Genomic DNA, 41,544 nt, shown 5'->3' with positions numbered 1-41,544 from the left:
AATAGGAAAAATCTATATAGAAATATATTATTAAATTGGAAAAATATATCTTATGAAAATGTAAAGATATACACTAAAAACAGTATTTATTTATAAATTCATAAAAATAAATACTGTTTTACATTAAAGAAGTAGTATAAGATAAAAAATACTGAATAAATAAATAGAGTAAAATATGATGGACAAAAAAAATGATATCATTGGTACATTATGGTATTAAAAAAATTGGACACATAAAAAATGAAATGTTAAAATTTCAGTAGTAAAGGTTTTAACTAAATTAATCAAATAAATGTGTATAAATTATATGGATAGAGTGGTTTTTGAGAGAGGATATCTTTTGAGAAGTGCTCTTTTTCATTTTCTTAAGGTTATTGTAAGAAAAGTCGGAAAATAAAAGTAAATAATTATTTAACAATACGAAGTGGAAAAAAAGAGAAAATTAACAAAAAACTTAAAAAAAAGGGGATTTAAAAGGAGAAAAAAGCACAAAATAATAAAAAAGCTAATTCCGTTAACAGTTTATTAAAAAGGATTAAAATTTTATGAGGAAAAGCTAGTTGATTAAAGGGGATAAAAGTAATATTCTTAATTAGAATTTGAGATTTTTAGAAGGGAAGATAGGATGAAAAAGTTTTTAAAGTTATTATATTTTATAGTACCTATATTAATTGGTATTGTTTTTGCAAATGGACTAAATATGTATTTAGATCATCAAATACCAATACTAATGAAACAAAAAGACTTAATGCCAATAAGAAATAAATTTGGTAGCGATTTAAAGTCTAAGGGAGTAGTAGCTAATGATTACTTCTTAAACCAAGGAGATATAATGTTTTTAGGTTCTTCAGAACTTGAACATGTAACCCTTCAACACCCAAGCTATTTCTTTAATACAGGACATAGCAAAAACAATGCATTTATTGTAGGAAAAGAATTTAATCAGGATTTACAAGCAGCAACAATTATAGGAAGTTTAAACCCAAATATAAAAGATAAAAAGGTAGTATTTACCTTCTCATTCCAATGGTTCTTAACACACAGAGGAATAACGAACTACGATTTCAGTACAAGGTTTTCACCAGTACAGTTTTATCAGTTCTTAAACAATCCTGATATAACGCATGAAACAAAGGTGAAATTTGCTAAGCAAGTTTATTCTTACTTAAAGGGATCTAAGGAATATCAACCAGAGGTTTTATATGCAAAAATCTATGGATATAATGAAAGTCTTTCATCAAAGATTGAAGAAGTTTTATTTTATCCATACTTTAAAGTACATGAGTTTATGCTTAATTTAACAGGAAAAGGACTTTTATATAAGAGATTAAAAGGATTATCTCCATATGAAGCACCGACAAAACCAATGACTCCATGGAACTGGAAAGAGCAACAAAAACTTGCATATGAAGATGGTAAAAGATTAAGTTCTGATAATCCATATGGAATGTTAGACAAAGAGTATACACCTGAATTTAGAAAAAATTTAGCATGGTATAATGGTGCATTCAAAACTACAGATTTAATAAAGTCAGATGAATTAAATCAATATAAGTTATTCCTTCAGGTATGTAAGGAAACAGGAGTTAAACCAATAATCGTACTAATGCCAGGAATGAATTGGTTCTATGATTATATAGGAATACCAAAGAAAGAAAGATATCAGTTATTTGATGAAGTTAAGAAACTTGCAAAAGCTGATGGATTTACAGTACTAGATTACAGAGATTACGATAATAAAAAATATTTCTTAAGAGACGTAGCACACTTAGGAACAGAAGGGTGGACTGATGTGAGTGAAAAAGTTTATAAAATCTATAATCAGCAATAAGCTATTAATGATGAGTATCTTATTTACTATAGCTATAATACTGGGAATACTTATATTAACATTTACACCATATAAGCAGTTACCATTTATATATAGTGAATTCTAGGAATTAAGAATGTAGAGTTAAGAATTGAGAATTAGTTTATAACTAAGGCTTAATTCTTAATTATTACTTAGCAAAAGATTAAAAATCAAAGGTTAACGAAGGAGGAGTTTTTTAGTATGCAAATATTAAAAGGAATAAAAAAATATTCTGAAACTGATAGAATTGCATTAAAATGTGATGGAGAATCCCTTTCTTATAAGGATTTAGATAAATATTCAGAAGCAATAGCACTTTTCTTAAAAGAAGAGTATGGTGCTTTAGATACGCCAGCTATGATATATGGAAATAAAGACAATCTAATAATGGCATGTATGATAGGTTCCTTAAAATCAGGAAGAGCATATGTACCTTTAGATGTAAGCTTTCCAATAGATAGAGTTATAACTGTTAAAGAAGAAGTTATGCCAAAAATACTTTTTAACTTTAGTGAAAACGGTAAAGAAGAATTTGGTTCAGATATAAAAGTTATAAATGAAGATGAATTAAAAGAAATAATAAAGAAATATGATGGAGAAATAAGCGAGGATTCTTGGGTTAAAGAAGACGAAAATGCTTATATTCTTTTTACATCAGGAAGTACAGGAAAGCCAAAGGGAGTTCAAATAAGCAGTAACAACTTAGATAACTTTGTAGAATGGATAAGTCCAGAGCTTAACATCGATGGAAGTGAAAAAGTTATAATGAACCAAGCAGCTTATTCATTTGACCTTTCTGTAACAACAATATATCCAGGACTTACACATGGAGCTACACTTTTCTCATTATCAAAGAAAACTTTAGCAGACTATGCAGAAATGTTTAAGCAATTTAAAGAATCAGATATGGGAATATGGGTATCAACACCATCATTTGCAGGAGTATGTGTAACAGATGATAGCTTCAATGCAGAATTAATGCCAAAGCTTGAGTCAATGATATTCATAGGTGAAGTATTACCTAAAAAATTAGCAAATGAGCTTATGGAAAGATTCCAAAAGACAAGAGTTATAAATGGATATGGACCAACAGAAGCAACAGTTGCAGTTGCATCAAATGATGTAACTAAAGAAATGTTAGAAGATGAAAAAAGTCTTCCTGTAGGAATTCCAATGAAAACATCAGGTGTTAAAATTGTAGATGAAAATGGAAACACTGTTAAAGATGGAGAAAAAGGTGAAATAATCATAATTGGAAAATCAGTTTCAAAAGGTTATTTCAAAAATGAAGAAAAAACAAATGAAGCATTCTATTATGATGAATTTGAAGGAAAAGAATACAGAGCTTATAGAACAGGGGATATGGCATACTATGAAAATGGAATGTTATATTACTGTGGTAGACGTGATTTTCAAATAAAATTAAACGGTTTTAGAATTGAAATAGAAGACATTGAAAACAACTTAAGAAAAGTTACAAATGTAAAAAATGCAGTAGTACTTCCAGTATATAAGGATGAAAAAATAGCATACTTACAAGGTGTAATACAGCTTAAAGAAAAAAATGATTTAAGCAATCTTAAAAATGGAATGGCTATTAAAAAAGAGCTTGGTGAATATATTCCAGGATATATGGTTCCAAGAAACATAAAAATAATAGAAGAATTCCCAACAAACATCAATGGAAAAATTGACAGAAAAAGATTAATGGAGGAAATGTAATGTTACCACTTACACAATATGGAACATATTTTTATATGTATCTTTTAGTTTTAGTTACAATTCCAGCATTTCTTTTAGGAGTTATGGGAAAAAATATAAAGACTTATGGAATGCTTGCAACAGCATTTATGATAGTAGTGATACTTGGAACAGGGCTTCACTTAGCATTCTTTATAATCTTTATGATATGGGAAGTTGGATTAGTATATATTTATATGTGGATAAGAAAAAAGTCAGAAAGCAAAGTAAAATACAGAATCTTTTTATTCTTATCAATGTTACCAATTATAGTATTCGAGCTTACACAAACAATATCAATAAAGTTACCAATAGGTCATTTAAGAATACATGGGCATAGACTTGCACACCATGATATGGTAGCAATAGGTGTTTTAACATTTATGGGATTATCATACTTAAACTTTAGGGTAATGCAAATCATAATAGAAACTTATGATGGACTTATAACAGAACTAAAATTTGCAGATCTTTTATACTACATTACATTCTTCCCAGCACTTAGCTCAGGACCAATAGATAGGTCAAGAAGATTTGATGAAGATTTAAGCAAAAAGATTGAAAGAAAAGAATACTTAAATGAATATGCCTTAGTAGGATTTAAGAAAATCATACTTGGAGTTGTTTATAAATTTGTATTAGCATATGTAGTGCACACATATTTCTTAGATAAAATCCCAGGAAATATTACCTTCATGCATGCATGGGGATATGCATATGCATACACATTATACTTATTCTTTGACTTTGCAGGATACTGTTTAATGGCAGTAGGAACAAGTTATCTTTTTGGAATAAAAACTCCAGATAACTTTAACAAGCCATTTATCAGTAAAGATATGAAAGAGTTTTGGACTAGATGGAATATTACACTTTCAAGATGGCTTGGGGATTACCTTTACTCAAGATTTGTTATCTCATCAATGAGAAAGAAGAGATTCAAGAGTAGATACACAGCATCACATATAGCACAATGGATGTCTATGTTTGTAATAGGATGTTGGCATGGAATAACATGGTATTATATACTTTATGGATTCTTACAAGGATTAGTATTAGTATTAACAGATATATATCAAAGAAAATCAAAATTCTATAAAAAGAATAAAAAGAAAAACTGGTATAAGGTTGTTGCAATTATAGTGAACTTCCAAATAATAGCCTTTTTCTTATTAATATTCTCAGGATATTTCCATACACATCATTTCTAAAAAAGAAAGAAGTGTAGTAAAATAGAAAAGTAAACTAGAAATGTTTAAAACAAAGGAGGAATTTATCATGCAAGAAACGGTTATAGAAATTTTTGAAGAAGTAACAGGAAATGATGAAATAAGAGAGGATTTAGATTTAGATCTTTTTGAAGCAGAGCTTTTAGATTCACTTGCAATAATCGAAGTATTATTACAAATCGAAGAGAAGCTTGGAATGAAATTACAACCAACTGATTTAGAAAGAAAAGATATGGCGACTGTAAATCAGTTAACTGCATTCTTAGAAGCGAAGAAGAATTAAGAGTTAAGAATTAAGAATTATGGAGGAAACTTGCCGAACGGCAAGTTTCTTTTTAATTGAAAAAAACCTAGTAAGCTTTGCTTGCTAGGTTTTTGTGGAAGAGTGGTTATTTAGTTTTTATGTCTTCTGTAGTATTAAATTCTGATGTAGCGATATTGTTTACGGCAATATCATCTATCGTAGGGTCTGTAGCTTTTGTTCTTCCACCAGTTTCGGATACACTGGTTAATTGTCCGTTAGTTGGGCAATAGTCAGTCTTTCCTTCATTAGGTAAATAAGAATCAGGACTGATTTTATCAAAAGATTCTACTGGTGTAGAATTTTCTAAATAAGCTAAGGTATAGTCCTCATCTGAGCTACAATTTTCTGCACAGTCTTTTGTGCATTTACAATTAGATAAGTTATCTGGGGTACTTTCTTTTTGCATAAGATTGCTAAGTTGTTCTGAATTTCCGTGTTCAGATACCTTAGTAGTAATTTGTGGAGACGTACTACAACATTTTTTATCATTATTCATAAATATCAACTCCTCAGGATTAGTTTGTACAATAAGTGAAAAAATATACGTGGGGAATTGGGAATAAAAAATTAAAAATGAAGAATTGGGGGGGCTCAAAATTTACCTGGCGGTAAATTTTATCGCAGGAGAATTTTAAGTTAAGAGTTAATAGGTTAGAGGTAAGAGTTAGGTGGGATTTAAACTTTAAATAGAGTAAGAACTATGGATTGCGAGTTAATGGATATTTTAATATAATTAAAATAACACTTTTAAATTTGAAAAATTGAAATGAACTAGGAATAAAAATATAAATTAAAGTAAATAATTAAAGCAAAAGATAAAGTAGAGGAATAGAGTGATGGATAAAAAAGAAAGTGTTAAGTTAGATGAAGTTCTAAAGTTTTTGTTTAGCACTTCGAATAAAGTTCTTGTTAAGTTATTAAATGGATTATTTAATGAGAATTTTGAGGAAGATGAAGTCAACATAAGCGTTAGTGGAAATGAATTTATTGAAGATTCTTTAGAAATATTAAGAGGTGATATGTTTTATAAGGCATTACATAGAGATGGGAAAAATATAAATTATCACATAGAGTTTCAAACTAAAAATGATTCAACTATGGTGATAAGAACCTTTGAATATGGCTTTAAGAAGGCTAAGGAAGAAAGCTTAAATGGTGATTCAGTAAAGGAAATATATTTTCCAAGGCAAAAAGTAATATTTTTTGAAGAAAATAAAAGCATAGAAGAATATATTAAAGCTTAAAATAATATTTCCAAATGGAAGTGATTATTTATATGAGATTGACATAATTAAATATTGGGAATATTCAAAAGAAGAGATATTAGAGAAAAAGCTATATCCACTTTTGCCACTACAATTATTTAACATTAGAAAAACTTTGAAAAAGTTAGAAAGTAAAAATGATAAAGAAAGTATAGGAAAAGTAGCTGAAGATGCAAAAAAATTGGCAAAAGATTTAGCAGAAAGCTCAAGTAGATTATTAAAAAATGAAGAAATCTATGGTGAAGATTTTCATAGAATGCTACTAGGAATACAAAATTTAATAGAATACTTAAATAGAGTATATTTTAAAAATGATGAAATAGAAAAGGAAGTGGGAAATATGACTAAAACTTTATATGATTCAGAGGTTGAAAAACGTGGTGAAATAAGAGGTGTAGATAAAGGTATAGAGCTAGCTAAAAAAATATTTAAACTTTCGAGAAATGGAAAAAGTATTGATGAAATAGCAAAAGAATGTAATACGACTTTAGAGAAAGTTAGTAAAATTTTAGAGTAGACTAAGATAGAATTAAGAATGAAAAATTTAGAATTGGAAGGACTTGCAAGCAAGTCTTGGGGGGCTCAAAATTTACCTGACGGTAAATTTTATCGCAAGATAAATACTTTGTTTCTAAAACTCGCCTAAGCGAGTTTTTTCCTTAACTCTTAACTTTTAATTCTTAACTCCTCTAATGTGGACAGGCGAATGATTAGTTGATATAATTAAAAAGTGTTCAGAAAAGTTTTTATAGGCTGAACATTAAAGACGGGGGGAGTTTAATTTTTAAATTAAACTTAATTACTGTTAGGTAATGCTTATGAGGAAGACGTCTTTAGAGATGTGGAGGAGAGAAAAAACTATGCCAGTTAGAATAGCTATATTAGGTGGACCAAGATGTGGAAAAACAACTTTAATACAACAATTATATGTAGATTTAAAAATAAGAGATTTAAATGTTGGAGCAGTAACAGAGTATAGTACTGATTATTTAAGAGATAAGGGAATGATAGAAAATATTTCTGAGCAGTATGGAATTTATTTAGGACAAGCCCAAATTGAGGAATCTTTAAATTTTTTCGACTATGCATTAACAGATTATGCAACATTCTTAACATATGTTTATGGAAGATTTATGCTTGGAGATAAAAAGAGAAGTAAAAAAGAAATTGAAATATTAAAGGATCTTTATGTTTTAGCATTAAGAGACTTACAAAAATATGATCATATATTCTTTGTACCAAGAGAGTTTGGATATGAAAAAGATGGAGTAAGATGGCAAGATGAAGACCTTGCTATAGCAATAGATACAGCAATTCTTTCATTCTTAGAGGCTGAAAATGTTAAGTTCACAAAGGTAACAGGTTCAACGAAAGATAGATCAGAAAGAATTTTAAAAGAAGTAGGACTTGATAAAGTTGAAATAAAATTAGCTAAAACTAGCAAGGTTTTAGTAAATAATTAAAGAGAAGATTAAAGAACTGGCATTGTATCAAGTGTCAGTTCTTTTTAGTTTAAAACTAATTGATTAAGAAATGAGGAAATGTGTATAATATAGATAAGAAGTAAGGTAGGAGAGGTGGAAAGTTTTGGCGGTATATTTAAATACGAGAAGACCTTTAGAGAATTACAAGAATTTATATAGAAGTAAATACTTTGTAGATAAATCAACCATAATAGAGGAGCTAAATGAAGTTATAGATACTTCAGATAAATATATATGTGTGACGAGACCTAGAAGGTTTGGAAAATCAAGTGTAGCAGAAATGCTTGGAGCATATTATTCTAAGGCAGCAGATACATCAGAGATTTTTGATAAGCTTAAAATAAGTAGTTGTGATAGCTATGCAGAAAATATAAATAAATATAATGTAATAAGTATAAGCTTTAACATGATACCAGATGATTTAGGATATGAAAAAAAATATGAGGATTATATTAAATTAATCAAAGCAGGTATAGTTGATGATTTAAAGACAATGTATCCAGAAGTTGAGATGAAGGAATTTTATAATATAAGCCAAATGCTAGAAGCAACAAATGAAAAGTTTATATTTATATTTGACGAATGGGATTATATTTTTAATAATAACTTATTTAAAGAAAATCAAAATGACTTTTTAGAGTTTCTAAGAAATATGCTAAAAGATAAACCATATGTAAGTCTTTGTTATATGACAGGAGTTCTTCCTATAAAAAGATATTCAAGTGGTTCAGCTCTTAATATGTTTGATGAGTTTACGTTTCTAAGAGATAGAAAATTTGGAGAATTTTTTGGGTTTACGGAGACTGAGGTTAGAGAGCTTTGTAAAAAAAATAAAAAATTGAAATTTGAAGAGTTGGAAGCTTGGTATAATGGATATCAAACGGCATTGGGAGTGAAAGTTTATAATCCACGATCAGTAGTAAAGGCACTTTTAAATAATCATTGTGAAAGTTATTGGACGAATACAGGAGCTATGGAAGAGGTGGGAGAATTACTTAAGTGTAATACTTTGGAAATTAGAGATGACATTATAGAAATGGTTACTGGTGAAGAAATTGATATAGTGATAGATGAAGAATTTAGAGCAGGTCAAGAAGCACCAAAAACTAAAGAAGAAATTTATTCAGCAATGATAGTTTTAGGCTTTTTATCATATTATGATGGATATCTAAAAATCCCAAATAAGGAATTAATGAGAGAATTTGAAAAGGCATTAAAAGATGAGTCATTTGGATATGTAGCTAAAATAGTAGAGAAGTCTAAAAGTATGCTAAAAGCAACAATAAATAAAGATACAAAAACAGTAGAAAAAATACTTCATGATATTCATAATTCAGAGATTCCGATTCTCCAGTATCAAAGGAAGTCCGACTCACTAAGTTCGCTGGACAAGTTCAAATACCCAAATCTAAGATTTGGATTTTCACTTGAGAATAGCTTGTCGTGTGTATTAACATTAGCATATCTATCAGCAAGAGACACTTATAGGGTTGAAAGAGAAGAAAAAACAGGAAAAGGATATGCAGACTTTACGTTTCATCCAAGAAGAAAAAATGATACTGCTTTCATAGTAGAACTTAAAAAAGACGTAAATGTAGAAATAGCGTTAGAACAAATAAAAAATAAGGAATATATAGAAAAATTCAAATATGAAAATGAGGGTAAGAAGGTTCTTGCAGTTGCAATAAGTTATGACTCAAAAGAGAAAGAGCATAAATGCTTAATTGAGGAAATTTAAATTAATACCTCAGATAGACGGTTTATTCTATCTGAGGTATTTTTATGGCTTCTTACTTAATTTGGTTAATGAATTATTATAAAATAACTGTGAGGTTTTATATAGAAACTTTTAATTTTTTTAATCCTAAATAAAAGAATATTACACCAGTTATAAAAGCTAGGATGTTTGATAAAGGTAGCACAATCCAAGCACCGGTTATCCCCATGTGAAATAAGTAAGGGAATAGGTATATAAAGGGAATGAAAAATAGAAGTCTTCTAGATATAGATAAGAAGATTGCTTCTTTTGGTCTTCTAATGCCTCTGAAAAAGGACATTGATAAATAGTATATACAAACAAATGGTGTTGTAAGCATAACTAATATAAGTATTTTATTTCCATAATCAATTATGACTGAATTATTTGAGAAAAGCCCCATAATTTCTTTAGAGAAAATTATAATTATAAGGCTTATAAGGGAACCAAAAACTATGGAATAAAGGATTGTATAAAATAAGGTTTCTTTTATTCTTTTTATATTTTTAGCGCCAAAGTTATAGCCTATTAAAGGTTGGGCACCACGAGTAAATCCCATAATAAATTCTTGAATACTTGAGGTTACTTTTGATACTATTCCATAAATAGCAATTGCAGAGTTACCACCAAGTGCTAATAGCTCATGGTTAAATAAAACCATAGCTAAAGAACCAACAGTTTGACTTAAAAAAGAAGAAACTCCAAGAGGAAGTGATTTTTTTATTATGTTAAAGTCAAAGTTAAGGTTCTTTATTTTGATTTTAAGATATGTTTTAGTTTTAAAAATATATAATATGTACAATAAGCTTATTCCTTTGGAAAGAGTTGTTGCAAGTCCAGCACCTAAAATTCCTAGATGAAATATGACTATTAGCAAAAAATCTAAAAGAATATTTGAAAGAATGCTAATTAAGGCACCATTCATAGCATATTTAGCTGAACCTTCAGCTCTTAAAACACTATTTAAACCAATAGTTAATGGGTAAAATAAAATTCCAATGAACATAGCCTTAGCATATAAAATAGCATCATTAATAACAGAACCACTAGCACCAAATAGTTGGACAATATCTTTAGAAAATAGCATGCCAATAATAAAAAGTGCAGAAGAAAAACATAAAATAAAAATAATTAAACTTCCAATACTTTTTTCAGCATAATCCTTGTCCTTTTTTCCAAGAAAAATAGATATATTAGTTCCTATTCCAGTTGAAAATAATAAAGTTATAGCTGATATCAGCATTTGGATTGGCACGTAAATTGATACTGCTGTAATTCCAGTGACAAAGGTATACTTTCCTATGAACATTGTATCTATTAAGCTATATAGTATAGAAGATAATGTCGAAATTGCAGAGGGTGTACTAAGTAATAAAACTGATTTATAAGTTTTTTCAGTTGATAGTAAATAATCTCTATTCATTTAAGCTCCTTATATTTAAAATTTAAAGTAATATTATTTGAAATAATACTATACAAAAAAAGTATTAAGTAGGGATTAACGAAAAATAGTTTTTGAAAAATTATTACGAAGTTCATAAATTTTTCAAAAAATGTTTTAATTTTAGACAAAAGATGATATAAAAAGAGTATGAAAAGGATTTTAGATTAATGAATGTGAGGGAAAATTATGATTTATGAAGTTTGTGTAGGAAGTTATAAAGAAGGAATTGAAGGATATAAAAATGGAGCATCTAGAATTGAACTTTGTGATAATTTGATGGAAGATGGGACAACTCCTAGTTATGGAACTATAAAGAAGTTAGTTGAAGATGTGGGTATTCCAGTTATGGTTATAATAAGACCAAGAGGTGGGAAATTTATATTCTCAAAAGAAGAAATAGAAATAATGAAAATTGATATAGAAATGGCAAAGCAGGCAGGAGCATATGGTATTGTTGTTGGAGCACTTAGAGATGGAAATATTGATTACCATTGTATAAAAGAATTATTAAAAGACAAAGGTGATTTAAGTGTAACATTCCATATGGCATTTGATGAATTGGATTCATTAGAATTAATGATGGATGCTATAGACAAGCTTCACGCTATAGGAGTAGATAGAATCTTAACTAAAGGTGGAAGAGGAGATGCACTATACAACTGGAATAGCTTAAAAAAGTTAGTTGACTATGCAGGAGACAGAATCTCTATAATGCCGGGAAAAGGAATAAACAAAAACAATAGAGATTACATAATTCAAAAAACAGGTGCAACGGAGATTCATGGGACTAGAATTGTTTAAAATTATTAATCAAATGTTTCCCATTAAGACATTTTTAGTTAAATAAAGGCTTTTATACTTAAATAAGGAAATAAATTTCAAGGGAGATGTTAAGTATGAAGGAAGAGTTAGCTAATTTAATTTTTAATGATTTGCTTAAGAGTGCAGATGAGTATGAAAAACAGTATCCAAAGAGAGTTAGAAATAATGACCAGTATATTGTAAGGTATGCACCTAGTCCGACAGGCTTTCAACATATTGGAGGAGTTTATACAGCACTTATTAATGAACGTCTTGCTCACCAAAGTGGTGGAGTTTTATATCTTAGAGTGGAAGATACTGACCAAAAGAGAGAAGTTAAGGGTGCTATTAAAGATTTAATAGATACAATGAATAATTTTGGAATAGATTTTGATGAAGGGATGCTTGGTGAAAATACCCAAAGTGGAATATATGCTCCATATAAACAAAGTCTTAGGGGCGATATTTATAAAGCTTTTGCTAAAAGACTTATTTTACAAGGTCTTGCTTATCCTTGTTTTTGTTCATCTGAAGAAATTAATGAACTTAGAGAAGAACAGATAAAGGAAAAAATTACACCAGGTTATTATGGAGAGTATGCTAAGTGCAGAAATCTTACTGATGAAGAAGCCATTGAAAGAATAAAGAATGGTGAAGAGTATATTATAAGATTAAAATCACCAGGAAAAGAAGGAAATAGAACAAAGGTAAGGGATTTAATTAAAGGTGAATTACTTTTACCTGAAAGCCTTCAAGATATAGTTATAATTAAATCAGATGGACTTCCAACTTATCATTTTGCTCATGTTATAGATGATGCTTTAATGGGGACAACTCATGTTATAAGAGGGGAAGAATGGTTGCCTTCATTCCCAATTCATCTTCAATTATTTAAGGTTTTAAATTTTGAAACACCTTATTATGCACATGTACCAACCGTTATGAAGATGGATAATGGTTCTAAAAGAAAGCTATCTAAAAGAAAGGACCCTGAAAGTGCAGTAAGTTATTATAGAGAAAAAGGATATCCTGAAGTTTGTGTTATAGAATATCTTTTAAATATAATCAATTCTTCCTTTGAGGAATGGAGAGAAGAACACAAGGATGAATCTTATAAAGAGTTTAAGGTATCTTTAGAGCATATGAGTAAATCAGGAGCTTTATTTGATATTAAAAAATTAAATGATATAAGTAAAAATATTATCTGTAGAATGAGTGGAGCAGAAGTTTATAGCAGATATGTAAACTGGGCTAAAGAGTTCGACAAAGAAATGTATATCTTAGTCATTGAGAATGAAGATATTATAAAAAAAGCATTGAGTATAGATAAGGATTCAGAAAAAGAAAGAAAAGATTTTGCAAAGTGGGATGAAGTAAGAGAAAAAATATATTACTTTATAGATGACCAGTTTTATAAAGAAAAAGAAGAAGATATCCAAATTCCACAAAGCTTATCAATGGATAATGTAAAAGAGATTGTAAAATTATATATAGAAAATTATCCTTCTAATGTTAGTACATCAGAAGAATGGTTTGAGCATTTAAAAAATCTCTCAATAAGTAATGGCTTTGCAGCTAACAAGAAAGAATTTAAGAAAAACCCAGATGGGTTTAAAGGAATGGTTTCAGATTTTGCAGGAGCAATAAGAAGTGCAATAACACATAGAATAAATACACCAGACCTTTATGTAATAATAGATATATTAGGTGAAAAAAGAATAAAAGAACGTCTAGAAAAATTTAATTAAAGATTTAAAGAGCCTTATTAAAAACTTCTCATTATATATGAGGAGTTTTTTTTGTATTTAAAATTCTTAAAATGAATTTTGCAGGAGTTAATGCAAAAAAATAAAGAAGTTAAATAAAAGAGAAATGGTAAAGTGAACCAGAAAAATTTTTTAATGCAAAAAGGACATAGAAACTTAATATAAAAAGAAAAAAATTCAAATGATACTATTGATTTTTAAAAATAAATCAGGTTCAAAAAATAGGATGAAAATGGAATTATACATTTATTAGAAGAAGATAGATTTAATTGATAGATTAGTAGTTTATTTAAAGAAGTAATAAGAAAAATAAGGGAGAAAAAATGCAAGAAAAAATTCAAGACAATCATCTAAATGAAGGAAAACTTTCAATAATCTTAAAATTAAGAACATTGTTACTTAACAAAATATGGTTAGAATAAAACTGTAGAAAGAAAACACGTTAAAACAAAAGGAGGTGGAGCTTTAATAATAAATAATATTATTAAAGTAAAAGCATGGGGAATAATAAAGATGTAAAAAAATTAAGCTTGTTTGGATTCTTCTCAATAACAGCAACAATGGTTATGACTGTTTATGAATATCCAACATTTGCAACATCAGGATTTCATTTGGTATTTTATTTAGTACTTGCAGGATTCTTTTGGTTTTTACCTTACGCATTAATGGCAGCTGAAATGGCTACAGTTGATGGATGGCAAACAGGGGGAATATTTGCTTGGGTAGGAAATACTTTAGGAAAGAAATTCGGGTTTGCAGCAATATTTTATCAATGGTTTCAAATAACTGTTGGATTTGTAACAATGATTTATTTTATAGAAGGTGCACTTTCATATGTATTAGGATGGAAAGCATTAAGTGGTGATCCTTTAGTAGAATTTATAGGACTGCTAGTTATTTTTTGGGTATTAACACTTTTACAACTAGGTGGAACAAAAAATACAGAAAAAATAGCTAAGGCAGGGTTCGTAATAGGTATAGTAATACCAGCAATTATATTATTAGTACTTGGAATTTCATATGTAGTAGGAGGAAATCCAACATATGTAACAATAAGTGCAAAAGCTTTTGTACCAGACTTTAGTAAGTTACCAACATTAGTTATATTTGTATCATTTATATTAGCTTATATGGGAATTGAAGCATCAGCAACACATGTTAATGAAATGGAAAATCCAAAAAGAAATTATCCATTAGCAATTCTTATAATAGTTGTAGTTGCAATAGTATTAAACTCAATTGGTGGGCTTATAATAGCAGCAACTATACCAGCATCAGCATTATCACTAAATTCAGGAGTTGTTCAATCATTCCAAGCATTAATAGGACACTTCTCACCAGGAATGATTTGGTGTGTAAAAATAATAGCAGTAATGATTGCATTTGGTGTAATGGCAGAAATTAGCGCATGGGTTGTAGGACCAATCAAAGGAATCCATGAAGCAGCTAAACAAGGAATTTTACCAGAAAAATTCAAAAAAGTTAATAAAAAAGGTGTACCAACTCCTTTAATAATAGCTCAAGGAATTGTAGTAACAATTTGGGCTGCTATATTAACATTTGGTGGAGGTGGAAACAACGTTTCCTTCTTAACAGCAATATCACTAACAGTTTGTATATATTTAGTTGGATACCTTTTATTCTCAGTTGCATATATGGTATTAACATTAAAGAAAAAAGAATTAAACAGAGTATACAAAATTCCAGGTGGAACAGTATTCAAAATGATAGTTGCAATAGTAAGCTTAGTTATGTCAATACTAGCATTATGTATATCATTTATACCACCAAGCACACTACCTGCATCAAGCTCAACAGAGTATCTAACAATACTGATTGTGTGTTTTGTAATAAGTGTAATTATACCATTTGCAATATATGCACAAAGTAAAAAAAGAAGAGCAGCATTAGAAGAAAAAAGCACAAATTAAATTAGATAAATTAAAAATAAAAAGGACGGCGATTAAAATGAAATTTAATGAATTAAAATTTTTTGACATGGAACTACCAAAAGACGAGATAATGAAATCAGGAGTAGATTCAGAGCTTGCATACAATTTAATAAAAGATGAACTAATGGATGAAGGGAATGCAAGAATGAATCTTGCAACCTTCTGCCAAACTAACATGGAAACAAATGCAATAAGATTAATGGCAGAAACATTAGAAAAAAATGCTATTGATAAATCAGAATATCCACAAACAACAGAAATAGAAAACAGATGTATAAATATAATAGCAAAGCTTTGGAATGCAAAAGAAGATGATGATTATATAGGAACATCAACAGTAGGTTCATCAGAAGCATGTATGCTTGCAGGAATGGCAATGAAATTTGAATGGGAAAGAAAAGCTAAAGAGGCAGGAGTTGATATTAAAAAGAAAAAACCAAACCTTATAATATCATCAGCATACCAAGTGTGTTGGGAAAAATTCTCAGTATATCATGATGTTGATTTAAAAGTTATCCCACTTGAAGAAGGAATGTTAAAGTTAGACAACAAAAAAGCAATTGAAGCTATTGATGATTATACAATAGGTATAGTTGGAATCCTTGGAATAACTTATACAGGAAAATATGATGATATTGAAGATTTAGATAGAAGACTAGAGGAATACAATAAAACTGCTAAATTCCCAATATATATTCATATAGATGGAGCATCAGGAGGATTATTCACACCATTTGTAGATGATAAATTAAACTGGGACTTTAAATTAAAAAATGTAATCTCAATAAGTGCCTCAGGTCACAAATATGGACTAGTATACCCAGGTATAGGATGGGTATTATGGAAAGATAAAAAATATCTACCAGAAAAAATGGTGTTTGAAGTAAGCTACCTAGGTGGAAAATTACCAACAATCGCAATAAACTTCTCAAGAAGTGCAAGCCAAATAATAGGGCAATATTATGTATTTGTTAGATATGGATTTGATGGAATGAAAGCAATCCATGAAAACACTAAAAAAGTTGCAATGTATATAAGCGAAGAAATCTCTAAAATGGGAATCTTTGAAATATATAATGATGGAGAAAACTTACCAATAGTTTGTTATAGATTAAAAGCAGAAGAGAAATGGTCGTTAGACGACTTAACAGACAGACTAGCAATGAAAGGATGGCAAGTACCAACTTACCCATTACCAGAAGACTTAGAAAACATCAGAATTCAAAGAATGGTTATAAGAGCAGACTTTGGAATCAATAGAGCAAAACAGCTAATATTTGATATAAAAGAAGCTATAGAAATATTAGAAAGTGGAGATGAGGAAGACAGTAGCGCGAGCCATGGGTTTATTCATTAGAATTAAGAATGAAAAGTTAGGAGGAATCGGAAGCGATTCTGTAGGGCTTAAAATTTATTTGGCGATAAATTTTATCTCAGGAAATTAATTTAAGTGAAGAAGGGAGTTGCAAGCAACTCCCTTTTTGGGGCTCAAAATTTGTCTGATAGCTAGTGCTCGTAATACCCCACCTTCTATAAGTGAGAATCCAAATTTCAATTTGGCTATTCAAACTTAAATAAGTGCAAGTGGGGGGAAACGGGCATACGCTCCTAGATAAGTGAGACTCTAAATTTTAATTTAGTCAGTTGAACGTATACTTTAGTATAAATTCGACTAAAGAGTCAGATGGCGTTAACACTTCACCTAACTCAAGTCTCATTTTATCTGGAGATAAATTTTATAGCAGGGAGTTAGCTTGAGTGGAGGTGTAAAAGAAAAAGTAAGAGTCAATGAGATTTTGAGATTATAATACTTGAAGCATGTAAATAGAGATGATATAATATAGAGGAACCGTTGGAAGGCGAGGGTAATGCCTGAATCCAAATATTCCATTTGCGGGATTAAGGATGGTATACCATCTTTTTTTTTATATGAAAAGAGGTAAAATATGTATAAAATGGATGAAGCTATTAATATTGATGAACAAATAGAGTTAATGAAGAGATATATCGTATTCAAAAGAAAAACAAAAATAAAAAATTTTTTAGAGTATGCAGGATATTTTAGAGTAAGTAGATATGCCAAATATTTATTATCTTTTAGTAATGAAATTGGAAGTAAACCAGATCAAGAGATGCTGTTTGACTTATATAAGTTTGATTTAGAGTTAAGAGGAATCTTATTTAAGTATTGTAAAAAAGCGGAAATACAGTTTAAGTGCAATGTATCGAATGCTATTTCAATGAAAGTAAATGATTCAACATTTTATTTGAAAGAAGAATTTTATACACCAACAAAAGGAGAAAAAGATAAATTAAAAAGGGAAGCAAATAAAAAGTGGTTTAAACAAAAATTTATTAAAAGATTAGTTGAACAAGAGAGAAATCTGAGACAAGATAGAAGCAAATTTCCAGAGTTGAAAGAATATAGGGATGGTGGAACAAAAAATAGAAGGGAAATTCCTTGTTGGGCTGCTTTTTCTTATTATGAATTTGGGACTATAACCAATATATATGCATATTTAAGAGGGGATTTAAAAAAAGAAATATTAGTTTATGGATATTCAAAACATAGGTATCAGAAATCGACAGTGAAAGCAGTGGAAACTTGGATTGATGCTATAAGAAATTTAAGAAATATTTGTGCGCATCATAATAAACTAGTAGGAAAAACTTCATCCATAGTATTAGTGGATATGGATGATGAAAGAGATATTTTAATTAATAATACAGATTTATTTTCACGTATATATGCGTTAAAAAAGATCCTTAATAAAAAAGATAGTGATTTACTGAAAGAAGATTTAAATAAAATAATTAAAAAAGTGAAATTTGATATTTATAAATTAAATATATTACCTAAGGAATGGGAAATACTGTTTGATAGAATAAAATATTTATAAATAGAATATACTTATAAAGTAACAAAAAAAATATAAAATAATATAATGTAAAATACCATTGGAAGGCTAGGGTGGTGCCTTAATCCAAATATTCCATTTGTGGGAAGAGTAAAACTATTAGTTTTACTCTTTTTCTTAGCGACTCAAAATTTACCTTTGGTAAATTTAACGAAGTGGAAGAATGAGTGAACTCCGGTCAAGTCCAAGCTTTCGTAGAATGCTTGGACTGTGTGCTAGTGGGTTCGAACGAGTCCTGGAACGAAGTAGGGCAGAAATTTCTAAAACTCGCTTAAGCGAGTTTTTTCCTCAACTCTCAATTATTAATTCTCAATTCTAAATTCTTTCAAATTAGTTTCTAGTGTGTTATAATGATGGATAGTAAAATTGTAAGGTTACATTTAATATAAATATACTTTTAGGAGGAAATGATTTTGTCTAATTTAAGAAATGAAATAGAAAAAAGAAGAACTTTTGCTATTATATCTCACCCTGATGCTGGTAAGACTACTTTAACTGAGAAGTTTTTATTATATGGAGGAGCTATAAGACTTGCAGGTTCTGTTAAAGCTAGAAAGGCTTCTACTCATGCAGTATCTGACTGGATGGAAATTGAAAAGCAAAGAGGTATCTCTGTAACTTCATCTGTTATGCAGTTTAATTATAGCGGACACTGTATCAACATCCTTGATACTCCAGGTCACCAAGATTTCTCAGAGGATACATATAGAACTCTTATTGCAGCAGATTCAGCGGTAATGGTTGTTGATGCAGCTAAAGGGGTTGAGGATCAAACAAGAAAGTTATTCCATGTTTGTTCTTTAAGAGAAATGCCAATCTTTACATTAGTAAACAAAATGGATAGAGAAGCACAAGATCCATTTGGACTTATGGAAGATATTGAAAATGAACTTGGAATTAAAACATATCCAATGAACTGGCCAATTGGTTCAGGTAAAGACTTTAAAGGTATCTATGAAAGAGATAACAATAGAGTAATTCTTTTCAATGGTGGAAACCATGGTCAAAATGAAGTTGAAATGATGACTGGTGAAGCAAGTGATCCAAAATTTAGAGAGATTTTAGGACCAGTACTTCACGATAAGTTAATGGAAGATATTGAACTTCTTGACATAGCAGGAGATGAGTTTGATGTTGAAAAGGTAAGAAGAGGAGAACTAACTCCAGTATTCTTTGGATCAGCATTAACAAACTTTGGTATAGAGCCATTCTTAGAGCATTTCTTAGAAATGACAACATCACCACTTAAGAGAAATTCAAGCATAGGAGATATAGATCCATTTAACGAAGAATTCTCAGCATTTGTATTCAAAATACAAGCAAACATGAACAAAGCTCATAGAGACAGAATAGCATTTATGAGAATAGTTTCAGGAAAATTTGAAAAAGGAAAAGAATATTTCCACATGCAAGGAAACAAGAAAATAAAACTTGCACAGCCACAACAATTCATGGCACAAGATAGAGAAATAGTAGAAGAAGCATATGCAGGAGATATAATTGGGGTATTTGATCCAGGAATATTCTCAATAGGAGACACACTATGCACTCCATCAAACAAATTCAAATTTGAAGGAATACCAGCCTTTGCACCAGAGCACTATGCAAGAGTAAGACCTGTAGACTCAATGAAAAGAAAGCAATTCGTAAAAGGTGTAACACAAATAGCACAAGAAGGAGCTATACAAGTATTCAAAGAACTACACATAGGAATGGAAGAAATCATAGTTGGAGTTGTAGGAGTTCTTCAATTTGAAGTACTAGAATACAGACTAAAAAATGAATACAACGTAGACATAAAAATGGAAAGACTTCCATACAGATTCGTAAGATGGATAGAAAATGACAACAATATAGATGTAGATAAACTAAACCTTACATCAGACACAAAGAAAGTAAAAGACTTCAAAGACAGAAACCTTTTAATATTCCAAAACACATGGGGAATCTCATGGGCACTTGAGCATAATGATGGAATAGTTCTTTCAGATGTAGGAAAATCAGAATAGAATAAATAACAAATAACAGAAACTAGCTTAAAAATTTTTTAGGCTAGTTTTTTTGTATATAATAAAATAATTTAAAATAATAGGTAGGAATGAGATGAAGAATATTAAACTTAGTGAGTTGAAAAATGTAGAGCATGGAAACATTAGAATTGTTTTTAGAGATCACAAATGAAAAAATTAAAATGAAGTATATTCTTTAGAGATAAGTTTAAAGAAGATTAAATATAGAGATAGAAGGAGTACTAACGCTAGTGTTGGTGCTCTTTTTGCGTAATAAAGTAAATATTAAGTTGCATAATAAAACAGCAGATAAGAGAGAAAAATAATTATGTGGGGCATCTATTAAGAAGATCTTGTGTGTTAGGCGATGAAGAGTTTGAATTGATAAAAATCTACTATAAGAAGTTTAATTTTAGTACAAGAAGTTATGATAAATTTTTTAAAATAGCTAGAACCTTTGCAGATTTAGATGGATGCGAAAAGATAAAAAGATTTATTTAATCAAGGTTTTAATGTGTAGAGAAATAGAGAAAGATACGAGTAAGTTGATATTGGTATAAATAGATAGAATAATCAAGAGTTAAAGAAACTAGAACTGAATTTAAAGGTATTGGTGAAAAATGCAAAATGATAGATTAAAAAGAAAAATGAAAAATAGGAAGTAAGTAGTAAAGAACTAAAAAAGAAGTTCGAAAATTAAGTGAAAATATGGATTGAAAAAAGAGTTAATGGATAGAAGAGGTAGGGTGAGGTATGGATTATAGTGCATTAAAACATGATAAATGTGATAAATATGATTATCTTATAGCAGTAGGATCGGGTGCAATAGCAGGACTTATAGATGTTTTTTTAGTAGGTAGTCCAAAGGATAGTACTTTAGGCAATTGGACAGATAATCAAGTTGATGGAATAGTTAAAAAGTTTGCGAAAAGCCAAGGATGGGCTCCAAGGGGGGGGAATGAGGAGAATGTAGGAAGTGCAATTGGTTTTTTAGAAGGACAGTTTAAAGTGAATTATGATCAGAGATATACAAGTGATGTAGGAAATATATTTAATATGAGTACAAGAAACCATCATTTAAAATCCTTATCACATTCACCTGACATAATAGGATTATTTTTTTCAGTATTAGATCAATTTACTGGAACATCAACTTTTATTGATAATGGAAGTATTATAAGAATTAGAAATAGTGAAACATTTGAATTACAGGGAGGAAATTTTTTAGCTAAATTATTTTGCGCTATAACAAATTGGTTTGGACATTTAATATCTGATATAGCGGGAAGTTCGGGAGGAAGACCAAGTGGAAGAGGTAGTGGAATTTCAATACCTTTTTATGAATTGTTTGGGTTATGTAACTTTGGAGGATTTACTGTAGGTGGACATAGACAAACGGTTGCAAAAATAGCAACAAGAGTTTTTGAAGAAGGATATGACTTGAGATTTGGAATTACAATGACAATTCCAGTGATTTTAAATGAATTAGTAATAAGACTTGTATGGGCATTAAAAAGATATTTTTATCATAAAAAGCAAATAAAACAGTGTATGCCAACTATGAAAAATAATAGTTTGAGAGTAATGCTTATATTAGGACAGGGAACACTGTGTGCAATAGATGGACTTGATGCATCATTAAGATCTGGGGGAAATGTAGTAATGTTTATATGTAGGATGAATATAATTGCATGGTTTAGATTTATAATGTTAGTAATAAAAGAGGTTTCAATAAGATGTAACATAGTAGGTTTATTAGAGTGGCAACTAGAATCTTATAAAAAAGTAAATCATCAAATAATGTTATATATAGAAGAGTTAAAGAAAATTGATATTGAAGCTTGGAAAAAAGAAATTGATGAATTGAAAAAGATAAATAATAGGTTGTTTAATGCAAAATCAGAAGAAGAGGTTGTTAATATATTATATGATGAAGCTAAATATTTAAATTTAGAGCTTCCTTTTAGTAGTCATGATGAATTTTTAATATTCATGGAAAAGGATGAAGATTTAATTTTATAAAGGGGAGGATATAGAAGATGTTTAAATGCGATAAATGTGGCTTGTGCTGTAGAAATTTAGATAATGAAAATTTTAAAGAACTACATGATGGGGATGGGATATGTAGACATTTAGATAAAAGAAATAATATGTGCAAGATATATGAGAGTAGGCCGACTATTTGTAATGTAGAAAAGGGATTTGAGGTATTATTTAAAGATAAAATTAATAAAGATAAATATTATGAATTAAATTATAAAGTTTGTGAAATGTTAAAGAAAGGGGAGAGATAATTATGCCAATACCATTTTTACTTATAGGAGGCCTTGTAGCAGCAGGAACAGCAGGAGTTGGAGCTGGTGCTTATGGTGTTAAAAAGATGTCAGATGCAAATAATATAATTAAAGATGAAAAAAGAAAATATGATAGTAAAAAAAATTTATTTGATAAGAAAAATGAGGAATGTGTTAAAACTTTAGAGGATTTTACAAGGTTAAAGCTTGAAATATGGAAAAGTTTTGATAGATTTTCAAAAACGTATGAAAAGATAAAAAATAAACCAGAATTTAAAGGTGGAATAGGAAAAGATAAGTATAGAGTTTCAAAGTTAGAACTTGAAAATATAAATGAAGTGAAAATTTCAGCATTAAAGATATTAGGGGCATCTACTCTGGCAGTAGGAACAGGAGGAGCACTTGCAGGAGGAACGATAGCAGGAGTTGGATTATTTGGAGTTGCATCTACGGGAACAGCAATATCTACATTATCAGGAGCAGCCGCAACAAATGCTACACTTGCAGCAATTGGAGGTGGATCGTTAGCAACAGGAGGTCTTGGTATGGCAGGCGGAACAGCAATTTTAGGTGGTGTAGTGGCAGCACCAGCACTTGCAATTGGTGGTGTGTTTATGGCATGGAAAGGAAATTCAAGTATGGAAAAAGCCTATGAAATAAGTGCAGAAGTAAGCAAAGCAGTAAAACAATTTAATGAAGGAGAAATTTTTTTAGGAAATTTACAAAAAATAATAAAAGAGGTAGATGTAAATCTAAAAAGATTATATAAGTACTACTTAGAATTGATTATGAGGCTTGAAGACGTAGTTAAATATAAATGTGATTTCAGAAAATTTGAAGAGAATGAAAAATATCTGCTTGAGGCAAATATCATAATAGTGAAGGTATTAAAAAAAGTTACACAAATAAATCTTATAACTAAAAATAAAGAAGGAAAAGATATTATAAATTCAAATAAAATAAAAAATGAATTATTAGAATGTAATAAAACAATAATTTAATTGATTATTGTGAGTGGAAGAAAAAATATAATTGAGACTTAAAGTGCTTAGAATGAATTTGAATAAAATTGGAGATAGTTGAAGGGGCTGTCTCCTTCAACTCCGATTTGAAGATTATAACTTGGTTTTAATTGGCCATTTTGCATATGATCTTCTTTCATATGCATGAATGTGCATCTACAGCGGTTTTAGAAGAGCAACTGGGAACTAAAGTGCCTAGAACGAACCTGGGCAAATTCAAGAAGGAAATATAAAATAAGTAATTTAAAAGAAAATAATTTAAAGATAGATGAGGAGTGCTAACACTAGTGTTGGTACTCTTTTTGTATAAAAATAATAGTGAGTTGTAGAACACGTCTTGAATTATTCAATTATAAAAATAAAGATTTAAAAGATGTATAAGATAGTTTGTCTTATGGAAATAATTTGAAATAAGATATTGGTAATAAAGATCATTGTATATCAGATAACAGAAAAAATAAAATTATAATAAAGGGATGTGAACTATATTGAAAAAAATAATTTTAAAGGAAAATAGGAAGGTAATTTTAATAGAAAAGAGGCAGAGGAAAAAGAAAGGTTTCACAATAATAGAAATGTCGGTAGTTCTTTCAATTATGGTTTTACTTATGGCTGTATTTTTACCAACAGTAAGTGGTGCTATTGAAGATTCAAAGAATGTAGGAATAAGAGGTGAGGCACAAACTGTAGTTTTTGCATGGCAAACTATAAATAGCAAGACAGATTTAAATTTAGAGACTAGTGCAACGAAAGGAAAACTTGTAGAAGAAGCAAACAAAAATGCAGACTTTTCTAAGTATTTCAATTTGAATAAAACAAAGAGTCTTAGTGGAGATGTAACAGTTGAACAATGTATGCAAGTCGTTGAAGGAAAGAAATTTACTATAGATAAAGATGGAAAGATTACTATAACCTCATAAAAGATAGGGTTATAAATGCTAAGAAAAAAGTGAATTTTAGAATAGAGAGGATACAATGTGTAAAAACTTCTCTCTATTTTATTTTGTATTTAAGAAATTTACTATGAAATAAATTAAAATATAAATGATGTTTACAAAAGTATAGTTAAGGTTAGGCAGTGAAATATACAATTTAATGTAAAATATGAATAAGGAAAGTGTTGACAAAAATAGACAAATTTCTTACAGTGAAATTATAAAGAAAAAATACAAAAATATGATATTGATATAAAATTTGCCACATTGACTGAAAAGGTTTGGTATAGTACAAGTTTATGAAATCGAATACAATGATGTCATAGGGTAGCAAGGGGGAATTAAACTTGATTACACTTAATGAAAGACAAAAGGAGTTACTAAAGCTTCTCTATAGAGAAGAGGATTATATAACTATAAAAAATATTTCTATAAAATTAAAGTGTAGCGAAAGAACTATAAGAAATGATTTATCTTTAATAGAAGAATTTATTAAAAAAGAAAATGGTTTATTAGAGAAAAAACAAAGATTAGGGATTAAGCTGGTTTTAAGTGATAAGGTTCACTTAGAAGATATTATGAGAGATAGTATGGTTAATTTATATTCTTCGGAATCTAGGGAACTTATGATTTTATCTATATTAATTTTAAAGGGAAGACTTACTATAGAAAAGATATCTAATGAAATGAATGTAAGTAAAAATACTGTAGTAGGAGACCTAAAGGAGATAGAAAATAAAATCAAAAGTCACAACGTAAAAATTAAGAAAAAAGTTTATCATGGAATGTGTGTAGAAGGAGAGGAAGAAGGAGTTAGAAGTGGTTTTTTAAATATCTATCTTAGACTAGAAGAAAATTTAAAGAAGGAAGTAAAAAATAGACTTATTGAGGAAAGTGGCTTAGATAGTTTAAGTATCCAATATAAGATAATTGAATTAGAAAACTTCTTTAAAATTAGATATAGTCAAGAATCAATAGAGGTTTTTGAAATTTTGATTCTGCTTTCTAAATGTAGAGAAAAAAATGGATTTAAAGTAAACAAGCTTTTAAATGAAGAACGGGAAGAGTTTAAGTTTTTAAAAGAAAGCTTTCCTTTAGAAAATGAAGAGGTTGGATACTTAATTGGGATTTTAGATGGACTTGCCAAAATGAAGGGCGAAGAGAAAAATCTAGTTACAAATGAAATTTTAAATGAAATAAGTAAAGTTTTAAATATCCACTCTATCGAAGAAAGTGAGCTAAAACAGCAAATAGGGATGCACCTAGATGCAGCAATCCATAGAATAAAAAATAACTTTGTTATTGAAAATCCTATGTTAGAAGAGATTAAACTTAAGATGGCTTTTATTTATAAAATAACTGAGGAAATTTTAAAGGCTAAGGAAGATATCTTAGGAGTTAAGTTCCCAGAGGCAGAAATTGCATACATGGCTATGTATTTTGATGCAATATTTGAAAGAAGCGTGAAAAATAAGTTTGATTATAATATATTAGTTGTTTGTAATGGAGGTCTTGCAACATCTAGTCTTTTGAAGACAAGGCTTAATATAATGGTTCCAGAAGGAAATATAGTAAGTATTTGTAGGCTTAGAGATGTTGAGGAAAAGCTAAAGTATGAGAAAATTGATTTTATTGTAACAACAGTTCCATTAAAGTTAAATTCTCATAAGGTTATAAAAGTTAATCCATTATTACATTATAAAGATGTTGAAAAAATAAAAGCAGAAATTTATAACAAAAGATATGAGAAAAACTGTAAATATCTTTTTGATAAGGTAAGAAAAGAAAAGAAGGAAAATATAACAACTTTAATCTATGAAAGATTTTCAAAATTTGAAAGTGAAATAAGAGATTGGAGAGAAAGTATTTTAGAATGTGCTAAGCCTTTAATAAAAGAAAATAAAATAAATAAGGAATATGTAACTGACATAATAAAAGTTATAGAAGACTTAGGAAATTATATGGTTTTTATTCCTGAAATAGCATTTGTACATGCAACGCCAGAGAATGTTATAGAAAATTCAATTGGAGTATTAAATTTAAAAGAGAAAATCTCTTTTGGAGCTAAAAATAAGGTTTTAGTAAAGACAATAGTTTTAATAGCAAATAAAGAGGAAAATATGAATTTAGTAAATTTAATTAATATTCTTACTAAAGAGGATAATGTAGAAAAATTCAAAAATGCAAAGTCTTATAAAGATTTAGAAACTATAGATTGATAAAAAGGGGTAGAGAATATGATTATTAAGGTTATAGATAGGGTTAAAGACTATAATGAAGCAATTAAAATATCTTGTGATTTACTAAAGGAAGAAAACATAGTAGAAGAGGGGTACTTTGATGCAATCATAGATAAAATAGATGAATTTGGACCATACTTTTGTATAGCAGAAGGGGTAGCAATGCCACATGCAAGACCAGAAGATGGCTCAATAGAAACGGGTGTTTCTATTGTTAAGGTAAATGAAGCAGTAGATTTCTTAGGAAAAAAGATTAATGTATTTTTCACATTATCAGCTAAGGATAGTGAATCACATTTAGATTTACTTAGAAAAATAGCTGAAGTGTGTATGAATAAATGTAAATTAGAAAAAATTATAAATTCAAAAAATAAAGAAGAGATTATGGAGGTATTTTAAAATGAAAAGAATAATGGCAGTTTGTGGATCAGGACTTGGATCAAGCTTTATGGTGGAAATGAATATTACAGAGGTATTAAAGGAACTAGGTGTTGATAATGAATATGAAGCAAGCCACACATCTCTTGCAGATGTAACAGCAAGTGATGCAGATATTTTTGTAACAGGATTAGACTTAGCAGATAGTGCAAGTCATTTACCAGAGTTAATAGTTTTAGATTCATTATTAGATAGAGATGAGCTTAAAACAAAAATTTCAGAAAAATTAGGGTTATAAAAATATATCTCCCTGTCAAAAAAAGATAGGGAGAAAAAATACATATATATATGAAGGTTTTAGTTAAGGTTTTTTAAATATAAAATAAAAAAAGTTATAAAAGGGGGATTTAGAAATGGGAGGCTTTTTAAAAGTTATTGTAGATTTTTTATCGGAACCATCAGTTTTAATTGGAATTATGGTATTAGTAGGGTTGTTATTACAAAAGAAAAGTGCTGATGTAATAATAAAAGGAACATTAAAAGCAATGGTTGGATTTGTTGTTATTGCAGCAGCTGCTGGAGTAATTGTAGGTTCACTTGAGCCATTTGGAATTATGTTTGAAAAAGGATTTAGTATTTCAGGAGTTATACCAAATAATGAAGCAGTTGTAGCTATGGCTATGGACAAGTTTGGAACAAATACAGCTTTAATTATGACTTTTGGAATGATCGCTAATATTATAATTGCAAGAATTACAAAATATAAATATATATTCTTAACAGGACATCACACATTATTTATGGCTTGTATGATAGCAGTTATCTTAGGAGCAGCAGGAATGAGTGGATTCCACTTAATCTTTACAGGGTCACTAGCATTAGGTCTTATAATGGTTTTATCACCAGCAATATTACAACCATTTATGAAAAAAATAACTGGAAATGATTCAGTAGGACTTGGACATTTCTCAGGAACAGGGTATGCAGTAGCAGCTGTAATTGGAAAAGTTGTTGGTAAGGGTTCAAAATCAACAGAAGAAATGAAGGTTCCAAAATCATTAAGCTTCTTAAGAGATTCAGTAGTATCAATATCATTAACAATGTTAGTTTTATATATAGGAGTAGCAGTAGCTGCAGGACCAACTTTCGTTGAAAGTGAATTATCAGGTGGAAAAAACTTTATAGTTTATGCAATGATACAAGCTTTAACATTTGCAGCAGGATTTATATTAATCCAAAATGGAGTTAGACTTGTTTTAAATGAAATAGTTCCAGCATTCAAAGGGATTTCAAGCAAACTTGTACCAAACTCAAAACCAGCATTAGATTGTCCAATAGTATTCCCATATGCACAAAATGCAGTTTTAATAGGGTTCATTAGTTCATTCTTAGGTGGGATATTCTCAATGGTTGTACTTGGTGCAATGGGACTTGTAATAATAATTCCAGGAGTTGTACCACACTTCTTTACAGGAGCAACAGCAGCAGTATTTGGAAATTCAACTGGAGGAAGAAGAGGAGCTATAATAGGTTCATTTGTAAATGGAATAATAATTTCATTCTTACCAGTAGCATTACTTCCTGTACTTGGAAACTTAGGATTTACAAACTCAACATTCTCAGATGCAGACTTTGGAGTTGCAGGAATATTCTTAGGAAAAGTTCAAGAGTTTGTTGGTGGATATGGTTTAACAGCAGTTTTACTTGGAGTAGTTGGAATAATGATAGCTTTAACAGTATTAAAGAAGAAAAGTGTCACTACAGAAAATGTTGAAAGTAAAAAAGAAGAAAAGCAAAAAGCATAGATAAAAAATATTAATTAGTGAAGCTAAGGCTTCACTAATTTTATATAAAAATCTTATAGTAAATTAAAAATAGGAGTGAATTTATGAGAAAAGCAGAGTTAGAAAAAATAGCAAAAGAATTAAGAAAAGACATAATAGAAAGTATAAGTAAAGCAGGATCGGGACATCCAGGGGGAGCATTATCAGTTATAGATATAATCACTTATTTATATTTTGAAAAGATGAATGTTTCAGTAGATAAAATGGAAGACAAAAATAGAGATATATTTATATTAAGTAAGGGACATGCAGCACCAGCACAGTATGTAGCATTAGCTAAAAAAGGATTCTTTAATAGAGATGAGTTATGGAATTTAAGAAAAACAGGAGCAATGCTCCAAGGACATCCATGTAAGGATAAATGTCCAGGAGTAGAAGTTTCAACAGGTTCACTAGGTCAAGGAATATCAAATGGATGTGGAATTGCATTAGCAAAAAAGATGGACAATCTAGAAGGAAATGTTTATGTAGTATTAGGAGATGGAGAAATACAAGAAGGAATAGTGTGGGAAACTGCAATGTCAGCAGCTATGTTTAAATTAAATAACTTAGTTGCAATTATAGATAAAAATAATATTCAGTTAGATGGAAGAACAAGTGAAATAATGAATATACATGCACTTGGAGAAGTATGGAAAGGCTTTGGATGGAATGTAATATCTTGTGATGGACATGATTTTGAAGAGTTAGAAGAAGCATTTAATAACTTAGCTGAAGATAAACCTACAGTTATTATAGCAAACACTGTAAAAGGAAAAGGTGTTTCATTTATGGAAGACAATGTAGCATGGCATGGAATGGCACCAAATAAAGAAGAAACAGAAAAAGCATTAGAAGAATTAAATAAATAATATGGTAGGTGAAGAGAAATGAAAAGAGCAACAAGAGAATCGTATGGACATACATTAAAAAAATTAGGAAAAGAAAATAAAGACATAATAGTTTTAGAAGCAGACCTTTCAAAAGCAACAAAATCAGAAATATTCAAAAAAGAATTTCCAGATAGATTTATAAATGTAGGAATAGCAGAACAAAATATGATAGGAATGGCAGCAGGGCTATCAAAAATGGGGAAAATTCCATTTGCAACAACCTTTGCAGTATTTGCAGCAGGAAGAGCCTTTGAAATAATAAGAAACTCAGTATGTTATCCAAACATGAACGTAAAAATAGCCGCAACCCATGCAGGAATAACAGTAGGACCGGATGGAGGTTCCCATCAAGCAATAGAAGACATAGCAATAATGTCATCACTTCCAAACATGACAGTTCTATCACCAGCAGATGACATAGAAGCATGCAAATGTATAGAAGAAGCGGCAAAAATAAAAGGACCTGTATATATAAGGCTAGGAAGAATTCCACTAGATGACATATATAATGAAGATTATGAATTCAAAATAGGAAAAGGCTCAGAAATAATAAAAGGAAATGATATAACAATCATCTCAACAGGAATAATGACACACAAAGCAATAGAAGCAGCAAAAGAACTAAAAAAAGAAGGAATACAAGCAAGAGTGATAAACATTGCAACAATAAAACCAATAGATAAAGAAATAATAATAAAAGCAGCAAAAGAAACAAAAGGAATAATTACAGTAGAAGAACACTCAATTATAGGAGGACTTGGAGATAGAGTAGGAAGCGTAGTAAATGAAAACTATCCAACAATAGTAAAGAAAATTGGAGTAAAAGATAAATTTGGAGAATCAGGAAATCCAGATGAGCTTCTTGAAAAGTATGGATTAACAGTAGAAAATATAATAAAGGAAATAAGAGGGGTTTTATAAGAAAAATAATAAAGAAAATATTTTAAAAATAAAACTTAGTAAAGTTGACTAAAATAACTCAGTAAAATTTAAGTTTTACTGAGTTATTTTTTGGGGAGTAAAGACTTATATAAAGTTTTTTATATAAGATTAAAAATAAAAAAAATATTTAAAAAAGTATTTTAGAAGTATATTTATTTTAGTTTAATGGATTTTTGGATAAGAATAACCAAATTTAATATTAAATAATGGCTAAATTTGAATATATTTAAAAAATATGTTGAAAAATGTGAAAATCATAAAAATTTAATCATCACGCACAAATAGTTCACAAAATATTCTCAATAAGTTCATACTATGTTATAATTAGGCATGAAATGGTAAAAAAGAAAGGGATTTATGAATTGGAGGGGGAATAGTGCAAAATACTATAAAAGGAATTGAAAAGTTGGAAAGAGAAATTTCAAGGGATGAAATTGAAGAGAAAGTTTTATATGATATTACAAAAAGAATAATAGATATATGTTTAGCTACAATTGGAATAGTATTATTAAGTCCAATTTTTCTAATAATAGGGATACTAATAAAAAAAGATTCAAAAGGATCTGTGATATTTACACAGACGAGAGTGGGATATAAAGGCAAAGAATTCAAAATGTATAAGTTTAGGAGTATGATAACTGATGCAGAAGAAATGAAAAAAAAATTAGAGAAGAATAATGAGATGTCAGGGCCGATGTTTAAAATGAAAGATGATCCTAGAATTACAAAAATAGGAAAGTTTATAAGAAAGACAAGCATAGATGAATTACCTCAATTATTTAATGTATTAAAAGGGGAAATGAGTTTAGTAGGTCCAAGACCAAGTTTACCAGAAGAAGTGGAGAAGTTTGAAGAATGGATGTTAACTAGATTATATGTTAAACCAGGGCTTACATGTTACTGGCAAGTGATGGGAAGAAATAACATAGAATTTGAGGAATGGATGAAGTTAGACAAGAAATATGTAGAAGACAGAAATACATTATTAGATTTGAAATTGATATTTAAAACGGGAGCAGTTTTATTTGGAGATGATAATGCAAGCTAATGAATAAATATATAAAGAAATAGGGGATTGAAGATGAAACATATTTTTATAATAGGATCAAAGGGAATACCAGCAAAGTATGGAGGGTTTGAAACATTTGTAGATGAACTAACTAAGAATAAAAAAAATGAGAAAATTAAATATCATGTAGCGTGTATGGCAACGGACTACGATGAGTTTATATATAATGAAGCTAGATGTTTCAATATCAAGGTAGCAAACATAGGTCCAGCAAAAGCTGTATACTACGATTTGATTGCAATAAAAAAAAGCATTGAATATATAGAACATAATAAAATAGAGAGTCCGATTATATATATATTAGCATGTAGGATAGGACCGTTTATAAAATACTTTAAGGATAAGATAGAGGCATTAGGCGGAAAAATGTACGTTAATCCGGATGGACATGAATGGAAAAGAGCAAAATGGAATTGCTTAATAAGAAAATACTGGAAAGTGTCGGAAAGGTATATGGTCAAGAATGCAGATTTACTAATATGTGATTCTAAAAATATAGAAAAATATATAAAAGAAGATTATTTAGAATATAAACCTCAAACGAAATATATTGCGTATGGAGCAGAAGTAATAAAGTCAAAATTAAGAGATTCAGATGAAACTGTATTGCAATGGTTTAAAGAGAAAAATGTAGAGAAAAATGAGTATTATTTAATTGTGGGCAGATTTGTACCAGAAAATAATTATGAACTTATGATTAGAGAATTTATGAAATCAAAATCTAAAAAAGATTTAGTGATTATAACTAATGTTGAAGAGAATAAATTTTTCAATGAATTGAAAGAAACTACAAAATTTTATAACGATGAAAGAATAAAATTTGTAGGAACAGTATATGAGCAAGAATTATTGAAGAAAATAAGAGAAAATGCATATGGATATATACATGGACATGAAGTGGGAGGAACAAACCCATCATTATTGGAAGCATTAGCTACTACTAAGATAAATTTATTACTTGCGGTTGGATTTAATGAAGAGGTAGGAGAGGATGGAGCAATTTACTTCAGTAAAGAAGAAGGTAATTTGGCTAAAGTTATAGATAGTACGGATGAAATTGCATTAGAAATTATAGAACAAATAGAGAATAAAGCAAAAAATATAATAAAAAATAGATATAGTTGGGAATTTATAGTTGATGAATATGAAACATTATTTTTAGAAAAGGCAATGGTGAGAAAATAATGAAGTTAGGAATATTAGTTGATGATATGAACTCTAAGGGTGGTGTTCCTAGAAGTATAGCAAATTTAGCAAATGGACTAAATAGATATTTGAAATGGGACATAGAAGTTATTTCTTGTTTTAAAGGAATTGAAAAGAGTATTTATTATTCATTAGATCAAGAAATTAAGTTAATATATTTAAATTTAGATAGAGATGAAAATATAAATAAAATTTTACGTCAAATAAAATTTTATAGAAGAATTAGAAAAAAGATAACAAATGAGAAATATGATGTTGTAGTTTCATCAAGTGCATTTTTATCAATTTATGCACAAGGAATATCAAAAAAAATAAAAATAATTGGTTGCGAGCATGGTGCATATAGTCATTTAAGTTCAAACTGGAGAAAAATAACTCAAGTTGTATATAGGAGATTAAGTGCATTAGTATTATTAACTAACGAAGAAAGAGAGTGTTATAAAATAAAAGATTCGAAAATAAAAGTCATAAAAAATATGAAGTCCTTCAACTCGGAAGAAAAAGCAGAGTTAAATAATAAAAAGATATTATCAATAGGAAGGATAGATGAAAATAAAAATATTTGTAATATGATAGAAGTTTTTAAAGAGGTTTCGACTGTAGTTTTAGATGCTAAATTGAAAATAATTGGAAATGGTGATTGTGGAGAAATAGAAAAAGTGAAAAAAATAATTAAGCAATTAGATCTAGTAGGAAAGGTGAAAATACAAGAATTTACACATGATGTAAAGAAAGAATATTTAGAATGTGGGATTTTTTTAATGACATCTAAAAGCGAAGGACTGCCAATGGTACTAGTAGAAGCTATGACATGTGGGGTTCCATGTATAAGTTATGATATAAAAACTGGACCAAAAGATTTGATTCTAGACAATGAAACAGGATATTTAATAGAGGCATTTGATAAAAAAAATATGAAAGAAAAAATAATAGAATTATTAGAAAATAAAGAAAAAAGAAAAGAAATGGGTATGAAAGCATATCAAAAAAGTAGTGAATTTAATGAAGAAGTAATTATAAAAGAATGGGAAAAGCTAATAAGTGAGGTAGTAAAATGAAAGAAAAAATAATGGGATTAGTTAATAAAGATGAATTCGATATTGCTCTAATCATTGTCTTTACATTTGCTACAATTGGGTCTAAAAGTATTAATATAAGAGGGAATATTATATATGTAGAGTTCATAGCAATAATATCAATATATCTAGTAGTAAAAGAAGTGTTATATGCTAAGAGAAATTTCAAAGAGTATAAAGAAGACTTAATTAAATATAAAATGATAGTCTATCCAGTATTAGGATTGGTAATAAGTTATATTGTATATGGCAGCGTTTTGAATCCAAGAAGTAGTTACTTCTTATTAAATAAAATGTATCCATATATTTTTTTAATAGTGATATTTTTAAGGTTCTCTAGAATAGAAAAAGAAAAAATACAAAAATATGTAAATTTAATTTCTGAAATATTTATTATTGCAGGAGTACTAGGAATAATTATGTATTTAATGAAATATACTAATGGTGCATTTAGTCTAGATAAAATAATGGAATTTCAGACATTTAATGAAAGTATAGATTTATATGGAGAAATAAGATTTTATTGGTTGTTATCACACAAATCAAGATATACAATGTATTGCTTAATTGGAAGTATATTTATTTTAAATAGTGAATTAAAAAAGCAGGTGAAAGTAAGTGGATTAGTACTAATGACGATAAATACGCTTATGTCTAATTCTATGATTGGAATAATGATATATATGATTGTAGTTTTTGTCGGAATAATGGACAAGTTAGATATTATATCAAAGTTATTTGGAATTGCTAAAAAGAATAAAAAAATAACTATAGGAGCATTAATATTTAGCATAGTTATAGGATTTAGTGGGATGGTAATTGTTTCAAAACAGAGAGATTTAAGTACTCTGGGAGCGAGAACTTTTATTTGGGAAGCTGGAATACAGAATGTAAAGGATAATCCTAAAGGGATAGTTGAAATGCCGAGCAACAACTGGATAAAAGCAGAGTTTGAAGGCGATGAGTACTATTTTACAAATGCACATAATATGTATATAAATGAATTTTTAGAAGGCGGAGTAATATTGGGAATAATGTATATTGGAGTAGCATTAATATTATGTATATATTACTTTAAAAGCAAAGATATAGTTTTTTCATTATTTTTAATAATGTTTATAGGACTTTACTCGAATTTTGAGTCAATAAATACAAGAGAAATGCCATATATAGTATTCTTTACTTTTGGAATTATGTTTTGGTTTAAGAAAAGAAAAGAGGTAGTTGAGAATGGGGAAGATGATAGAGAAAAAATTATCCATAATCATATGCACGTATAATAGAGCTGAAATATTAAAAGAATGCATAAAAAGTATTGTTTCTAACAATAAAAACCTAGAAAAATATGAAATTGTAATAGTAGATAATAATTCTAGCGATAATACGAGAGAATGTGTTAATGAGATGGAAATAAATAATTTGAGATATACACTTGAAATAAAACAAGGATTAAGTAATGCAAGAAATAGAGGAATTATAGAGGCATGTTATAGATATATAGCATTTATAGATGATGATGTAATAGTTGAAAAACAATTTGTTGAAAATATTTTAAAATATTTTTCTGATTCAAAGAATGTTTGTGGAGGTGGCAAGATTTACTCTATATGGAAGACTGAAAAACCTAATTGGTTTAAAGAAAATTTTTATTCAATAATAGGTGAAACAAAATATGGAGAAAATAAAAGAAAGCTTAGTAGAAATGAATATCCATACGGAGGAAATATGTTTTTTGATAAAACTATTTTTGAAAAGCTAGAAGTATTTAATCCAGATTTAGGTATTCAAGGTGAAGAAGTAAAAATGGGTGAAGAAGTTGAAGTATGTGAAAGAATAAGAGGTAAAGGACATGAAATTTATTATTTAAATGATGTCGTAGTAGGGCACAGAGTTCATATGAATAAAATAAATAAAGATTATGTTAAAAAGAGATGGGAAGAAGAAGGAAGTGCATATGGGAAGATAATAAGTGGCAATGGGAAACTAGCAGTAGTAAAACAAGGGGTACTGAGAGGTGGAATAATTTTAATAAGAGATATTCCCAAGTATGTATTAAGTAGATTAAAAGAAACTGACTGCAAAACACTATATGAAGCACAGCTATTAAGAAGTAGAGCAGTTTTAAAAAATCTTAAATTATAAGGCGGGAAGAGTATGAGAGAAGTTAGCTTAAAAGAGGCTCAGAATTTAATGAAAACAATATTAAGAGATGTTGATGCAATTTGTAGAAAGAATAATATTGAATATTGGATTGAAAGTGGAACGCTTTTGGGTGCGGTTAGACATGGTGGATTTATACCATGGGATGATGATATAGATGTAGGAATGAAAAGAGAAGATTATATTAAATTTTCTAAAATAATAAAAGAGGAATTGCCAGGTGATTTAATTTATGAAAATATTTTAGAAAATGAAAGGGTGAATTATTCTTGGACTAAAATAAGACATAAAGAAAGTCAAATATTAGAATCAGAAAATGATAGTAATAGTGATGGTATGTTTATTGATATTTTTCCTTATGATTTTTATGAAGAAAAATGTATATTAGAAAAGGAAAAAAATAAGAATATATTTAAGATAAAGACAGTGTATAATAGTGAATTAAAATATGAAAAAGATATAAGGAAAAATGTAAAAAGAGCTTTTTGTAAAATTTATAATAAAGTAGTTTTAAGAGATAATATGAGGACTATAAGACAAAAATGTGTCAAAAATGCAAGGGATAATGAAATAATAGAAAAAAAGTATATTGGTTACGGAACTGAGGTAGATTTGTTTTCTAATAAATATTTAACCGAAGAAATATTTCCAACAAAAGATATTGTATTTGAAGATATTATAGTAAAAGGACCAAATAAAGAGCAAGCGATATTAAAAAAATTGTATGGAAATAATTATATGAGTATACCGAAAATAGAAGATAGGTATTCACACAATATTGGCTTATATATTGGGAAAGAGAGAACATAATATGGAAAAATCAATAAGTAAAAATATTATATTTAAGTTTATATTGAATTTATTTAATATCATAGTTCCAATTTTGATAGGACCATATGTAACTAGGCGGTTAGGCCCGGATATGATGGGAGCAGTTAATTATTCACAAGCAATATTTGGATACTTTTTCATATTTGCTAGTTTTGGTGTGTATCAATATGGACTAAGAGAAATTGCAAATGTTAGAAATGATAAAGAAAAAACAGCAAAAATATTTACAAGTTTATTTCTAATTACGTTAGTTACTAATGTAATTAGTACAATTGCTTACTTTGCTACAGTTATGACAATAGAAAGTAGCCAGGAAGTATACATATCATGCATAATATTAACATTTAATTTAATTTCAAATGTATTTTATATAGAGTGGGTAAATGAGGCGGAAGAGAACTATGATTTTATAACAATAAAAACAATAGCAGTAAAAATAATATATACAATATTATTATTATTGATGGTTAAATCGGCAGCAAATTTAAAAGAATACCTATGGCTATTAGTACTATCAACATTTTTAAATAATTTTATTTCATTTTTATATGTAAAAAAACATATAAGGTTTAATTTTAAAGATTTGAAAATAGTAAAACATTTAAAACCTATGGTTTTAGTAGTTATTTTATCAAACGTGAATGTTTTATATACTCAATTTGATAGATTAATTTTAGGTGCAAGTGTATCAACATTAGAAGTTGGATACTATGGAATAGGACAAACGCTTAGTAACTTAGTAAGTAGTTTAATATTTACGTTAATTTATGTGACTATTCCAAGGTTAACTAATTATTCAGCAAATGAAAATGAGGGGAAATATATAGAATTACTCAATAAAATAGCAAAAGTATATTTCTTATTGATATATCCAGCATGTATAGGAATGGCATTATTGTCAACTGAGGTTGTAAGTATTTATGGTGGAGTAGAGTTTATAGGAGCTGTAAGTGTAGTAATGATGTATAGCATTTATATGATAACTTTAGGATATGAATCGATACTTACAAATCAAATAATGTATGTTAAATCAAAAGAAAGAGTTATAGTAAAAATAGTGCTTATTTATGGGATAGTAAATGTTTTTCTAAAAATAATTTTATTAAAATTAGGATGTTTAAATGCGGCTACAGCAATTACAACAACTATGATATCTAATTTACTTATAATATTAAGTGAAAATTACTATGTAAGGAAAAAATTAAAAGTAGATTTTAGAATATTGTCAATTGATAAGTTTAAATATGGGATAATTTCATTACTATTTATTCCGATTATATTGATAATAAAATCAATCTTCACAGGGATTGTACCTATAGTAGGAGTATCAGTAGCAATATGTGGAGGTATATATTTTATAATTTTATATAAAATCAAAGATGAAATGTTTTTATATGTAATAGAAAAAGTTTTTGGAAAAATAAAAAATAAATTTTCATAAGGGGAAAAGCGATGAGAGGAATTATTTTAGCAGGTGGAAGTGGGACAAGGTTATATCCAGTAACAAAGGCAATGTCAAAGCAGATGGTACCAATATATGATAAACCAATGATATATTATCCAATGTCAGTACTTATGTTAGCAGGGATAAAGGATATTTTAATTATATCAACACCAAGAGATATAGTAAATTTCAAGGAATTATTTAAGGATGGAAGTGAATTTGGATTAAATATTGAGTATGCAGTACAAGAACAACCAAATGGACTTGCAGAAGCGTTTATTATAGGAGCAGATTTTATTGGAGATGATAATGTTGCAATGATACTTGGAGATAATATTTTCTATGGTCAAAATTTTTCAAGTCATCTTTTAGAAGTTGCAAAAATGGAAAAAGGAGCTACTGTTTTTGGATATTATGTACAAGACCCAAGAGCGTTTGGCGTAGTTGAGTTTGATAAGAATGGGAAAGTTCTTTCATTAGAAGAAAAGCCAGAAAAACCAAAATCAAAATATGCAGTTCCAGGGCTTTATTTCTATGATAATACTGTTGTAGAAAAAGCAAAGAATCTTAAGCCGTCTGATAGAGGAGAGCTTGAAATTACAGATTTAAATAGAGTATATATGGAAGAAGGAAATTTAAAAGTTAATCTTCTAGGTAGAGGAATGGCGTGGCTTGATACAGGAACACATGAATCAATGCTTCAAGCATCAAACTTTGTAGAGGCAGTTCAAAACACCCAAGGAACATATATAGCATGTCTTGAAGAGATTGCATATAGAAAAGGGTGGATAAAGGCAGAAAAAGTAATAGAGCTTGCAAAGCCTTTAATGAAAACAGGGTATGGAAAATATCTTATGGATATTGTAGATGAGGTAGAAAAATCAAAAGCTGAAGTAGCAGCTACTTTATAGGAGATTATGCGGTGAGTAACTTTAATTTTATAGAAACAAAAATAAAAGATTTATATATTATAGAGCCGAAATGTTTTGGTGATGATAGAGGGTATTTTATGGAAAGCTATAGTAAAAAAGCTTTTAATGAAGCAGGACTTACTATGGAATTTGTACAAGATAATGAATCTAGATCAAAAAAAGGTGTTTTAAGAGGAATGCATTTTCAAACAAAACATACACAAGGGAAATTAGTTAGAGTAACTGATGGAGCTGTTTATGATGTAGCAGTTGATTTAAGAAAAGGATCAGAAACATATGGACAATGGGAAGGAATCCTTTTAACTGCGGAAAACAAAAAACAATTTTATGTTCCAGAAGGATTTGCACATGGATTTTTAGTAGTTTCAGATTATGCAACCTTTAACTATAAATGTACTGATTTTTATGCACCTGAGTATGATGGTGGAGTGCTTTGGAATGACCCAGAAATAGGAATAGAATGGCCATTAAAAGGAATAGAAGAAATTTCACTTTCAGAAAAAGATAAAAATCAAAAGCTTTTAAAAGAATTAGATTTACCATTTGTATATAAGGAGGAAAAATAATATGAAAATTCTTATAACAGGTGGAAAAGGGCAGCTTGGAAACGAATTAGTTAGCATAATCTCAACAGGACAAGCTGAAATAAATAGTTTAGAAAAAGCAAAAAAATATGAAGTAGTTTCATATGATGTAGATAAGCTTGATATAACAAATTTAAAACAAGTTAAGGAAGTTTTAAAAGAGGAAAAGCCAAATGTGATAATAAACTGTGCAGCAGCAACAAATGTTGATGGGTGTGAAACAAATGAAGATTTAGCTTTCAAGGTAAATGCTATAGGACCAAGAAATTTAGCAATGATAGCCGAAGAAATTGGAGCTAAAATAGTTCAAGTTTCAACAGATTATGTTTTTAGTGGTGAAACTAGAGAGAAGCCATTTAAAGAATATGATTTAGTAGCACCATATAGTGTTTATGGGAAAACAAAGCTTATGGGTGAAGAATATGTAAAGCAATATTCAACAAAAAGCTTTATAGTAAGAACAGCATGGCTTTATGGATATGTAGGACATAATTTTGTTTATACAATGAGAAAGCTTGGAGAAGAAAGAGAATTCTTAACTGTAGTAAATGATCAAAAAGGAAATCCAACATCAGCAAATGATTTAGCATATCATATATTAAAACTTATAGAAACTGAGGAATATGGAATATATCATTGTACAGGAAAGGGTGAATGTACATGGTATGATTTTGCTAAAAAAATAATGGAACTTTCCAATATAGATTGTGATGTAAGACCATGTACATCAGAAGAATTTAAGACTCCAGCAAAAAGACCAGAATATTCATCACTAGATAATATGATGCTTAGAAATACTATTGGAGATGAAATGAGAAGTTGGGAAGAAGCTATAGAAAGCTTTATAAAAAAAATTAAACTAGGGTAAATAAGAGGAGAGAAAAAAGATGAAAACTTATTTAGTAACAGGTGGAGCAGGATTTATAGGGTCAAACTTTGTTTTATATATGCTTAATAAATATGAGGACATTAAAATAATAAATTTAGATAAATTAACTTATGCAGGAAACTTAGAAAATTTAAAAGAAATAGAAAATGATAAGAGACATATATTTGTTCAAGGAGATATTTGCGATAAGGAATTAGTTGCAAAGCTTTTTGAAGAAAATGAAATAGATTATGTAGCACATTTTGCAGCAGAATCACATGTTGATAGAAGTATAAGAGAGCCAGAAGTATTTGCAAAAACAAATGT

Annotated in this window: 38 protein-coding genes; 36 read left to right on the top strand and 2 right to left on the bottom strand. The window is 28.8% G+C overall.

Annotation, left to right across the window (positions count from 1 at the left end; translation table 11 throughout):
* Positions 1-625: 625 nt before the first annotated feature.
* The 4 genes from dltD to dltC all read left to right on the top strand — a co-directional run bounded on the left by dltD (position 626) and on the right by dltC (position 5,104).
* On the top strand, positions 626-1,831 hold the full coding sequence (gene dltD, locus ACRC28_RS11875; protein ID WP_438543656.1) for a D-alanyl-lipoteichoic acid biosynthesis protein DltD: 1,206 nt from the start codon (positions 626-628) through the stop codon (positions 1,829-1,831).
* Positions 1,832-2,053: 222 nt separating this feature from the next.
* Positions 2,054-3,574 (top strand): D-alanine--poly(phosphoribitol) ligase subunit DltA, encoded by a 1,521-nt coding sequence (gene dltA, locus ACRC28_RS11870; RefSeq protein ID WP_438543655.1) that lies wholly within the window; start codon positions 2,054-2,056, stop codon positions 3,572-3,574.
* Positions 3,574-4,803, top strand: coding sequence for a D-alanyl-lipoteichoic acid biosynthesis protein DltB (gene dltB / locus ACRC28_RS11865; RefSeq protein WP_438543654.1), 1,230 nt, complete (start codon positions 3,574-3,576; stop codon positions 4,801-4,803). The genes dltA and dltB overlap by 1 nt, the downstream gene beginning before the upstream one ends.
* 67 nt (positions 4,804-4,870) lie before the next feature.
* On the top strand, positions 4,871-5,104 hold the full coding sequence (gene dltC, locus ACRC28_RS11860) for a D-alanine--poly(phosphoribitol) ligase subunit DltC (protein WP_438543653.1): 234 nt from the start codon (positions 4,871-4,873) through the stop codon (positions 5,102-5,104).
* Between the two features lie 106 nt (positions 5,105-5,210).
* Here dltC and ACRC28_RS11855 read toward each other — a convergent pair whose 3' ends face one another.
* A complete protein-coding gene (locus ACRC28_RS11855; protein WP_438543652.1) occupies positions 5,211-5,621 on the bottom strand; it encodes a hypothetical protein in 411 nt (136 codons plus the stop codon).
* Between the two features lie 340 nt (positions 5,622-5,961).
* Between ACRC28_RS11855 and ACRC28_RS11850 the strand changes: the two genes are divergently transcribed.
* The 4 genes from ACRC28_RS11850 to ACRC28_RS11835 all read left to right on the top strand — a co-directional run bounded on the left by ACRC28_RS11850 (position 5,962) and on the right by ACRC28_RS11835 (position 9,612).
* The gene (locus ACRC28_RS11850) at positions 5,962-6,369 is read left to right on the top strand and encodes a hypothetical protein (RefSeq protein WP_438543651.1); all 408 of its coding nucleotides are present in this window, start codon (positions 5,962-5,964) and stop codon (positions 6,367-6,369) included.
* Between the two features lie 103 nt (positions 6,370-6,472).
* Complete coding sequence (locus ACRC28_RS11845; protein WP_438543650.1) at positions 6,473-6,907, top strand: hypothetical protein; 435 nt, start codon at positions 6,473-6,475, stop codon at positions 6,905-6,907.
* Positions 6,908-7,250: 343 nt separating this feature from the next.
* Positions 7,251-7,853, top strand: coding sequence for an AAA family ATPase (locus tag ACRC28_RS11840; RefSeq protein ID WP_438543649.1), 603 nt, complete (start codon positions 7,251-7,253; stop codon positions 7,851-7,853).
* 124 nt (positions 7,854-7,977) lie between these two features.
* A complete protein-coding gene (locus ACRC28_RS11835) occupies positions 7,978-9,612 on the top strand; it encodes an AAA family ATPase (protein ID WP_438543648.1) in 1,635 nt (544 codons plus the stop codon).
* A 97-nt stretch (positions 9,613-9,709) separates the two neighbouring features.
* Here the strand turns inward: ACRC28_RS11835 and ACRC28_RS11830 are convergent, their stop codons facing one another.
* Entirely contained in the window at positions 9,710-11,053 is a 1,344-nt protein-coding gene (locus ACRC28_RS11830) for an MATE family efflux transporter (RefSeq protein ID WP_438543647.1), read from the bottom strand.
* Positions 11,054-11,260: 207 nt separating this feature from the next.
* Between ACRC28_RS11830 and ACRC28_RS11825 the strand changes: the two genes are divergently transcribed.
* From ACRC28_RS11825 to ACRC28_RS11690, 28 genes are all read left to right on the top strand, one after another.
* A complete protein-coding gene (locus ACRC28_RS11825; RefSeq protein ID WP_438543646.1) occupies positions 11,261-11,875 on the top strand; it encodes a copper homeostasis protein CutC in 615 nt (204 codons plus the stop codon).
* Between the two features lie 95 nt (positions 11,876-11,970).
* Positions 11,971-13,623, top strand: coding sequence for a glutamate--tRNA ligase (gene gltX, locus ACRC28_RS11820; protein ID WP_438543645.1), 1,653 nt, complete (start codon positions 11,971-11,973; stop codon positions 13,621-13,623).
* Between the two features lie 515 nt (positions 13,624-14,138).
* Complete coding sequence (gene gadC / locus ACRC28_RS11815) at positions 14,139-15,572, top strand: glutamate:gamma-aminobutyrate antiporter (RefSeq protein ID WP_438543644.1); 1,434 nt, start codon at positions 14,139-14,141, stop codon at positions 15,570-15,572.
* A 37-nt stretch (positions 15,573-15,609) separates the two neighbouring features.
* Positions 15,610-16,950 (top strand): glutamate decarboxylase, encoded by a 1,341-nt coding sequence (locus ACRC28_RS11810; RefSeq protein WP_438543643.1) that lies wholly within the window; start codon positions 15,610-15,612, stop codon positions 16,948-16,950.
* 589 nt (positions 16,951-17,539) lie between these two features.
* Positions 17,540-18,493, top strand: coding sequence for an Abi family protein (locus ACRC28_RS11805; RefSeq protein ID WP_438543642.1), 954 nt, complete (start codon positions 17,540-17,542; stop codon positions 18,491-18,493).
* Between the two features lie 425 nt (positions 18,494-18,918).
* Positions 18,919-20,520 carry a peptide chain release factor 3 gene (locus ACRC28_RS11800; RefSeq protein WP_438543641.1) on the top strand — a complete coding sequence of 534 codons (1,602 nt, stop codon included), beginning with the start codon at positions 18,919-18,921 and terminating at the stop codon, positions 20,518-20,520.
* A gap of 330 nt (positions 20,521-20,850) precedes the next feature.
* Entirely contained in the window at positions 20,851-21,021 is a 171-nt protein-coding gene (locus tag ACRC28_RS11795; RefSeq protein ID WP_438543640.1) for a hypothetical protein, read from the top strand.
* A gap of 252 nt (positions 21,022-21,273) precedes the next feature.
* A complete protein-coding gene (locus ACRC28_RS11790; RefSeq protein WP_438543639.1) occupies positions 21,274-22,542 on the top strand; it encodes a hypothetical protein in 1,269 nt (422 codons plus the stop codon).
* A 17-nt stretch (positions 22,543-22,559) separates the two neighbouring features.
* The gene (locus ACRC28_RS11785) at positions 22,560-22,814 is read left to right on the top strand and encodes a YkgJ family cysteine cluster protein (protein ID WP_438543638.1); all 255 of its coding nucleotides are present in this window, start codon (positions 22,560-22,562) and stop codon (positions 22,812-22,814) included.
* 2 nt (positions 22,815-22,816) lie between these two features.
* Complete coding sequence (locus ACRC28_RS11780; protein WP_438543637.1) at positions 22,817-23,815, top strand: hypothetical protein; 999 nt, start codon at positions 22,817-22,819, stop codon at positions 23,813-23,815.
* A 509-nt stretch (positions 23,816-24,324) separates the two neighbouring features.
* On the top strand, positions 24,325-24,756 hold the full coding sequence (locus tag ACRC28_RS11775) for a type II secretion system protein (RefSeq protein ID WP_438543636.1): 432 nt from the start codon (positions 24,325-24,327) through the stop codon (positions 24,754-24,756).
* A gap of 362 nt (positions 24,757-25,118) precedes the next feature.
* Positions 25,119-26,990, top strand: a complete 1,872-nt coding sequence (locus ACRC28_RS11770; protein ID WP_438543635.1) for a BglG family transcription antiterminator — start codon at positions 25,119-25,121, stop codon at positions 26,988-26,990.
* Between the two features lie 18 nt (positions 26,991-27,008).
* Entirely contained in the window at positions 27,009-27,410 is a 402-nt protein-coding gene (locus ACRC28_RS11765; RefSeq protein ID WP_438543634.1) for a PTS sugar transporter subunit IIA, read from the top strand.
* 1 nt (position 27,411) lies between these two features.
* Positions 27,412-27,687, top strand: a complete 276-nt coding sequence (locus tag ACRC28_RS11760) for a PTS sugar transporter subunit IIB (protein ID WP_438543633.1) — start codon at positions 27,412-27,414, stop codon at positions 27,685-27,687.
* Between the two features lie 115 nt (positions 27,688-27,802).
* Positions 27,803-29,194 carry a PTS ascorbate transporter subunit IIC gene (locus ACRC28_RS11755; protein WP_438543632.1) on the top strand — a complete coding sequence of 464 codons (1,392 nt, stop codon included), beginning with the start codon at positions 27,803-27,805 and terminating at the stop codon, positions 29,192-29,194.
* Positions 29,195-29,277: 83 nt separating this feature from the next.
* Positions 29,278-30,084, top strand: a complete 807-nt coding sequence (locus ACRC28_RS11750; RefSeq protein ID WP_438543631.1) for a transketolase — start codon at positions 29,278-29,280, stop codon at positions 30,082-30,084.
* A gap of 18 nt (positions 30,085-30,102) precedes the next feature.
* On the top strand, positions 30,103-31,026 hold the full coding sequence (locus tag ACRC28_RS11745; RefSeq protein WP_438543630.1) for a transketolase family protein: 924 nt from the start codon (positions 30,103-30,105) through the stop codon (positions 31,024-31,026).
* A 418-nt stretch (positions 31,027-31,444) separates the two neighbouring features.
* A complete protein-coding gene (locus ACRC28_RS11740) occupies positions 31,445-32,095 on the top strand; it encodes a sugar transferase (protein WP_438543657.1) in 651 nt (216 codons plus the stop codon).
* A gap of 33 nt (positions 32,096-32,128) precedes the next feature.
* On the top strand, positions 32,129-33,301 hold the full coding sequence (cps2T, locus tag ACRC28_RS11735) for a beta 1-4 rhamnosyltransferase Cps2T (RefSeq protein ID WP_438543629.1): 1,173 nt from the start codon (positions 32,129-32,131) through the stop codon (positions 33,299-33,301).
* Positions 33,301-34,380, top strand: a complete 1,080-nt coding sequence (locus ACRC28_RS11730) for a glycosyltransferase family 4 protein (protein ID WP_438543628.1) — start codon at positions 33,301-33,303, stop codon at positions 34,378-34,380. The genes cps2T and ACRC28_RS11730 overlap by 1 nt, the downstream gene beginning before the upstream one ends.
* Entirely contained in the window at positions 34,377-35,678 is a 1,302-nt protein-coding gene (locus ACRC28_RS11725; RefSeq protein WP_438543627.1) for an O-antigen ligase family protein, read from the top strand. Before ACRC28_RS11730 ends, ACRC28_RS11725 begins: the two co-directional genes overlap by 4 nt.
* Positions 35,629-36,540 (top strand): glycosyltransferase family 2 protein, encoded by a 912-nt coding sequence (locus ACRC28_RS11720; RefSeq protein ID WP_438543626.1) that lies wholly within the window; start codon positions 35,629-35,631, stop codon positions 36,538-36,540. The genes ACRC28_RS11725 and ACRC28_RS11720 overlap by 50 nt, the downstream gene beginning before the upstream one ends.
* Before the next feature lie 12 nt (positions 36,541-36,552).
* Positions 36,553-37,368: a LicD family protein gene (locus ACRC28_RS11715; protein WP_438543625.1), complete on the top strand. Its 816-nt coding sequence runs from the start codon at positions 36,553-36,555 to the stop codon at positions 37,366-37,368.
* A 1-nt stretch (position 37,369) separates the two neighbouring features.
* Positions 37,370-38,830: an oligosaccharide flippase family protein gene (locus tag ACRC28_RS11710; protein ID WP_438543624.1), complete on the top strand. Its 1,461-nt coding sequence runs from the start codon at positions 37,370-37,372 to the stop codon at positions 38,828-38,830.
* Between the two features lie 11 nt (positions 38,831-38,841).
* Positions 38,842-39,744 carry a glucose-1-phosphate thymidylyltransferase RfbA gene (rfbA, locus tag ACRC28_RS11705; RefSeq protein WP_438543623.1) on the top strand — a complete coding sequence of 301 codons (903 nt, stop codon included), beginning with the start codon at positions 38,842-38,844 and terminating at the stop codon, positions 39,742-39,744.
* 11 nt (positions 39,745-39,755) lie between these two features.
* Positions 39,756-40,331, top strand: coding sequence for a dTDP-4-dehydrorhamnose 3,5-epimerase (gene rfbC / locus ACRC28_RS11700; protein ID WP_438543622.1), 576 nt, complete (start codon positions 39,756-39,758; stop codon positions 40,329-40,331).
* A 1-nt stretch (position 40,332) separates the two neighbouring features.
* The gene (rfbD, locus tag ACRC28_RS11695) at positions 40,333-41,217 is read left to right on the top strand and encodes a dTDP-4-dehydrorhamnose reductase (protein ID WP_438543621.1); all 885 of its coding nucleotides are present in this window, start codon (positions 40,333-40,335) and stop codon (positions 41,215-41,217) included.
* Positions 41,218-41,236: 19 nt separating this feature from the next.
* The coding region (locus tag ACRC28_RS11690; protein WP_438543620.1) for a GDP-mannose 4,6-dehydratase at positions 41,237-41,544 on the top strand (308 nt) is incomplete at its 3' end.

It is taken from the genome of Clostridium sp., assembly GCF_051650885.1.
Classification (GTDB): Bacteria; Bacillota; Clostridia; order Clostridiales; family Clostridiaceae; genus Clostridium.
Note: the sequence above shows the minus strand (reverse complement) of the source record. Positions and strands in the feature narration are given on the sequence as shown.

Excerpts from the sequence above, each read along its gene's own strand:
- dltD (WP_438543656.1), top strand. The coding sequence starts at position 626 with ATGAAAAAGTTTTTAAAGTTATTATATTTTATAGTACCTATATTAATT.
- dltA (WP_438543655.1), top strand. The coding sequence starts at position 2,054 with ATGCAAATATTAAAAGGAATAAAAAAATATTCTGAAACTGATAGAATT.
- dltB (WP_438543654.1), top strand. The coding sequence starts at position 3,574 with ATGTTACCACTTACACAATATGGAACATATTTTTATATGTATCTTTTA.
- dltC (WP_438543653.1), top strand. The coding sequence starts at position 4,871 with ATGCAAGAAACGGTTATAGAAATTTTTGAAGAAGTAACAGGAAATGAT.
- ACRC28_RS11855 (WP_438543652.1), bottom strand. The coding sequence starts at position 5,621 with ATGAATAATGATAAAAAATGTTGTAGTACGTCTCCACAAATTACTACT.
- ACRC28_RS11850 (WP_438543651.1), top strand. The coding sequence starts at position 5,962 with ATGGATAAAAAAGAAAGTGTTAAGTTAGATGAAGTTCTAAAGTTTTTG.
- ACRC28_RS11840 (WP_438543649.1), top strand. The coding sequence starts at position 7,251 with ATGCCAGTTAGAATAGCTATATTAGGTGGACCAAGATGTGGAAAAACA.
- ACRC28_RS11830 (WP_438543647.1), bottom strand. The coding sequence starts at position 11,053 with ATGAATAGAGATTATTTACTATCAACTGAAAAAACTTATAAATCAGTT.
- ACRC28_RS11825 (WP_438543646.1), top strand. The coding sequence starts at position 11,261 with ATGATTTATGAAGTTTGTGTAGGAAGTTATAAAGAAGGAATTGAAGGA.
- gltX (WP_438543645.1), top strand. The coding sequence starts at position 11,971 with ATGAAGGAAGAGTTAGCTAATTTAATTTTTAATGATTTGCTTAAGAGT.
- gadC (WP_438543644.1), top strand. The coding sequence starts at position 14,139 with ATGGGGAATAATAAAGATGTAAAAAAATTAAGCTTGTTTGGATTCTTC.
- ACRC28_RS11810 (WP_438543643.1), top strand. The coding sequence starts at position 15,610 with ATGAAATTTAATGAATTAAAATTTTTTGACATGGAACTACCAAAAGAC.
- ACRC28_RS11805 (WP_438543642.1), top strand. The coding sequence starts at position 17,540 with ATGTATAAAATGGATGAAGCTATTAATATTGATGAACAAATAGAGTTA.
- ACRC28_RS11800 (WP_438543641.1), top strand. The coding sequence starts at position 18,919 with ATGATTTTGTCTAATTTAAGAAATGAAATAGAAAAAAGAAGAACTTTT.
- ACRC28_RS11790 (WP_438543639.1), top strand. The coding sequence starts at position 21,274 with ATGGATTATAGTGCATTAAAACATGATAAATGTGATAAATATGATTAT.
- ACRC28_RS11785 (WP_438543638.1), top strand. The coding sequence starts at position 22,560 with ATGTTTAAATGCGATAAATGTGGCTTGTGCTGTAGAAATTTAGATAAT.
- ACRC28_RS11780 (WP_438543637.1), top strand. The coding sequence starts at position 22,817 with ATGCCAATACCATTTTTACTTATAGGAGGCCTTGTAGCAGCAGGAACA.
- ACRC28_RS11765 (WP_438543634.1), top strand. The coding sequence starts at position 27,009 with ATGATTATTAAGGTTATAGATAGGGTTAAAGACTATAATGAAGCAATT.
- ACRC28_RS11760 (WP_438543633.1), top strand. The coding sequence starts at position 27,412 with ATGAAAAGAATAATGGCAGTTTGTGGATCAGGACTTGGATCAAGCTTT.
- ACRC28_RS11755 (WP_438543632.1), top strand. The coding sequence starts at position 27,803 with ATGGGAGGCTTTTTAAAAGTTATTGTAGATTTTTTATCGGAACCATCA.
- ACRC28_RS11750 (WP_438543631.1), top strand. The coding sequence starts at position 29,278 with ATGAGAAAAGCAGAGTTAGAAAAAATAGCAAAAGAATTAAGAAAAGAC.
- ACRC28_RS11745 (WP_438543630.1), top strand. The coding sequence starts at position 30,103 with ATGAAAAGAGCAACAAGAGAATCGTATGGACATACATTAAAAAAATTA.
- cps2T (WP_438543629.1), top strand. The coding sequence starts at position 32,129 with ATGAAACATATTTTTATAATAGGATCAAAGGGAATACCAGCAAAGTAT.
- ACRC28_RS11730 (WP_438543628.1), top strand. The coding sequence starts at position 33,301 with ATGAAGTTAGGAATATTAGTTGATGATATGAACTCTAAGGGTGGTGTT.
- ACRC28_RS11725 (WP_438543627.1), top strand. The coding sequence starts at position 34,377 with ATGAAAGAAAAAATAATGGGATTAGTTAATAAAGATGAATTCGATATT.
- ACRC28_RS11720 (WP_438543626.1), top strand. The coding sequence starts at position 35,629 with ATGGGGAAGATGATAGAGAAAAAATTATCCATAATCATATGCACGTAT.
- ACRC28_RS11715 (WP_438543625.1), top strand. The coding sequence starts at position 36,553 with ATGAGAGAAGTTAGCTTAAAAGAGGCTCAGAATTTAATGAAAACAATA.
- ACRC28_RS11710 (WP_438543624.1), top strand. The coding sequence starts at position 37,370 with ATGGAAAAATCAATAAGTAAAAATATTATATTTAAGTTTATATTGAAT.
- rfbA (WP_438543623.1), top strand. The coding sequence starts at position 38,842 with ATGAGAGGAATTATTTTAGCAGGTGGAAGTGGGACAAGGTTATATCCA.
- rfbD (WP_438543621.1), top strand. The coding sequence starts at position 40,333 with ATGAAAATTCTTATAACAGGTGGAAAAGGGCAGCTTGGAAACGAATTA.